The following is a 50,386-nucleotide window of genomic DNA, read 5'->3' as shown; positions in this document are numbered from 1 at the left end:
AAAAACCCCGGCCGATGGCCGGGGAATCTGTAACCCATGACGCGACTCATCTGTCACCTATGACTCGACTCATCACAAATGTGGAGCTAAGGGGATTCGAACCCCTGACCTACTCGATGCGAACGAGTCGCGCTACCAACTGCGCCATAGCCCCTGATCGCTAGCAGGCTACCAGCCGCGGGCCGAACCGCCGAACCGCACTACTCGCCGACGGCCCGCGGCAGATCCCGCGGCCAGCCGTAGTTGCGCATCGGCATCGCGTAGTCCAGGTGCTCGAAGATCGGGTCCTCGTCGTCGATCTCGAGAACAACGGCGCCGGGGCGCCGCAGCCGCGACGGCACCAGGTCGTAGCCGCGGTCGTAGGCGTTCTCCACGCCCATCCGGGCCCGCGCCATCCGCTGCATCCGGCGGCGACGGATCTTCTCCTCGATGCGGGTCTGCCTGCGCAGGTAAGCCAGGTAGACCAGCGTCACGGCGGTGGCGGTGCCACATACCCACCAGGCACTCGACGATATCTTGAACGCGGCCGTGGCCGAGCCCACCAGCACGACCGCCATCACCATCAGCACGCGCTTGCGGAACTTGTACTTGCGGGCGCTGACCGCGGCGGCGGTCTTCGCGTCGAATCGGCGGCGCCGCGAGGCGTTCCGCGGCACCGGCGCGGGCATCTCCTCCTCGTCGCCTTCGGCTTCGGCTTCCGGCTCCAGCCCGGAGGAGTCGTCGACGTATTCGTAGCCCTCGTCGTCTTCGCCGCCGGCGTGGGCGACCACGTCGGTGTCGGAGTCCTCGTCGTCCTCGTCGGCTTCGGGGTCGCCCTCGGCCGCGGCGGCGACGCCGGCGGGAAGCGCCTGCGAATCCTCGACGACATCGACGTCGAGGTAGTCGGGCTCGGTGCGCTCGGGCGTCGCGATCTTCATGACGACGGGGCGCGGGGCCCGCAGTTCCTCGGTGTCGCGGTCTTCTCCGTGTTCTTCTTCGTCATCGCCGGCGAGGTCGCGCTCGTCGTCCAGCTCGTTGTCGGCCGACTCCTCCGGCGGCTGCCAGTCCGGGTCGGAGCGGTGACCGGCCGCCGGGCCGCTCCGCTTGATCAGTCGGGAGTTCGCGCCACCGTTGAGGACGCGGGTCGCCAGCGCGACGTCGCTGGTGCGGCGCACGGCGTCGCGTTTGCTGACGAGCATCGGCACCAAGACGAACAGCCAGAGCACTACGAGCGAGATCCACAACAGTGACTGCGGAATGCTTGGCATGACGACCTGCTCTCTTCGGTTCCGATCCCCGCGAAGCCCACCGGTGGCCAGCGCGGCCGGGTCTTAGTGACCAGGACAATTACACACCTGTAATTTGGCTCTCACAAGCACCACAAGTCACTCGTGTCGCGGTAGCCACACAGCGGGCGAGGTGCTAGGCCGGTCAGGCCCAGCTGGCGTGCCCGGCGCGGACCAGGGCCGATGCCACCGATCCGGACACCTCTTCGACCGTCATGGCCATCAGCAGGTGGTCCCGCCACGCCTTGTCCACCTCGAGGTAGCGCTGCAACAGCCCTTCCTGGCGGAAGCCGACCTTCCCGAGGACGGCCCGGCTGGCGGCGTTCTCGGGCCGCACGGTGGCTTCCACGCGATGCAGCATCACCGGGCCGAAGCAGTGGTCCAAACCAAGCGCCAACGCCGCCGTGGCCACCCCGCCGCCGGTCGCCGACCGCGGCACCCAGTAGCCGATCCACGCCGATCGCAACGCCCCATGGGTGACGTTGCCGATGGTCAGCTGGCCGCAGAACTGCCCGTCGAGCTCGATGACATACGGCAGCATGCGGCCGGCGCGGGCTTCCGCGCGCAGGCCGGAACACAGCGGCGGCCACGCCGCGACCGCGTGCCGGCTCGTCCAGTCGCCGTCCGCGCTGGGCTCCCACGGCTCGAGGTGCGCCCGGTCGGCCAACCGGATGCGGCTCCACTGGGTGCCGTCGCGCATCCGCACCGCCCGCAACCGCACCACCCCCGCGGGGACCCGTAACGGACCGACGTCCAGCGGCCAGCCCGGATGGCGGGCGTTGGTACGCAACCGGTTCACGAGCGTGCGGAACGGTTCCACTTAACCGCGCTGAGCCAAGAAGGCGACGTCGACGATCTCGCCGGTGCGGATTTGTTCGGCGCCGCTGGGCACCACCACGAGGCAGTTCGCCTCGGCGAGGGTGGCCAATAGGTGCGAGGACACCCCGGGAGCGCCGCCGAGCGCCTGTACCAGATACTCCCCCGTCTCTTGATCGCGCATCAGCTGGCCGCGCAGGTAGCCCTTGCGACCGGCGACCGAAGCGATCGGCGACAGCGTGCGGGCCTGCACGATGCGGCGCATCGGCTGGCGCTTGCCCAGCGAGAGGCGGAGCAACGGCCGCACCATCACCTCGAAGACCACCAGCGCGCTCACCGGGTTCGCGGGCAGCAGGAACGTCGGGACGCCCTCGCGGCCCAGCTGACCGAACCCCTGGACGGACCCGGGATGCATCGCGACGCGGACAACTTCCATCTCCCCCAGCTCGGACAGCACCGAGCGCACCGCCTCGGCCGCGGCGCCGCCGACACCGCCGGCGATCACCACCACCTCGGAACGATTGATCTGGCCCTCGACGACCTCGCGGAATTCGGCGGGGTCGTTGCTGACGATGCCGATGCGGTTGACCTCCGCGCCCGCATCGCGGGCCGCCGCCGCCAATGCATAGGAGTTGACGTCGTACACCTGGCCGTTGCCGGGAGTGCGCGAGATGTCGACCAGCTCGCCGCCGACGGCCATCACCGTCACCCGGGGCCGCGGATGCACCAGCACCCGCTCGCGGCCGACCGCCGCCAGCAGGCCGACCTGGGCGGGGCCGATCACCGTGCCGGCGCGCACCGCGACGTCGCCGGGCTGCACGTCGTCCCCGGTGCGGCGCACGTACGCACCCGACGGCGCCCCGCGCAGGATCCGCACCCGCTTACTTCCGCCGTCGGTCCAGCGCAACGGGATGACGGCGTCGGCCAGCGTGGGCAGCGGGGCTCCCGTGTGCACCCTGGCGGCCTGACGGGGTTGCAGGCGGCTGGGCGTGCGCGCCCCGGCCTCGACGGTCCCCATCACGGGCAGAACCAGGCCCTCGCGGCGGTCCTCGTCCAGCTCCGCGTCGCCGGGCGGCTCACCCAGAGCGTCGACGCCCACTTCGCCGATGCCCAGTACGTCGACGCTGCGCACCGCGTAGCCGTCGATCGCGGCCTGGTCGAAACCGGGCATCGGGCGCTCGGTGACCACTTCCTCGGCGCACATCAATCCCTGCGCCTCGGCGATGGCCACCCGGATGGGCCGCGGAGCCACCGCGGCGGCCGTTATCCGGGCCTGCTGCTCCTCCACAGAACGCACAGCGCGCCTCTCTGCCCTTACCCCGACGGGCTTGGCCGTCTCGGCCCGGGCGTAGCAGGCCGGCTACTTCTCGGCCAGGCCTAACCGCGCCACCAACCATCGCCGCAAATCGGGGCCGTAGTCGTCACGATCCAATGCAAAGTCAACCGCAGCCTTGAGGTAGCCGCCCGGATTTCCCAAGTCGTGTCGAGATCCGTGATGCACGACGACATGCACGGGGTGGCCCTCGGAAATGAGCAGCGCGATCGCGTCGGTGAGCTGGACTTCGCCGCCCACGCCGCGGTCGACGCGACGCAACGCGTCGAAGATGGCGCGGTCGAGCACGTAACGGCCCGCCGCCGCCAACATCGACGGCGCGTCTTCGCGCTTGGGCTTTTCGACCATGCCCTTGACCCTCAGCACGTCCGGGTTATCGCCACCGGGCACCGGCTCGACGTCGAAAACGCCGTAGGCGCTGATCTCCTCGGGCGACACCTCGATCGCGCACAACACCGTGCCGCCGTATTCCGCGCGCACCTTCGCCATCGTTTCCAGCACGCCGGTGGGCAGCACCAGGTCGTCGGGCAGCAGCACCATCACGGCGTCCTCGTCGGGCGCCAGCGTGGGCTCCACGCAGCCGATCGCGTGTCCCAGTCCGAGCGGCTCGGCCTGCACCACGGACTCGACCTTGATCAGCTGGGGGGCGCGGCGCACCTTGTCGAGCATCGCCTTCTTGCCGCGGGCCTCCAGCGTGCCCTCCAGGACCAGGTCCTCCACGAAATGCGCGACGACGCCGTCCTTGCCCTCCGAGGTGATGATCACCAGGCGGTCGGCGCCCGCCTCGGCCGCCTCGGCGGCGACCAGCTCGATGCCGGGGGTGTCGACGACGGGCAGCAACTCCTTGGGCACCGTCTTCGTCGCGGGCAGGAAGCGGGTACCAAGACCGGCGGCCGGCACGATCGCCGTGTGTGGGACCACCACTTTTCGGCTTGACATTGTTCACACAATAACCCGAACGGGCCACGCCGAGGCGATGTGGCGCGGGCGAAGACGCGGCTGCCATGGTTGACACATGGCGACCACCAGTAAAGCCGCGTTGCGCGCCCAACTGCAGGCGGCCCGGCGCCGCGTTGCCGACGACGTGCGGGCCCGCGACGCGAGCATGCTGTGCGAGCACCTGCAGTCCGCGGAAATACCGCTCCGCAGCGGCGGCACGGTGTGTGCCTACGTGCCGGTGGGTGCCGAGCCCGGGTCGATCGAGATGCTGGATGTGTTGCTGCGGCGGTCCGGGCGGGTGCTGCTGCCGATCGCGCGCACCACCGACGACGACGCGCCGCTGCCGCTGAGCTGGGGCGAATACCGCCGCGGCACACTGGCCTCCGCGCGGTGGGGGCTGCTGGAGCCGCCCGAGCCGTGGCTTGCGGCATCGGCGATCGCGGAGGCGGAGCTGATCCTGGTGCCGTCGCTGGCCGTCGACCGCTCCGGGGTGCGGTTGGGCCGGGGCCGCGGCTTCTACGATCGCTCGCTGGGCTACCGCGACCCGCACGCGCGGCTGATCGCGGTCGTGCGCGACGCGGAATTGGTGGACGAGCTACCCGCCGAGCGGCACGACATACCGATGACCCATGCGCTCACGCCGCGGGCCGGGTTGACCGCCCTCAATCGGCGGTGACATCTCGGGAATGAGTGACGTCACGTGGCGGTTCTAGCACTTGAGACGCTAGAGTGCTAACAGGCTTTGCAACCATCCGGAGGTTTTTGTGCCGACTTACAGCTATCAGTGCACCGAGTGTGACGATCGCTTCGACATCGTGCAGGCCTTCTCCGACGATGCGCTGACCACGTGTGAGCGCTGCTCCGGGCGGCTGCGCAAACTCTTCAACTCGGTGGGCGTGGTGTTCAAGGGCAGCGGCTTCTACCGCACCGACAGCCGCGAGTCCGGCAAGAAGTCCACGAGCTCGGGCAACGGGTCCTCGTCGACCGACTCGGGATCGAGCTCGGGTTCGAGCGAGAAGTCCGCATCCGGCGAGAAGTCCAGCAGCACGTCCACGGCGCCAGCCGCCGCGGCCTCGAGCTGACGGGTTATCCACAACCGCCTGGGCCGCCGGCATTCGCCGCTGACCCCGCCGTGCTTACCGTTGCGGCGTGGGTGAATCGTCGCTGAATCCTGGCCTGTTGAGCCGCCTTTCGGGGTGGCTGCGCCCCGATTGGACCCGGACGGTGCTGGCGCGCCGAGTCACCGCGGGCGGGCTTGTCGTGTTGGCCGGCATTACCGCGCTGAGCGCCGACCCCGCCGGTGACTACGCCGAGGTGGTGGTCGCCGATCACGACCTGCGGCCCGGCACCGCGTTGACCCCCACCGACGTTCGCCTCGAAAAGCGTTTGGCGACAACCGTTCCCGACGGGGCACGCACCGATGTGGGCGCCGTGGTCGGGTCCACGCTGGCCGGCCCCGCGAGGCGCGGCGAGGTCCTCACCGATGTGCGGCTACTGGGCAGCCGGCTGGCCGAGGCCGCGATCGCCTCGACGGCGGGACCAGGCGCCCGGATCGTCGCGCTGCGTCTGGCCGACAGCGCCCTGACCGACCTTGTTCGCGCCGGCGACGTCGTCGACGTGCTGGCCGCGCCGTCGACAGGGTCGCCGGAGCCGCCCCAGGCGGCCCCCAAGGTGGTGGCCACCGACGCCGTCGTCGTGCTCGTGTCGGCCAAGCCAAAAGCCCAGGCAGGCGACGGTGACCGCGTAGTCTTGGTGGCGCTGCCGGCTCGCGTGGCGAACACGGTGGCGGGCTCGGCGCTGGGTCAGGCGGTGACCCTCACCCTGCACTGAGCGGCTCGCCGCCGTCGGCCCCGCGACCGACAGCAAACTCTGTCCAATCCCAGGAAGGACATCTGAATGTTCAAAGGGTTCAAGGAGTTTCTCTCGCGCGGCAACATCGTCGACCTGGCCGTCGCGGTCGTCATCGGTACTGCCTTCACCGCGCTGGTCACCAAGTTCACCGACAGCATCATCTCGCCGCTGATCAACCGGATCGGCGTCAAGCAGCAGTCCAATGTCGGCATTCTGAAGATCGGCATCGGCGGCGGCCAGACCATCGACCTGAACATCCTGCTGTCGGCCGCCATCAACTTCGTGCTGATCGCCGCGGTCGTCTACTTCTTCGTCGTGCTGCCCTACAACACGCTGCGCAAGCGCGGCGAGGTCGAACAGGCCGACGACGCCCAGATCGTTCTGCTCACCGAGATCCGCGACCTACTCGCCCAGACCAACGGCGACTCGTCCGGCAGGCACGGCGGAACAATCACGACGCCCCCGCCGGAGCACGGGCCCCGCGCCGACGCCGAGGCCTAGATTTCCAGGCTGGACAGCTGCCCGATGATCTGCGCGGCCAGCGGGTTCAGCGTCGCCATCCCGTCGCGCACCGCGTAGCGGGAGCCGGCCAGGTTCACCACCAGCGTGCTTCCGGACACCCCGGCCAGGCCGCGTGACAATCCGGCGTCGATGATGCCCGCGGACAGCCCCGACGCCCGAATCGCCTCGGCGATGCCCAGGATTTCACGGTCCAGGATCTCCCGGGTGGCTTCCGGGGTGACGTCGCGCGGCGTGACGCCCGTGCCGCCGACGGAGACCACCAGGTCGACACCGCCGATCACCGCGGTGTTGAGCGCGTTGCGGATCTCCACCTCGTCCGCCGCGACCGCGACCACGCCGTCGACGACGAATCCAGCCTCGGTCAGCAGCTCGGTGACCAGCGGCCCGCTGTGGTCCTCGTCCCCGTGGGCGGTGCGATCGTCGACGACCACGACCAGCGCACGCCCGACCACCAGCTCCGCACCCGTCTCCATGGGTGCCACGGTATAACCGAGCTCCGACAATCCCGCCGCCGAGGGTTCTTCGACTCGCATTACTGATCCGCCTTCCCCAGAGTCACCGGCACGGTACGGCTGCCGCCACCAGCGGGATCCTGGAAGGTCAGCGTAATCTTGTCGCCGGGCGCCTTGGACCGCACGGCGGCCACCAGGGCGTCGGCGCTGTTGATCGGGCGGTCGTCCACCTTGGTGACGATCACGTTCTTGGGAACGCCGGCGCTCGCGGCCGCACCGTTGGGCACGACGTCGACGACCTTGGCGCCCGGGGAGCCCTTGTCGTTGGTCACCTGCACGCCCAGCGAGGCGTGGGACGCCTTGCCGGTGCTGATCAGCTCGTCGGCGATGCGCTTGGCCTGATCGACCGGGATCGCGAAGCCGAGCCCGATCGAACCGCTCTGCGCGTCGGGCGAGTCCGCACCCAGGGTGGCGATCGCGGAGTTCACGCCCACCAGTTGGCCGTTCATGTTGACCAGCGCGCCACCGGAGTTGCCCGGGTTGATGGCGGCGTCGGTCTGGATCGCGTCCAGAACGGTGTTCTGGTTGCCCGACTCACCGGTGGTGGACACCGGCCGGTTCAGCGCGCTGACGATCCCGGTGGTCACCGTGCCGGACAGGCCCAGCGGCGACCCGATGGCCACCACCGGTTGGCCGACCCGCAGATCCGACGAGGAACCCAACGAGATCGGGGTCAGCCCCGACACACCCTGCACGCGGATCACGGCGATGTCGCTCGTCGGATCGGCGCCCACGACCGTGAACGGCGCGGTGCGGCCGTCGGCGAACGTCACCGTCGTCTTGGGGGCCGGAGCACCCGGTCCGCCACTGGGGGGTGCGCCCGGACCGCCGGGGGGAGCGCCGGGACCCTTCGCCGGCCCCGCGGCCGCCGCGACCACGTGGTTGTTGGTCAGGATGAGCCCGTCGGCGGAAAGGATGATGCCGGAGCCCTCCTCGGACTGGCGGCCCAGATCGGTCTCCAGCATGACGACGCTGGGGACCACCTTGGAGGCAACCTGCTCGACGCTGCCGGGCGGCATGTTCGCCGCCGGGACGCTGGGGGCGCCCCCGCCGATGACGCTGTGCCCGCTGCCGTTGGTCGTGTGGGTGCCCAGCTCGACGGCCGTGGCGGCGACTCCACCGACACCGGCCGAGACCACCGCGATGGCCACCGCGCCGACGGCCAACAGCCCTGCGCGGGGCCGCTTTTGGGGAGCGGGCGGCATCGGCGGCAGCATGCCGGGGACCGGGCCCGTCCCGGCGGCCCCGGGCATGGGGCCTACGCCCGCTCCTCCCGGCATCCGGCCGGGACCGGTGCCGTTGAACGGTTCGTAGGGCTGGCGGAACTGGGTGGTCTGGGATTGCTGCCGCCAGTCGTATGGCTGGCTATACGGTGGCTGATGCCCCTGGCCGTAAGCAGAGGTCCCCGGATGGGTCGGGGCGGGCGCAGGCTGATTAGGCACGGGACGGTATCCCGGCTGCTGCTGCGGCGGTGGCGAATACCTCGGGTCATTCGTCATGTCGCTGGGTCGCTCTTCCTCTATCTCGGTATTCGGCTCGTCGGCTCGACGGGCTCCTCAACACTAGCTGCAGACCTACCTTGCCCGCGCGGACTGAGAGTCCACTGAGATAACGTTCGCCGGTTCCCGAGAGTTCGACTCGTCGGTGGCCACCGGGACGGTGGCGTCCGATTCCTCATCGGGGTTCGCGGCGGCGGGCGCCGGATACGCAGAGGGCGGCATCGGCCGGCCGGGCAGCAGGACGTAAAACGAGGTGCCCGGCGGCTGTCCGCCCGGCACGGTGTCCTCGACGCGAAGCAACCCACCGTGATTGAGCACGACCTTCTTGACGATCGCCAGACCAAGGCCGGAGCCCGGCATGGCGCGTGCGGTCGTCGAACGGTAGAACCGCTCGAACACCAGGCGGCGTTCGTGCGGCGGGATCCCGGGGCCCTGGTCGGACACCACCAGCTCCGCGTGCGACGGGTCGAGCTGGCGCATGGTGACACCGACGCGTCCGCCCGCGGGACTCCACTTGGCCGCGTTGTCCAGCAGGTTCAGCACCGCGCGCGACAGCCCGGCGGCGTCGCCGTAGACCTGCCAGGGGGTCACGTTCACATCGAAGTGAATGTCGTTGCGGCGCCGCCTGACTCGCTCCAGGCTGCGGTCGATCACCTCGGACATGTCGACCGGTTCGTGCACCACCTGCCCGGCGTCGTCACGGGTGAGGTCCACCAAATCGCCCACCAGCGTGGACAATTCCTCGATCTGCGCCAGCACGTCGGCGCGCAGCTCGACCATCTCCTGCTCGGGCAGCCGCGGCGCGCCCGGCTCCATCGACGCCATCAGCAGCTCGACGTTGGTGCGCAGCGACGTCAGCGGGGTCCGCAATTCGTGCCCGGCGTCGGTGACCAGCCGCGCCTGCCGCTCGCGGGACTCGGCCAGCGCCCGCAGCATCAAGTTGAACGCCTCGGTGAGCCTGGCCAATTCGTCGCTACCGAACACCGGGATGGGTCGCAGGTCGTCGGTGCGCGCCACCCGCTCGGCCGCCTCGGTCAGGCGAGCCACCGGACGCAGGCCCGCCCTGGTGACCATGCCGCCGGCCACCGCGGCGACCGCGACACCGATGCCGCCGACGATCAGCAGCACCAACCGCAGCTTGGTCATCACCGCCTCGGTGGGCTTGAGGCTCTTGGAGATCAGCAGCGAGCAGCCGTTGGGCAAGTGGATGGCCAGGACTCGCTGATCCAGCGCGGTGCGCCGGGACATGAACAGGTCACCGCGGATCACCGCCTTCTCCGGCGCGCCGACGGGCAGCGTCTGGCCCGGCTGCTGCGCGGTGTAGATCGAGTGGCCCGGGTTCACCAGCATCGCATTGACGTCGGAATAGGCGGTGCCTTCGATGGCCTTGCCCGGGTCGGCGGCCAGCGAACCGCTGGCGATCAGCAGCTGCGCGCGGCTCTGCAGCTGGTTGTCGATATCGCTGTACAGCGCCGCCGAGATGACCGCGTACACGGCGAACGCCATCAGCACGACGACCATCGCCACCATCGACATCGCCAGCAGCATGACGCGCCACCGCAGCGACAGCGAGCTGGTGGCGCGAAGCGGAACGCGTTGCGGCCGTTGGTACCGGATCATCGTCGAATGCGGGGCGTCACGGCGGCGTCTCGCGAAGGACGTAGCCCACGCCGCGGACCGTGTGGATCAGTCGCGGCTCACCGCCGGCTTCGGTCTTGCGGCGCAGGTAGCCGACGTAGACCTCCAGCGCGTTGCCGGAGGTCGGAAAGTCGAACCCCCACACCTCCTCCAGGATCCGGCTGCGGGTGAGCACCCGGCGCGGATTGGCGATCAACATTTCCAGCAGGGCGAATTCGGTGCGGGTCAGGCTGATCTGGCGTTGTCCGCGGGTCACTTCACGGGTCACCGGGTCCAGCGTCAGGTCGGAGAACGTCATGGCCACCGATTCGGCGTCCTCGTCATCGGGCTTGGTGCGGCGCAGCAGCGCCCGCATCCGGGCCAGCAGTTCCTCCAGCGCGAACGGCTTCGGCAGGTAGTCGTCGGCGCCGGCGTCCAGCCCGGCGACCCGCTCGGACACCGAATCGCGGGCGGTGAGCACCAGGATCGGCAGGTCGTCACCGGTGCTGCGGAGCTGGCGGCAGACCTCGAGGCCGTCCAGCCGCGGCATCATCACGTCGAGGACGAGCGCGTCGGGCCGGTCGCTGGCGATCATCTCCAGCGCCTCCACCCCGTCGTGGGCCAACTCCACCGAGTAGCCATTGAAGGAAAGCGACCGCCGCAGCGACTCACGCACTGCGCGATCGTCATCGACGACCAGTATCCGCACGCAGCTAGTGTCGTCCCGACGCCTGAGAGCGGGCTGAGAGGCGCGCCGGGTGTTTGCCGAGATTAACTAACGCCGGTCCAGGTCGATCAGGCCCAGGCGGGCGGCCTTGAGCAGGCGGCGGGGCACCTTGTGCTTCTGGCCGGCGACCGTCACACCGACGAGTTCGGTCTTGGTGGCCTTCCACTGCGCGCGACGGCTACGGGTGTTCGCGCGCGACATCCTGCGCTTGGGTACGGCCATGGTCGGGCCTAACTCCTCGTGTCGGGGGCATGTCGCGGGGCATGGCCGGTGGGGCCGAACGTGCGACGATTGCTACCAGGATAGTCGGTGGCCTGGCGCTCACCAAAACGACGGCCGCCGGCGCCCAGATTGCCGTGCCGGCTGCGATCCGACGCCGTCATACGACCGTGGTGGCGATCTCGGCGCCGGAGGCGATCGGACGTCCTTGACGTGGCACCGGCGCGACCCGCTAACCTACCGGTTGGTTGGTTGGTTTGCGCTCACCGGTGAATCGCAGATTGGAGGACTGCATGGCCTCTGCCCCTGCTCGCGACGCTGTCCGGATCGCGAACTGCTCCGGGTTCTACGGCGACCGGCTGTCGGCGATGCGGGAGATGCTCACCGGCGGGGACGTGGACTACCTCACCGGCGATTACCTGGCCGAACTGACCATGCTGATCCTGGGCCGCGACCGGATGAAACATCCCGAGCGCGGCTATGCCAAGACCTTCCTGACCCAGCTCGAGGACTGCCTGGGCGAGGCACGCGACCGGGGCGTCCGCATCGTCGCCAACGCCGGCGGCCTCAACCCGGCCGGACTGGCCGACGCGATCCGTGCCCTGGCCGAGCGGCTCGGCATCCCCGCCCGGGTCGCCCACGTCGAGGGCGACGACCTGCTGGCGCGCGCCGCCGACCTCGGCCTGGGCACGCCCCTGACCGCGAACGCCTACCTGGGCGCGTGGGGCATCGTCGACTGCCTGGGCGACGGCGCCGACGTGGTCGTCACCGGCCGGGTCACCGACGCCTCGGTGATCGTCGGGGCGGCGGCGGCGCACTTCGGCTGGGACCGCGCCGACTACGACCGGCTCGCGGGCGCCGTGGTCGCCGGCCACGTCATCGAATGCGGCGTGCAGGCCACCGGCGGCAACTACTCCTTCTTCACGGAGATTCCAGCGGAGCCCGGCCTTCTGCACGCCGGCTTCCCGCTGGCCGAGGTGCACGCCGACGGCTCGTCGGTGATCACCAAGCACCCCGGCACCGGTGGGCTGGTGAGCGTCGACACCGTCACCGCGCAGCTGCTCTACGAGATCACCGGCGCCCGCTACGCCAACCCCGACGTCACCGCCCGGATGGACACCGTCGCGTTGTCCGCCGACGGGCCGGACCGGGTGCGCATCAGCGGCGTGCGCGGCGAGCCGCCACCACCCACGTACAAGGTGTCGCTCAACAGCATCGGCGGATTCCGCAACGCGATGACCTTCGTGCTGACCGGGCTGGACATCGAGGCCAAGGCCGACTTGGTGCGCCGGCAGCTGGAGGCCGCGCTGACCGTCAAGCCCGCGGAGCTGCAGTGGTCGCTGGCGCGCACCGACCACACCGACGCCGACACCGAGGAGGCCGCCAGCGCGCTGCTGCACTGCGTGGTCCGCGACCCCGATCCCGCCAACGTCGGACGTCAATTCTCTTCGGCCGCTGTCGAATTGGCGCTCGCCAGTTATCCCGGCTTCCACGTGACCGCCCCGCCGGGCGACGGCCAGGTCTACGGCGTGTTCACCGCCGGCTACGTCGACGCCACCCAGGTGCCGCACGTCGCGGTGCACGCCGACGGCTCGCGCCGCGACATCCCTTGCGCCACCGAGACTCTGGAGTTGGCGCCCGCCGATCCCCCGGCCTTGCCGGAGCCGTTGCCGGAGGGTCCGACCCGCCGCGTTGCGCTGGGCCGCATCGCCGGGGCGCGCAGCGGCGACAAGGGCGGCTCGGCCAACGTCGGGGTCTGGGTCCGCACCGAGGACCAGTGGCGCTGGCTGGCCAACACGCTGACCGTCGAGCTGCTCGTGGAGCTGCTGCCCGAGGCCGCGCAGTTCGACGTGACCCGCCACGTGCTGCCGAACCTGCGCGCGGTCAACTTCGTCATCGACGGCATCCTGGGCCAGGGCGTCGCCTACCAGGCGAGGTTCGACCCCCAGGCCAAGGGGCTGGGCGAATGGCTGCGCGGCCGGCATGTCGACATCCCCGAAAGGTTGTTATGAATCTCTGGACAACACCCGAGCGCGAAGCGTTGCGAAAGACCGTGCGCGCCTTCACCGAACGCGAGATCCTGCCGCACGCCGACGAGTGGGAGCGCATCGGCGAGCTCCCGCGCGACCTGCACCGCCGGGCCGGGGCGGCCGGCCTGCTGGGCGCCGGCTTCCCCGAGGCGGTCGGCGGGGGCGGCGGCGACGGCGCGGACGCGGTGATCATCTGCGAAGAGGTGCATCAGGCCGGCGCGCCGGGCGGGGTCTTCGCGTCGTTGTTCACCTGCGGGATCGCGGTGCCGCACATGATCGCGTCTGGCGATCAGCGGCTGATCGAAGAGTTCGTCCGCCCGACGCTGGCCGGCGAGAAGATCGGCGCGCTGGCCATCACCGAACCCGGCGGCGGTTCGGACGTGGGGCACCTGCGGACCTCGGCTGAGCTAGTCCGCGGCGACGGCGACGCCTACTACGTGGTCAACGGCGCCAAGACCTACATCACCTCCGGGGTGCGCGCCGACTACGTCGTCACCGCGGTGCGCACCGGCGGTCCCGGCGCGGCGGGTGTTTCGTTGCTGGTGGTCGAGAAGGGCACGCCGGGTTTCGAGGTGAGCCGCAAGCTGGCCAAGATGGGGTGGCGGTCCTCGGACACCGCCGAGCTGTCCTTCGTCGACGCGCGGGTGCCGGCGGCCAACCTGGTCGGCGCCGAGAACAGCGGCTTCCTGCAGATCGCGGCGGCGTTCGTCTCCGAGCGCATCGGCCTTGCGGCGCAGGCGTATGCGAGCGCCCAGCGGTGCTTGGACCTGACGGTGCAGTGGTGCCGCGACCGCGAGACCTTCGGGCGGCCGCTGATCTCCCGGCAGTCGGTGCAGAACACCCTGGCCGAGATGGCCCGGCGCATCGACGTCGCCCGGGTCTACTCCCGTCATGTGGTCGAACGCCAGCTGGCCGGTGAGACCAACCTGATCGCCGAGGTGTGTTTCGCCAAGAACACCGCCGTGGAGGCCGGCGAATGGGTGGCCAACCAGGCCGTCCAGCTGTTCGGCGGCATGGGCTACATGGCCGAATCGGAAGTCGAACGCCAGTACCGGGACATGCGGATCCTGGGCATCGGCGGCGGGACCACCGAAATCCTGACCTCACTGGCCGCGAAAACGCTGGGATACCAATCATGACCGTCCTGCAGTCAACGCTGGACCCGTCGTCGGCCGCCTACAGCGACGCGGCATCGACCGCGACCACCCGGCTCGGGGAGATCGACGCCGAGCTCGCCAAGGCGCTTGCGGGCGGCGGCCCCAAATATGTGGAGCGCCACCACGGGCGGGGCAAGCTGACCGCGCGGGAACGCATCGAGCTGCTGGTCGACGCGGACTCCCCGTTCCTGGAGTTGTGCCCGCTGGCGGCGTACGGCAGCGCATTCCAGGTCGGCGCCAGCGTCGTCACCGGCATCGGTGTGGTGTCGGGCGTCGAGTGCATGATCGTCGCCAACGACCCGACCGTCAAAGGCGGCACCAGCAATCCGTGGACCCTGCGAAAGATCCTGCGGTGCAACCAGATCGCCTTCGAGAACCGGCTGCCCGTCATCTCGCTGGTGGAGTCCGGCGGTGCGGACCTGCCGACGCAGAAGGAGGTGTTCATCCCCGGCGGGCGGATGTTCCGTGACCTGACCCGCCTGTCGGCGGCCGGCATCCCCACCATCGCGCTGGTGTTCGGCAACTCGACCGCCGGCGGGGCCTACGTGCCGGGCATGTCCGACCACGTGGTGATGATCAAGGAACGCTCCAAGGTGTTTTTGGCCGGCCCCCCGCTGGTCAAGATGGCCACCGGCGAGGAATCCGACGACGAATCGCTCGGCGGTGCCGAAATGCACTCCCGCGTCTCGGGTTTGGGTGACTACTTCGCCGTCGACGAACTCGACGCGATCCGGATCGGGCGGCGCATCGTCGCCCGGCTGAACTGGCGCAAACAGGGACCCGCGCCCGGGCCGGCCCCCGATCCGTTGTTCGACGCCGAGGAGCTGATCGGCATCGTGCCCGCGGATCTGCGCATCCCGTTCGATCCGCGCGAGGTGATCGCCCGCATCGTCGACGGCTCCGAGTTCGACGAATTCAAGGCCATGTACGGCTCGTCGCTGGTGACCGGGTGGGCTCGGCTGCACGGCTACCCGGTGGGCATCCTGGCCAACGCCCGCGGGGTGCTGTTCAGCGAGGAATCCCAGAAGGCGACCCAGTTCATCCAGCTGGCCAACCGCTCCGACACCCCACTGTTGTTCCTGCACAACACCACCGGCTACATGGTGGGCAAGGATTACGAGGAGGGCGGGATGATCAAGCACGGCTCGATGATGATCAACGCGGTCTCCAACTCGACCGTCCCGCACATCTCGCTGTTGATCGGCGCGTCGTACGGGGCCGGCCATTACGGCATGTGCGGCCGCGCCTACGACCCCCGGTTCCTGTTCGCCTGGCCCAGCGCCAAGGCGGCGGTGATGGGCGGCGCCCAGCTGTCGGGGGTGCTGTCGATCGTGGCGCGGGCCGCCGCCGAGGCCCGCGGCCAGCAGGTGGACGAGGAGGCCGACGCCGCGATGCGGGCGGCCGTCGAGGGGCAGATCGAAGCCGAGTCGCTGCCGCTGGTCCTGTCCGGGATGCTTTACGACGACGGGGTGATCGACCCGCGCGACACCCGCACCGTGTTGGGAATGTGTCTGTCCGCCATCGCCACTGGCCCGATCAAGGGGACGTCGAACTTCGGCGTCTTCCGGATGTGAGCCCCATGGTCACTCGAGTGCTGGTCGCCAACCGGGGCGAGATCGCCCGACGGGTGTTCGCCACCTGCCGGCGGCTCGGCCTGGGCACCGTCGCCGTCTACACCGACCCGGACGCCGCCGCGCCGCACGTGGCCGAGGCCGACGCCCGGGTGCGGCTGCCGAAGACCAACGACTACCTGAACGCCGAGGCGATCATCGCGGCCGCCCACGCCGCCGGCGCCGACGCGGTGCACCCCGGCTACGGGTTCCTCTCGGAGAACGCGCAATTCGCGGCCGCCGTGCAGGCCGCGGGCCTGACGTGGATCGGCCCGCCGGTGGACGCGGTGCGGGCGATGGGCTCCAAGATCGAGTCCAAGAAGCTGATGGCCGCCGCCGGCGTCCCGGTGCTCGACGAACTGGACCCCGACTCCGTCACCGAGGCGCAGCTGCCCGTGCTGGTCAAGGCCTCCGCCGGCGGCGGCGGCCGCGGCATGCGGGTGGTGCGCGAATTGTCGGCCCTGGCCCGCGAAGTGGAGGCCGCCCGCCGCGAGGCACAGTCCGCATTCGGCGACCCGACGGTGTTCTGCGAGCGCTACCTGCCGACCGGACACCACATCGAGGTGCAGGTGATGGCCGACACCCACGGCACCGTCTGGGCCGTCGGGGAACGGGAATGCTCCATCCAACGCCGGCACCAGAAGATCATCGAGGAAGCCCCCTCCCCCCTGGTCGAGCGCACCCCGGGCATGCGGGCCAGGCTGTTCGACGCGGCCCGGCTGGCCGCCGGGGCGATCGGCTACACGGGCGCCGGGACCGTCGAGTTCCTCGCCGACGATGACGGCGAGTTCTATTTCCTGGAGATGAACACCCGGCTGCAGGTCGAGCACCCGGTCACCGAGGAGACCACCGGGCTGGACCTGGTCGAACTGCAGCTCGCCGTCGCCGACGGCGACCGGCTCGACGCCGAACCGCCCGTCGCGCAAGGGCATTCGATCGAAGCTCGGCTCTACGCGGAGGATCCCGCCCAGGGCTGGCAGCCGCAGGCCGGCCGCGTGCACGACTTCGAGGTGCCTGCGGTGCGATCACGATTCGCCACGCTGGGGCAGCGGACGGGCATCCGCCTCGACTCGGGCATCGCCGCCGGATCGACCGTGTCCATTCACTACGACCCGATGCTGGCCAAGGTCATCTCGTACGCGCCGATCCGCAGGCAGGCCGCACTGGTGCTGGCCGACGCGCTGGCCCGCACCCGGCTGCACGGCCTGCGCACCAACCGCGAGCTGCTGGTCAACGTGCTGCGCCACCCCGCGTTCCTCGACGGCGCCACCGACACCGCATTTTTCGACACGCACGACCTGACGAAACTGTCGGCCCCCCTGGCCGACGAAGCGACCGTCCGGCTGTCCACGATCGCCGCCGCGCTCGCCGACGCCGCGCACAACCGTGCGACCGCTCCGGTCCTGGGATCGCTGCCCAGCGGCTGGCGCAACCTGGCGTCGGGCTATCAGGTGAAGACCTACCGCGACGCCGACGGCGGCGAGCATCGGGTCGAATACCGCTTCACCAGAACGGGATTGCTCCTCGCCGACGACGAGCCGGTCCGGCTGGTCTCGGCCACGCCGGACGAGGTCGTGCTCGCCGACGGTTCCGGGGTGGCGTACGGCTTCGCCGTCGCGCGTTACGGCGAGAACGTCCACATCGACTCGGCGCGCGGGCCGGTCCACCTGGTGGCGCTGCCGCGGTTCCCCGAGCCGGGATCGGCCGTCGAGCAGGGGTCGCTGGTTGCGCCGATGCCCGGCAGCGTGATCCGGATCGGCGCGGCGGCCGGCGACACCGTCGACGCCGGCCAGGCGTTGATCTGGCTCGAGGCGATGAAGATGGAGCACACCATCACCGCGCCGACCGACGGCGTCCTCGTCGAACTCAACGTCAAGACCGGCCAGCAAGTCGAAGTGGGCGCCGTCCTAGGAGTGATCGCAAGCGCGGCGCAGCCGGGCGCAGTGGGTCACGACCATCCAAACCCGCGGGTCGAAGCGCCGCAAGCAGAAGGAGATTCGTAAATGACCGACACCAGCTTCATCGAGAGCGAGGAACGTCAGGCCCTGCGCAAGTCGGTGGCGGCGTGGGCCGCCAACTACGGCAGCGAGTATTACCTGCGGAAGGCCCGCGCGCACGAGCACACCGACGAATTGTGGTCGGAGGCGGGCAAGCTCGGCTTCCTCGGGGTGAACCTGCCCGAGGAGTACGGCGGCGGCGGCGCCGGCATGTACGAGCTTTCGCTGGTGATGGAGGAGATGGCCGCCGCGGGCAGTGCGCTGCTGCTGATGGTGGTGTCCCCGGCCATCAACGGCACCATCATCAGCAAGTTCGGCACCGAAGAACAGAAGAGGCGCTGGATTCCCGGCATCGCCGACGGCACCCTGACGATGGCCTTCGCCATCACCGAGCCCGACGCCGGCTCCAACTCCCACAAGATCACCACCACCGCCCGCCGCGACGGCAGCGACTGGATCCTCAAGGGCCAGAAGGTCTACATCTCCGGCATCGACCAGGCGCAGGCCGTGCTGGTGGTGGGTCGCACCGAAGAGGCCAAGACCGGCAAGCTGCGGCCGGCCCTGTTCGTGGTGCCCACCGACTCCCCTGGATTCACCTACACCCCAATCGAAATGGAGCTGATCAGTCCCGAACGCCAGTTCCAGGTCTTCCTCGACGACGTCCGGCTGCCGGCCGACGCGCTGGTCGGTTCCGAGGACGCCGCGATCGCGCAGCTCTTCGCCGGCCTGAATCCCGAGCGGATCATGGGCGCCGCCAGCTCGGTCGGGATGGGACGGTTCGCTCTCGAGAAGGCCGCCGACTACGTCAAGACCCGCCAGGTGTGGGGCACGCCGATCGGCGCGCACCAGGGACTGTCGCATCCGTTGGCCCAGTGCCACATCGAGGTGCAACTGGCCAAGCTGATGATGCAGAAGGCCGCCGCGCTCTACGACAGCGGCGACGACGCGGGCGCGGCCGAGGCCGCCAACATGGCCAAATACGCTGCGGCCGAGGCGGCTACCCGCTCGGTCGACCAGGCGGTGCAGTCGATGGGCGGCAATGGGCTGACCAAGGAGTACGGCGTCGCGGCCATGCTGGCCTCGGCCAGGCTCGGGCGAATCGCCCCCGTCAGCCGCGAGATGGTGCTCAACTTCGTGGCGCAAACATCGCTGGGCTTGCCCCGGTCGTACTGATGGAAACGCTGGTCGAATACGCCGGCCCCGCCGAGACCGGCGGGCCGTTCGCGCGGGTGACGCTGAACTCGCCCCACAACCGCAACGCGCTCTCCACCGCGCTCGTCGAGCAGTTGCATCAGGGGCTGCGCGACGCCGCGGCGGACCCGGGCGTGCGCGCGGTGGTGCTGGGCCACACCGGCGGCACATTCTGCGCCGGCGCGGACCTGAGCGAAGCCGGCGGCGGTGACCCATTCGACATGGCCGTCGCCCGGGCCCGCGAAATGACCGCGGTGATGCGGGACATCGTCTCGTCGCCGCTGCCGGTCATCGCCGCGATCGACGGGCATGTCCGCGCGGGCGGCTTCGGACTCGTCGGCGCCTGCGACATCGCCGTCGCCGGGCCGCGCAGCACCTTCGCCCTGACCGAGGCGCGCATCGGCGTCGCCCCGGCGATCATCTCGCTCACGCTGCTGCCGAAGCTGTCCCCGCGCGCCGCGGCGCGCTACTACCTGACGGGCGAGACATTCGACGCCGCCACGGCGGCGGACATCGGCCTGGTCACGATGGCGGCCGAGGACGTCGACGCGGCGGTGAGCGGACTGCTCGCCGACGTGGGCCGCGGTTCGCCCCAGGGGCTGGCGGCCTCCAAGGCGCTCACCACGGCGGCGGTGCTGGAAGGGTTCGACCGCGACGCCGAAGGGCTCGCCGAAGAGTCGGCCCGGCTCTTCGTATCCGAGGAGGCCCGGGAGGGCATGCTGGCGTTCCTGCAGAAGCGCACACCCGGCTGGGCGAGTTAGCCAGGTGTCAAACAAAGGCCCCGCACGCAAGCGGTCGGCGCGACGCGAGGTTGCAGTTTGACCAACTCCTCTTGCAGCAAAGGCTGGAGGTCGTAGGCTCGTGGGTGATGAGCAACTCTGCGCAACGCGATGCGAACGACACGCGCGACGAATCGTCGCGCGCGGCCGACACTGATCGCATCCAGCTCGCGCAGTTGCTGGCCTACGCGGCCGAGCAGGGCCGCCTACAGCTCAAAGACTACGAAGACCGTCTGACCAGGGCGTATGCGGCGACCACGTACGAGGAACTGGACCGGCTGCGGGCCGATCTGCCGGGTGCGCCCATCAGCCCGCGCCGCGGCGGCAAGCCCAACCCCGCGCCGTCCACGCTGCTGCTGGCCCTGTTGAGCGGCTTCGAGCGGCGCGGCCGCTGGAACGTGCCCAAGAAGCTGACCACCTTCGCCTTGTGGGGCAACGGGGTGGTGGATCTGCGCTACGCCGACTTCACCTCGACCGAGGTCGACATCCACGCGATGTCGATCATGGGCGCCACAACAATTTTGCTGCCGCCCGAGGTGAACGTCGAGATTCACGGCCGCGGCGTGATGGGCAACTTCGACCGCAGCGTCCTCGGCCAGGGCACCCCCGGCGCCCCGACGGTGAAGATCCGCGGCTTTTCGCTGTGGGGCGGCGTCGGCATCGTTCGCAAGGCCCGCCGGCCCCGCGGCTAGCGTCAGCCGGGCACGTAGTCGAACTTGTCGGGGTTAGGCCCGTTCCTCCCCGATTCACCCTTGTCCAGCGCCGAGATCGCGTCCATGTCGGAGTGATCGAGTTCGAAATCGAAAAGCTGGAAATTCTCTTTGACCCGTTCCGGAGTCACCGACTTGGGGAACACGACGTCGCCGCGCTGAATGTGCCAGCGCAGCACCACCTGTGCCGCGGTCTTGCCGCGCGCAGCGGCGACACGGTTGATCACCGGATCGTCGAGCACCTTGCCCTGTGCGATGGGTGCCCACGCCTCGGTGACGATGCCGTGTTCGCGTCCGTACGCCCGGACCTCTGCGTTGCCGAAGTATGGGTGAACCTCGATCTGGTTGACCGACGGCACGGTCCCGGTTTCCGCGGCGAGCCGGTTCAGATGTGCCACTTGGAAATTCGAGACGCCGATGCTGTGGGCGCGCCCGTCGCGGGCGAACTCCTCGAACACCTTCCAGGTCGAGACGAAGTCACCGTCATAAAGCGTGGGCAGCGGCCAGTGGATGAGGAACAGGTCCACGTAGTCGGACCCCAGGGCTTTGAGCGTTCCGTCGAAGGCGCGGCGCGCGTCGTCGGGCTGGTGAAACCCGTTGTTGAGCTTGCTGGTGATGAACACGTCGGCGCGGTCGAGACCCGCGTCCCGAATGCCCTGTCCGACTTCCTTTTCGTTGCCGTACATCTCGGCGGTGTCGATGTGCCGGTAGCCGATCTCGAGCGCGGTCTTGACCGCCGCCGCGGTCTCGGCCGGCTTGATCTGGAACACGCCGAAGCCGAGCTGCGGAATGCCGACACCATCGTTGAGTTGGATCGTTGGAACCTTGCTCATGCATCTCCTCCTTCGTAAGGCCTATACCCGGTCGGCCGCGCTCTTATCGGAGGCAACGGCGATCCCGGTCCGAGAGCGCGCTCGATACCCCAGCCTGGCCGGGCCGGACGTGCGTGTCTTCGCCGCTGGCGTCCATCGACGCTGCGGGCCACCGCCAGTGCGCGCATGGCAGCCAGCCGCAACCCGGGCGGGCTAACGGCGACGCGACCGCAGGTAGTCGCCCACCACGGCCGCGCCCAGGCCGTCGACGTCGGGCACCACCACGCGCCCCTCGACGCGCCGGGCGACCTGGTCGATGAACCGGGCCAGGCCGGGGTCGCTGCCCAGCCGGAAGATGGTGATCTGCGCGCCCAGGCGGGCCATGTCGTCGAACCCCCGCACGGTGTGCGCGATGGTCCGCGGATGCGGCGGGTAATCGAAGAACACGGTGGTGCCGTCGCCGTCGAAGTCCTCCAGGTGCGCGGTGGGCTCACCATCGGTCACCACCAGCACAACGGGCTGCGCGTTGGGGTGCCGCCGCAGGTGCCGGCCGGCCAACGCCAGCGCGTGGTGCAGGTTGGTGCCCTGCTCGTAGACACCCTCCAAACCGGTGAGCTCGGCGGCGGTCACCGTCCGGGCGTAGCGGCCGAACGCGATGATCTGCAAGGCGTCGGAACGAAATCGCGTGCACACCAGGTGATTGAGGGCCAGCGCCGTCTGCTTCATCGGCAGCCAGCGATTCTCCATCACCATCGAGAACGACGTGTCGACCAGCAGGGCGACCGCGGCCTGGGTGCGCGTCTCGGTCTCGGAGACCTCGACGTCGTCCACGGTGATCTTCAGCGCTGGGGCACCGCCGTCCAGGGTGGCGGTTCCCGCCTGCCGCAACACCGCGTTGGTCAGCGTGCGGGAGATGTGCCACGGCTCGGTGTCACCGAACTGCCACGGCCGGGTCGCCCCGGTGAGTTCGCCGGCCGCGCCCGCGCGCCGATGGTCCCGCTCGCCGCGCCGGCCGGAAAGCTGTTGCGCCACATCGCGTAGCGCCGTCTCGCCCAACCTGCGCATGGCCTTCGGGGAGAGCCGCCACTGGCCGTCGGAACCCCGGTCCAGGAAGCCCTGATTGACCAGCGCCCGCTCCAGCTCGGCGAGCGTGCGGGCGTCGACGGCGGCCTGGTCGCCGAGTTGGCGGGCCAGCGCGTCGAGATCGACGTCGTCCATGGTGGCGCCCGGATAGCTTTGCGAGAGTTGTTCGGCCAGCTGCTCGAGCTCGGCGACGTCGGCCAGCGCTTGCGTGCCCTCACCCATGCCGAACGGGTTGTCGCCGGAGAACTGCTCGGACCCGGTCCAGTCCTCGCCCGGCCGGGCGGCCTGCAGATGCGCGTCGAGCCGGTTCAGCGCCTGCATCAGCGCGGGCGAGCCGAATGCCTGCTGCGCCAACGCATCCAGCTCGGCGCGCTGGTCGGGGCTCAGGCTGTTGCGGAACCGTTGCGCGGCCGCGGCGCGCTTGGCCAGCGAGTCCAGCAGCTCGTCGACGTTGCGCGGGTTCTCCGGGAAGAACTCGCCGTGCTTGTCCATGAAGTCTTGGAAATCTTGGGGCGAGTCCTGCCCATTCGCGTGCTTGTCCAGCAGCTCGTTGAGGTCGTTCAGCATGTCGTTGACGCGCTGGCGGTCCTCGTCGGTGGCGCCCTGCAGGGCTTCCTTCATGCCCGCGAAGCGCTGGTCGAGCATCTCGCGGCCGAGGAGATCCTTGATCTGGTCGTACTTCTCGCGGGCCTCGGTGCTGCGCCAGTTGTAGTCCGAGAGCTCCTGGACGGCCTTGGCCGGCGAGGCGGGCAGGGCGTCGAGTTGCAGTTCGCCGAAGCGGGCGTCGTCGTCGAGCGCGCGGGCCAGTTCCTTGCGTTCGGCCAGCACGGCCTCGTCGAGCAGCTTCTTGATCTCCTGCAGGGTGCCGTCCAAGTTGTTGCGCCGCAACAATTCCCGGCGGCGCTTGTTGGCCTCGGCCGCCAGCCGGTCGGCGCCGCGCATGTTCTTGGTGCCGCGGCGCAGCAGCTCCGAGAGCGCACGGCGCGGCGAGGTGCCGGCCATGACGTCCTGCCCGATCTGCTCGAGGGCCTCGCGCAGATCCACCGGCGGGGCCAGCGGGTCCGGCCCGCCGGTGTACGCCGAGTACCGCGACGAATGCCCTTTAGCCATAGACGGTTTGGCCCTCCTCGGACACCTTGTCGATCCGCTTGGCCAGATACAGGGCCTCCAGCGCCAGTTCCAGCGCGGCGGCGCGCTCGCCCTCGGACTGGGCGTTGACCTTGGCCGCGATCTTGTCCACCACGGGCAGGGCCGGAACCGCGGCCAGCACGTCCTTGGCCGACACCCGCTCGCCGGTCGTGACCGCCGAACCGCCCTCGACCGCGGACACCAGCGACCCGACGTCGATGCCGCCGAGGACCCGCGACGCGGTGTCGGCGGTGGCCCGGCGCAACAGGTGCTCCAGCACGGCCTGCTCGCGGCCCTCCTCACCCGACTCGAATTCCAGCTTGCCGCGCAGGACGTCGATCACCGTGCCGAGGTCGACCACTCGGGCCACCGGATCGGTCTCCCCCAGCACCGCGCCGCGATGCCGCGCGGCGGCGGCGACGGTTTCGGCCGCCGCGATCGCGAACCGCGCCGACACCCCGGAGCGCTGGTCGACCGAACTGGACTCCCGCAGATACCGGGCGAACCGGGCGATCACCTGCATGAGGTAGTCGGGCACCTGCGCGGACAGGTGCGCCTCCTGCACGATCACGCCCACCTCCGCGTCGAGCTCCAGCGGGTAGTGGGTCCGGATCTCCGCTCCGAACCGGTCTTTGAGCGGGGTGATGATGCGGCCGCGGTTGGTGTAGTCCTCGGGGTTGGCGCTGGCGACCACCAAGACGTCCAGCGGCAGGCGCAGCGTGTAGCCGCGCACCTGGATGTCGCGCTCCTCCATCACGTTGAGCATCGACACCTGGATGCGCTCGGCGAGGTCGGGCAGCTCGTTGACCGCGACGATGCCGCGGTGTGCGCGCGGGATCAGGCCGTAGGCGATGGTTTCCGGGTCACCGAGGCTGCGGCCCTCGGCGACCTTGATGGGGTCGATGTCGCCGACCAGGTCCGCGACGCTGGTGTCGGGAGTGGCCAGCTTCTCGGTGTAGCGCTCGCTGCGGTGTCTCCATTCCACCGGCAGGTCGTCGCCCAGGGTCGCGGCCTTGCGGATGGACTCCGGAGTGATCGGCGAGTAGGGGTGCTCGCCCAATTCCGCCCCGGCGATCACCGGCGTCCATTCGTCGAGCAGCCCGACCAGAGCGCGCAGGAGCCGCGTCTTGCCCTGGCCCCGCTCGCCGAGCAGGACGAAGTCATGTCCGGCGATGAGCGCCCGCTCCAGCTGGGGCAGGACGGTGTCGTCGAAACCCAGGATTCCCGGCCAGACCTCGTCACCCTCAGCCAACGCGGTCAGCAGGTTTTCCCGGATTTCCTGTTTGACTCCCCGCTCACGGTGGCCGGCGGTACGCAGCTCGCCGACGGTACGGGGCAGATTGCTGGGTGATGGCACCACTCCACGCTACGCGTTGCCCATTCGGCCCACGCGCCGAACGTTCAGTGAGCGAAGTGACGGGCCCCGGTGAGATAGAGCGTGATCCCGGCGTTGGCCGCCGCCGCGGTCACCTCGTCGTCGCGCACCGACCCGCCGGGGTGCACGATCGCCTTCACCCCGGCGGCCGTCAATGTCTCGAGCCCGTCGGGGAACGGGAAGAACGCGTCGGATGCCGCGACCGCGCCGCGGACCCGGTCGCCTCCGCGTTCGACGGCCAGCCGCGCCGCGTCCACCCGGTTCACCTGCCCCATGCCGACGCCGATGGTGGCCCCGCCACCGGCGATCACGATGGCGTTCGACTTGACCGCGCGGCAGGCCCGCCACGCGAAGAGCAGGTCGGTCAGCGTCGCCGGATCGGCCGGGGAGCCCGTCGCCAGGGTCCAGTTCGCCGGGTTGTCGCCGTGCGCGTCGAGTTCGTCGCGCTGCTGCACCAGCAGCCCGCCGCTGATGGGCCGCAGTTCGGTGCCCCCGGTCAGCGGCTCGGAGGCCACCAGCACGCGGATGTTCTTCTTGCGGGTCAGGGCTTCCAAAGCCTCCGGCGCGTAGGCGGGCGCGATGATGACTTCGGTGAAGATGGTGCTCACGTATTCGGCCATCTCGAGGCTGACCTCGGTGTTGGCCGCGATGACGCCGCCGAAGGCGCTCAGCGGATCGCATTCGTGGGCCTTGCGGTGCGCGTCGGCCACCGATTCCGACGAGATGGCGATCCCGCAGGGGTTGGCGTGCTTGATGATCGCGACGCAGGTCTCTTCGTGGTCGAAGGCGGCCCGCCAGGCCGCGTCGGCGTCGGTGAAGTTGTTGTACGACATCTCTTTTCCGTGCAGCTGCTCGGCCTGCGCCAGGCCGGGCCAGGCGCCGGGGTCGCTGTAGAGCGCCGCCTGCTGGTGCGGGTTCTCGCCGTAGCGCAGCATCGCCGAACGTCGCCAGCTGCGCCCCAGCCATTTGGGGAACGCGGTCGGCGGGTGCTCGGGCGCCAGCGTCGACTCCATCCAGCCGGCGACGGCGATGTCGTATTCCGCGGTGTGCTGAAACGCCAGCGCCGCCAGCTTTTTGCGCTCGGCGAGGGTGAACCCGCCGTGCCGCACCGCGGCGAGCACGCCGTCGTAGCCGCGCGGGTCGGTGATCACCGCGACGCTGGGATGGTTCTTCGCGGCCGCGCGCACCATCGACGGCCCGCCGATGTCGATCTGCTCGACGCACTCGTCGATGCTGGCGCCCGAGTCGACGGTCTCGCTGAACGGATAGAGGTTGACGACGACGAGTTCGAAGGCGGGGATCCCGAGTTCCTCGAGCGCCGCGGCGTGCTCGGCTTTGCGAAGATCCGCGAGCAGGCCGGCGTGCACCCGGGGGTGCAGCGTCTTGACCCGGCCGTCGAGCACCTCGGGGAAGCCGGTCAGCTCCTCCACCCGGGTGACCGGAATCGCTTTGTCGGCAATGGTCTTCGCCGTCGATCCGGTCGAGACGATCTCGACGCCGGCGTCCGCCAGGCCCCGGGCGAGTTCGACGAGGCCGGTCTTGTCGTAGACGCTGATCAGCGCGCGGCGGATCGGCCTTTTCGCCGTCTCCGGCCAGTCGTCGGTGCTCATCGGTTGCTCGCCTTTCGTCCGATCGTCGCTGTTCTCCCGACCAGGGTCAGGCCGCCGGTCGCGATCTCGCCCACCACGTCCACCAGGAGCTTCCGTTCGCTGACCTTGATGCGTTCATGCAGGGTCTCGACGGTGTCGCCGTCGAGCACCGGCACGGCCTGCTGGGCCAGGATCGGCCCGGTGTCCGTCCCGGCGTCCACCAGGTGCACGGTACAACCTGTGACCTTGACGCCGTAGGCCAACGCGTCGGCGACTCCGTGCGCGCCCGGGAACGCCGGCAGCAGCGCCGGATGCGTATTGACGATCCGCCCATAAAACCGTGAAAGGCATTGCGACCCAAGTATTTTCATGAAGCCCGCCGACACCACCAGGTCGGGCGAGTTCGCGGCGATAGCCTCGGTGATGGCCGTGTCCCAGGCGGTTCGGTCGGGGTGGTCGCCGAGCCGTGCGGTGAAGGTCGGCAGCGCGGCCCGCGCGGCGATCTCGAGGGCCGTGCAGTCGCGATCGGCGCCGACCGCGACCACGCGGGCCGGGTAGTCACCGACGGCGGCGTCGAGCAGGGAGCTCAGCAGCGACCCGGTGCCCGACGCCAGCACCACCACCCGCGCGGGCGCACTCGGGGGCACATGGAGCGGTTCGGGCACAGGGAGAGAGCCTAGTGGGAGCTACTCGTCGGGCTCGCGGTCGGTCGCGGTCGGCTCCGCCTCACCGGGCGCCGGCGCGACCTCGTCGCCGGTGACCGCGTCGTCGTCGCCGCTGTCCAGCGCGCCGTCAGCGGCCACGTCGTCGGGGTCGGCGACATCGGCAACCGGCTCGTCGACCGGCTCGACGTCGGGCTCGTCGAAGACGCCCGCAAAGTCGGCGGGCGCGGCCGCGGCGGGCGCGGGCTTGGACCGACGGGGCCGTGCCCGGACGCCGCCGGCCATGAACACCGTGATCCCGCCCACGACCGAGAACCAGAAGAACACCCCGACCAGCAGGGCGCCCTGGTCGACGCCGACATCGCCGAAGTTTCCCAGCCGGCCGCTCCCGCCGTAGGCGAGCAAGGACATCGCCAGCGCCCCGGCGGCCGAGGCGACCAGCAGCTTGGCCATCGCCGGGAGCAGCGGCAGCGCGCGCCGAGCGCATTGCTGCCCGACCGCCACCCCGGACGACGCCCCGATGATGAGCAGCGCGACCCACGCCGGTCCGAGCGGCGGCCGCGGGGCGGCGGCCAGGATCGGCAGCGCCGGGATGTCGCCGCCGAACACGGTGAAGGAGCTGAACGTCGCGAAGCCGAGGTGGGCGCTGGACCCGACCGCCATCGCCGAGGTGCCGACGATGACGTTGGGCGCGTACAGCATCGACAGCACCGTGAGGCTGAACTGCCCGAAGATCGAATCGGTGATCCCGTAGAGGTCTTGCATGGTCGCCCAATGCACCACCAGCGAGGCCGCCGTGACCATGCCGGACAGCCCGAGCAACGCCAGCATGCCCGCGGACGCGGCACGCACGGCGTCGCCCAGCCACAGCGGCAGCGACGAGGCCACCAGTGCCCGTCGTCCCACCCGGGACGAGACGCCGACCGCGGCGCCCACGGCATGGACGACGAGCACGCTGGCGAACGCGCGCAGGGCGTTGGGCGTCTGCAGCTCGGTGATCACCGACGACGCGTCCTGGATGACGGCCAGGGCGATCGCGGCGATCAGCAGGGGGCCGCCCAGCGCGGAGGCGACGACCCAGCGGACCACCAGCCACGAGGAATACGGGGCGATGGCCCGCGCCGTGGTGCGCGCCGTCGCCCAGACCATCAGCAGCACCGGCAGCAGCGGCATGACGCCCAGCTCGCGGCCGCCGATGGAAATCGGCACCTGGTGCACGCCGAGCCACATGCTGGCGATGGCGCCCAGCGCCCCGGTCATGTCGCTGTTGGCGATCAACAACTGCAGCAACGTGACCGCGGCGATGATGACCAGGGCCACCACCGCCGGGCCGAACGCGACCCGGACTAGGTCACGCGCCTGGCGGGCGCCCGCCGGCCGGCTGTCCGCGCCTTCCGACACCCTGTTCACTCTCTGGCGCACGTCCCGACTAGGCGCGAAGGCGCACCGTTAGGACGGCGCGGGGCCAGACTGCGACGAAGGCGACTGCTGCTCCTGGCCGTAGGGCTGCTGGCCGCCGGCCTGGTTGGAGTAATTGGACGCCGAACCCTCGGAGCCGGCACCGGCCGCAGGCGGCGGGCTGAAGCTCGGGAAGCCGGTGGGCGGCGTGGACGGACCCTGCTGCGCGGCCTGTTGGGCCCCGGACTGCGGCGCGGGCTGGGCGCCGAAACCGCCGGTGGGAACCGCGGTTTGGGTCGGGCCCTGACCGGTCGCATATCCGTACTGCGATCCGTACCCGGGGTGCTGCGGCGATTGCTGCTGGCCCGGCTGGCCGTAGTAGGGCTGCTGGCCGTACTGCCCGTATTGGCCGTACTGCCCGTACTGGGCGTACGGGTCGTATTTCGGCCGCGGCGTGGGCGCCGTGATGACACCCGCGTCCAAGAGCACGACGACGACGGCGGCGATCGCCTGGAGCACGCTGCAGGCCACCAGGGGCCACATCGCCCAGCCGATCGAGACGCCGGCGGGCAGGTTGATGGTCTCGGTGACGGCGAGCAACCCACCCAGGACCGCGATGACCGCGACCATTCCGGCGTAGCTCTTGGCCTTGGGCACCAGGCTGAGCCCCGCGAGCAGCGCAGCCAGCACCGCGACGATGACGGCCGTGCCCGCGTCACCGGCGCGGCCGCCGACGCCCGGGCCGAGGTCGGCGCCGATGGTGAAGGTGGGCCCGAAGTTCAGCAGGTACACCGCGAGGCCGAACGCGATCACCGCGATGTTCAGGTAGAGCGGGAGCTTGGTGGCGCCGTCGTCGTCCTTGGTGAACGACGGTGTGGAGCCTGCGTAGGAGCCGCCGGGCGGCGCGGTCGGGTATCCGGGGCTGCCGGGCGAGTAGGTCATGGCTCCTCCTGTTGCTTCCAGTGCCTTGAAGTGCCTTTGCGGGCGCCGCAGTTGCGTCGCGACGCTGTGCTTGCGGGCGCGCCGTTTCTTAACCGCCGTGCCCGGCGCTTGCGTTGCGACGCGATCGATCAACCACGCTAGCGCACTTCGGGACGCCGGTGCCGTGGCGACCGGCTTGGACACCAGACCGCCGCCGATCCGTGCCGCCGCGCCGGCCGCTTGCCCAGCAGAGGTAGAACACGTTCTAATTCTCCCCATGGATTACGGGCTTGTGCTTTTTACCAGCGACCGTGGCATCTCTCCGGCGTCGGCCGCGAAGCTTGCCGACGAACACGGCTTCACGACCTTTTACGTGCCGGAACACACCCACATCCCGATCAAGCGCGAGGCGGCACACCCGACGACGGGCGACGCGTCGCTGCCCGACGACCGCTACATGCGGACGCTAGACCCATGGGTGAGCCTGGGTGCGGCCTGCGCCGTCACGTCGCGGGTCCGGCTGTCCACCGCGGTGGCGCTGCCCGTCGAACACGACCCGATCACGCTGGCGAAAAGCATCGCGACCCTCGACCATCTGTCCGGCGGGCGCGTGAGCCTCGGCGTCGGATTCGGCTGGAACACCGACGAGCTCGCCGACCACGGGGTGCCGCCCGCCCGGCGCCGCACCATGCTGCGGGAATACATCGAAGCCATGCGTGAGCTGTGGACCAAGGAGGAAGCCGCCTACGACGGCGAGTTCGTCAAGTTCGGGCCCAGCTGGGCGTGGCCCAAGCCCGTGCAGCCACACATTCCGGTGCTGGTGGGCGCGGCCGGGACCGAGAAGAACTTCAAGTGGATCGCCCGCAGCGCCGACGGCTGGATCACCACCCCGCGCGACTTCGACATCGACGAGCCGGTGAAGTTGCTGCAGGACACCTGGGCGGCCGCCGGCCGCGACGGTGCTCCGCAGATCGTCGCGCTCGACTTCAAACCGATCCCCGAGAAGCTCGCCAAATGGGCCGAGCTCGGGGTGACCGAGGTGCTGTTCGGCCTGCCGGACAAGCCCGACGACGAGGTCGCGGCCTACGTCGAGCGGCTGGCCGGCAAGCTGGCCGCCCTCGTCTAAGGCGTGAGCAGACGCGAAATCGCATCCGACGCCGGGAACCAGTGCGAGTTTGCGTCTGCTCGCCACTGAGGCGTCAGGCCAGGGCGGCCCGGTTGTCCTTCTCGGTCGGCCGGACCACGATCGAAGCCCCGAGCGGCTCGCCGTCGCTGAGTAGCCCGACCAGATCGGGGTCCTCGCTCAGGGCCAGGAAGCGGCTGCCGTCGCCGTCGAGACGGCCGACGATGAGGCCGGTGTGCACCGGCCAGTCGTAGCGCACGGTGTAGGTCTCGATGGTCGCCGGACCGTCGGCCTTGACGGTCACCGGCATCTTGGGACGGGCGGCGACCTCGGCACGCAGCGCGGCGCTGTTGTCGGGCTTCCAGTTCACCGGGGTGGTCGAGTACACCCCGACGGAGTACTTGCTCATGATCCCGCCGTTGGCGGCGACCAGGCCGAATTGCCCTGGCAGGTCGCGCATTTCGCTGACGGTCTCGGCGATGCCGTGCAGTGAGTAGTTGTTGCCCGGCCCGCCGAAGTACGGCAGGCCGCCGGTGAGCGTCAGCCCGCGCGGGTCGTCGGTGGCCAGGCCCGTCCCGTCGCAGAAGTTGAACACCGGCACCGGGAAGCAGCTGTAGAGGTCGAAGGTCGAGACGTCGTCGATGCCGATGCCAGCGCCGCCGAGTGCTTCCCGGACCGCCAGCACCGAAGCCGAGTTGTGCGTCAGGTCGAGGCGGTCGAGCAGCGGTTGGTCCACCATGTCGGCGTGGCCGTGCAAGAACACCCAGCGCTCCGCGGGCACGCCGAGCCTGCGGGCCGCGGACACCGACATCAGCAGCGCGGCCGCACCCTGATTGACCTGGTCACGGGCCACCAGCAGCCTCGGGTACGGATCACAGATCATCCGGTTGGACGCGGTGACGGTGATGAGTTCGTCGACGCTGCGCTCTACCGGGGAAGACGCGAACGGGTTCTTCGCCGCCACCTTGGTGAACGGTGCGAATAGCTCGCCCATCTCCCGCCGGTAGTCGGAGACGCTCAAGCCCAGGCGGGCACGGCGCGCGTTCTCCAGCAGCCCGTACTGGGCGGGCGCACCGACCAAGCCATGCGCGACGGTGTAGTCGTCGAACAGGCCGTCGTAGCCGAAGCCCCGGTCCTCGAGGGAGCCCTCGACCGTGTCGGAGTGGTCCGGCTTCTCCCGGTCGGCGAAATACCGGATGCTGGAAGTGTTCTCGGAGCCGAAGATCATCACGACCTCGGCCGCACCCGAGGCGATGACGCCGGCGAACTCGGTGACCAGATGCTGCGGGCCCTGGCCGCCGATGGGTTCGAGAACCGCGCGGGCCGGTGTGGCACCGATGCGCTGGGCCACCGAACGCGGGTAGTTGTTGGACTTGCCCATCGGCGCGGGTGTGCGCCCGGAGAGCTCGAACTGCCGGATCGCGGCGACGGTGTCGATGGACGCGGCGACGGTGGCGGCGTCGGCCCCACAGTCATGCAGCGCGGCCCGCGCCGCCGCGGTGGCCAGTTCCACCGAGGACATCCCACGGTAGCCGGAGTCCTCGATGCGCTCGGTGAACTGCCCCACACCGACGATGACCGGCGTGTTCGGGTCGAGATTCATAGACCCACTATCTACCTAGGGCCGGGCCCCGGCCAAATCCGGGGCCCTCGCAGCGGTCCCATAGTGGCGACCCGCCTCGCCCGGTCCCCCGCAAACGGGAGGTGCCCCCAACGCCGCGCTCCCGATCGCCACGGGCCCTACAGGCTCTGCAGGATCTCCCGCGCCAGGGCGGCGGTCTCCGACGGGGTCTTGCCGACCTTGACGCCGGCCGCCTCGAGGGCCTCCTTCTTGGCGGCCGCGGTGCCCGACGAACCGGACACGATGGCGCCCGCGTGGCCCATCGTCTTGCCTTCCGGCGCAGTGAATCCCGCGACATAGCCGACGACCGGCTTGCTCACGTTGGCCTTGATGTAGTCGGCCGCACGCTCCTCGGCGTCGCCGCCGATCTCACCGATCATCACGATGACCTTGGTGTCGGGGTCCTTCTCGAAGGCCTCGATGGCGTCGATGTGGGTGGTGCCGATCACCGGGTCGCCACCGATGCCGATCGACGTGGAGAACCCGAAGTCGCGCAGCTCGTACATCATCTGGTAGGTCAGCGTGCCCGACTTGGACACCAGGCCGACGGGGCCGGGGCCGCTGATGTTGGCGGGCGTGATGCCGGCCAGCGCCTCGCCCGGCGTGATGATGCCGGGGCAGTTGGGCCCGATGATCCGCGTCTTGTGGCCCTTGTCGAGGTTGTAGGCCCACGCATATGCAGTGTCCTGCACCGGGACTCCCTCGGTGATGACCACCAGCAGCGGGATCTCGGCGTCGATGGCCTCGATCATGGCGTCCTTGGCGAACTTCGGCGGCACGAAGCCGACCGACACGTTGGCGCCGGTCTCCTTCATCGCCTCCGCGACGCTGCCGAACACCGGCAGCTCGACGTCCTTGCCGACCGGGTCGACGTGCGAGACGGTGGTGCCCGCCTTGCGGGCGTTCACGCCGCCCACCACCTGCGTGCCGGCCTTCAGCATCAGCGCGGTGTGCTTGGTGCCCTCGCCGCCGGTGATGCCCTGGACGATGACCTTGGAATCTTTATTCAGGAAGATCGACATCTGTTGGGTCCCTTACTTGTTCGCCAGCTCGGCGGCTTTGTCGGCACCGGCGTCCATGGTCTCGGCCTGGATCACCAGCGGGTGGTTGGCTTGGGCCAGGATGCGGCGCCCTTCGTCGACGTTGTTGCCGTCGAGCCGCACCACGAGCGGCTTGTTGGCCTCGTCACCGAGCATGTTCAGGGCGGTCACGATTCCGTTCGCGACGGCGTCGCACGAGGTGATACCCCCGAACACGTTCACGAACACGCTCTTGACCTGCTTGTCGTTCAGGATGACGTCCAGCCCCGCGGCCATGACTTCGGCCGACGCGCCGCCGCCGATGTCGAGGAAGTTGGCCGGCTTGACGCCGCCGTGCTTCTCCCCGGCGTATGCGACGACGTCGAGGGTGGACATCACCAGGCCCGCACCGTTACCGATGATGCCGACGGCGCCGTCCAGCTTGACGTAGTTGAGGTCGTGCTCCTTGGCCTTGAGTTCCAGCGGGTCGGTGGACGCGCGGTCCTCGAACTCGGCGTGGTCGGGGTGCCGGAAGTCGGCGTTGGCGTCGAGCGTGATCTTGCCGTCCAGCGCCAGGATCTGATCCTTCGGATCGCGCACCAACGGGTTGACCTCGACCAGGGTGGCGTCCTCGGCGACGAAGACCTCCCACAGCTTGTTGATGGTCACCGCGGCCGCGTCGAGCACCTCGGGGGGCAGGTGACCCTGCTCGGCGATGGACCGCGCGGTCGCCAGGTCGACACCGGTGACGGCGTTCACCGGAACCTTGGCCAGCCGCTCGGGCTTGGTGGCGGCCACCTCTTCGATTTCCATTCCGCCCTCGACCGAGCACATGGCCAGGTAGGTGCGGTTGGCCCGGTCGAGCAGGAAGGAGATGTAGTACTCCTCGGAGATGTCGCTGGCCTCGGCGACCAGCAGCTTCTTGACGATGTGGCCCTTGATGTCGAGGCCGAGGATGTTCTTGGCGTGTTCGTAGGCGTCTTCGGGTGTCGCCGCGTACTTGACGCCACCCGCCTTGCCGCGTCCGCCGACCTTCACCTGCGCCTTGACCATCACCGGTCGACCGATTTCGGCGGCGATTTCGCGTGCGCCTTCGGCGGTGTCGGTCACCCGCCCGGGCGTAGTCGGTACGTTGTGCTTGGCGAACAATTCTTTTGCTTGATACTCGAAAAGGTCCATGGACTCTCTGTCTTCGCTCGACTCAACTGCTAGGCCTCTTGATGGGCGGTGCCGCGTTCGGCAACTCGCACGGACGAACTGTATCCACTGGCCAACCGGCCCTTACCGCCGCGTCCGGCGATGTGGCACAGCTCACGGCGCCCCCGCCGTCCCCGTCCGTGACCCAAATCACAATTTCGGCGGGATTGTGCGACGAGGTTGCCAGGCCCGCGGGTCAGCGGATACCTTCCTAGGGTCCAGATAACGTTATGGTCACGATACGAGGACATTTCAGCTTGTCCCAGCACCGTTTAGCTCCTTCAGCTGCCGAAACGGCAGGCGTAGTGAGGGTTGGCCGCGCGGCGGGCGGCCGGGCGGAGCCCCATCGCAACGAAGTCACCGAAATCCTCCCGCTCGACGGCTTCGACTTCGACGACCTGGATTGGCGTGACGACGCCCGCGATCTCGGCGACCTCGACTACAGCAACGACACCGCGTTCGACAACGAAGCGCAGGTGCTGCTGGCTCCAGAACTCGACGACCTGAACGAGGCCGACGATCCGGCCACGCTGTGGCTGGCCGCGCCGGTCACCGAGGTGCTCCCGCGCGTGGTCGTGGGGCCCGAGCGGCGTCCGGGTCGCGGCCATGCCACCGATGTCGTGGGGGCGGCACGGCGCGGCGGCCAGCATCGCAAGCAACCGACCAGCGCGGCCAGGGGCCGCCTGATGATCTCGGCGATGGCCGCCGGCGCTGCGGCCGCGGCGGCCCACACCGCCACCAGCCACGCCGACACCCCCAGGACCGAGGCCGTGCTGACCGCGAACGCGTCGGCGCTCACCGGGGGGTCGGGCAACAACACGATCCGCGGGGCCCAGGTGGTCGCGCTCGAGCCGGCGGCGACCGCCGCCGTGCACAACCAGGAGCTCGCCAAGGGGGTCGCGTTCGCCAACGATCGCGCCCAGCGTGAGGCGCGGCTGCAGCAGCCGCTCTACGTGATGCCGACGAAGGGCATCTTCACCTCCAACTTCGGCTACCGCTGGGGCGTGCTGCACGCCGGCATCGACCTGGCCAACTCGATCGGAACGCCGATCTACGCGGTGTCCGACGGCGTCGTCATCGACGCGGGGCCGGCCGCCGGCTACGGGGCGCTGGTCAAGCTTCGCCACGCCGACGGCACCGTGACGCTCTACGGCCACGTCAACACCACGTTGGTCAGCGTCGGGCAGCGCGTGATGGCCGGTGACCAGATCGCCACCATGGGCAACCGGGGTAACTCCACCGGCCCGCACCTGCACTTCGAGGTGCTTCAGGGCGGCACCCAACGAATCGATCCTGTCCCGTGGCTGGCTAAGCGGGGTCTTATGGTCGGTAACTACGCTGGTTGAGGTGACCGCGCCGAATCAACCGCCTTCCGGTCCGCAACCGCCCGAATCCGTGTCGCCGTCGGACCCCAAGACGCGCATCATCCGCCGGGCACCCACCGGACCCGTCCCCGCAACACCGGAATCCCCGACGACCCACATTCCGCAGCAGCCACCCCTGTATCAGGCCTCTCTTCGCCCGGGAAGCCGAGTCGTCTACGGCGCGCCGGGCGATGAGCCCAGCGACCGGACGACCGTCGCCGCCTGCGCGGTCAGCATCGTCAGTGGGTGGGCGACGGCCGTGGTGGCCACCGACCTGATCGCCGGTTGGTGGCGCTCCGACCGCTTGTTCTGCATCGCCATCGCGTTCCTGGCCCTGGTCTTCGCGGTGGCCACCATTTCAGGCGTGATCATGCTCCTGCAGCACCGCCTGCTTGGGCGTTACCTCATCGCGGTTGGCGCCGTGGTCGCCGTGCTGACCTACTTGGGCGTGTTCATCGCCGGCGCCCGGGTCGCGTGGATCGTGCACCTGCTGCCGCTGCTGCCGCTCGCCAGCGTGGTGCTCGCGATGCACCCGCGAACCAAACGCTGGCTGGAGGCCTGACGCGGGCGCGGGTCCGGCCGGCCATCACGAAACTTTCGAATCCGATATCGCGGGCGATATCGGATTCCCGACTCGTCTCATGGTCCTGAGGCGCCGGCCCCCCTAGAGCTTGCTGATCGGTGCGTGGTTGTGCATCAGCTTGACCCGTCCCGCGCTGCCGAAGTCGATGAGTGACATGGCGGATTCGCCGACCCCGGAAACTTCCTCGACCCGCCCGAGCCCGTACTTGTCGTGGGTCACCCGGTCGCCCGGCTCGAGGACCAGCAGCGGGCGCTTGCCCGCACCCGAGCGGGTCGGGGCCGCGCGCGGCGCACCGAACCGGCCGGCGCCGCTCACCGGCGCGCTGAACGACGGGGCCGGCGCGGTGCGCCGCCACTCGATGAGTTCCTGCGGAATCTCCCGCAGGAAACGGGATTCCGGGTTCAGCATCGGCTGCCCCCAGGAGGACCGGACGATGGCCCTGCTCAGATACAGCCGCTGACGGGCGCGGGTGATGCCGACGTAGGCCAGTCGCCGCTCCTCGGACAGTTCGACCGGGTCGTCCAGCGCCCGCATGTGCGGAAACATCCCGTCCTCCCAGCCGGTGACGAACACCACCGGGAACTCCAGCCCCTTGGCGGTGTGCAGCGTCATCAGGGTGACCATGCCGGCGTCGTTCTCGGGGATTTCGTCGCTGTCGGACACCAGCGAGACCCGTTCCAGGAATTCGGCGAGCACACCGGTGTCCGGCACGTCTTCGTCCTCGGGGGTCTGCAGCGACTCGCCCAGCGCGGCGGCGTTGGCCCGGTCGGTGCTGAATTCGTGCGCCACACTGACGAGTTCGTTGAGGTTGTCCAGACGGGCCAGATCCTGTGGATCGGTGGAGGATTCCAGCTCACGCCGGTAGCCGGTCCGTTCGAGCACCGACTCGACCAGATCGCCGAGATCCTCGTCGAGGCGGCCCCTGAGCTCATCGAGCAATTCGACGAAACCGGTGATCGCCTTCTCCGCGCGCGAATTGAGCATCGGCACTTTGCCTTCGGCGGCGGCCGTCAGCGCGTCGGCGAAACTGGCTCCGGTGTTCTCGGCGTACACCGCGACGCAGGCCTCGGCACGATCCCCGATGCCCCGACGCGGGGTGTTGAGGATGCGCCGCATGCTGACCGCATCGCCGGGGTTGTCCAGCACCCGCAGGTAGGCGACGATGTCGCGGATCTCCTTGCGCTCGTAGAAGCGCACTCCCCCAACGACTTTGTAGGGAATGCCGGCGCGGATGAACACCTCCTCGAACGACCTCGACGAGTTGTTGGTGCGGTAGAACACGGCCACGTCGTTGTAGGTGATCTCGCCCCGATCGGCGAGCGCATCGATCTCCTCGGCCACGAACCTGGCCTCGTCGTGCTCGTTGTCCGCGACGTAGCCGACGATCAACTCGCCGGCGCCCGCGTCGGTCCACAGCCGTTTGTCCCGGCGCCCGGCGTTGCGGGCGATCACCGAGTTGGCCGCCGAGAGGATGTTTTGCGTCGAGCGGTAATTCTGTTCCAGCAGAATGGTTGTCGCGTCCGGGTAGTCGCGCTCGAAGTCCTCGATGTTGCGGATGGTGGCACCGCGGAACGCATAGATCGACTGGTCGGCGTCGCCGACCACGCACAATTCCGCCGGCGGCACGTCGTCCGGGGATTCGGTGACGTCGTGACCGACCAGCTCCCGCACCAGCACGTACTGCGCATGGTTGGTGTCCTGGTACTCGTCGACCAGGACGTGCCGGAACCGCCGCCGGTAGTGCTGGGCGATCTGGGGGAAGGCCCGCAGCACCGCGACGGTCTCGCCGATCAGGTCGTCGAAGTCCATCGCGTTCGCCGCGCGCAGCCGCCGCTGGTACTCGCCGTAGACGGAGGCCACGGTGCGGACCAGGTCGTCAGAATCATCGGTCAGTCGCGCCACCGCCTCGGCGGGGTCGATCAGCTCGTTCTTCAGGTTGGAGATGGCGTTGGCCAGCAGTCGGGGCGAGTAGCGCTTGATGTCGAGCCCCATGTCGCGCCCGATCATCTGCAGCAGCCGACGGGAATCGTCGGCGTCGTAGATCGAGAAGTTGGAGTTGAGGCCTTCGATCAACGAGGCCTGGTTGCGCAGGATGCGCACGCACGTCGAGTGGAAGGTGGACACCCACATGGCGCGGGCACGGTTGCCCACCAGCCGCACCACGCGTTCACGCATCTCGGCCGCGGCCTTGTTGGTGAAGGTGATGGCCAGGATCTGGCCCACCCCCACGCCCCGCGCGGCGATCAGATAGGCGATGCGGCGCGTCAGCACCGCGGTCTTGCCCGATCCCGCCCCCGCGACGATCAACAGCGGCGAGCCCTCGTGCACCACCGCCAGGCGCTGTTGCGGATTGAGGCCGTCAAGCAGCTGATCTGCTTCGGAGCTCAGATTGGCATCGGTCACGTACACACTCATGTTGGTCCAAACTTACCGCCGGCCACCGACACAACGTGCCAAGACGCCGGACCAGGTTGGCGCCCCGGCCCCGGGTTCGCCTGCCGAGTCCCCGCCCACAAAAAGGGTATTCGCAATCCGATAGGCGGTCCGTTGCAAATACCGCCAATTACACCTGCGTCTAAAAAGACCACGACAATTTCGCCCGAGTTTGCGTTTCCGTCAAATCTCGAGCGATCCGCGATAACACTCAATTTCGCCCCGTGTTAAGGAAATCCACACCGGCAATCAACCGCGGCATGGGCGTCGGCGCGACCGGACTCCGGGCGGCTCCCCGCCCGCCGCGACGGCCTGTTGGCCAGCTCGCGAACGCGTTTTTGCGCCGGGCCTGTTTTTAATGGCACACTCGTTTTGTGCTCGACGCGCAGTCCCATCGGCAGCTCTCCCTCCCGAACTGCCGCCGATTTTTCTACGGGTACCGGTTAGCGGTCCCCGTGGTCTAGCTGTTTTCGTCAGAGCCCCGTGGTCCGCTTCCGGAGATCGGGGCTCGTCTCTTTGTGAGGCCCGAAACCGGACGAGACCACAACCCCCACATCCCGAGAATGCGGAGTTAGCAGAGATGAAGGTTGAGACGGTGGAAACCCCAGAGACCGCCGACGCCGACGAGTTGAGCATTGACGAGTTGCGCCACGAGATCGACCGCTTGGACGCCGAGATCCTCGCCGCGGTGAAGCGGCGCACGGAGGTGTCCCAGGCGATCGGCAAGGCGCGGATGGCGTCCGGAGGCACGCGGCTCGTCCACAGCCGCGAGATGAAGGTGATCGAACGCTACAGCGAGCTCGGTCCCGACGGTAAGGACCTGGCGATCCTGCTGCTGCGGTTGGGCAGGGGCCGGCTCGGTCACTGACCCGCTGCGCCCGGCTTCACCGCGCGCGCGACCGTCACTAGGGTCGAACTATGACCTCCGTGCAACGCCTCCCCGACATCACCGCCACCCCAGCGTGGGATGCCCTGCGCAGGCACCACGAAGAGATCGGCGCGACCCAGCTACGCCAGTTCTTCGACGAGGATCCCGACCGCGGCCGCGACCTCACCGTCTCGGTCGGCGACCTCTACATCGACTACAGCAAACACCGCATCACCCGAGAAACGCTGCGGCTGCTGATCGATCTGGCGCGCACAGCTAACCTCGAAGAGCGCCGCGACCAGATGTTCGCCGGGGCGCACATCAACGTGTCGGAGGACCGGGCCGTGTTGCACACCGCGCTGCGGCTGCCCCGCGACGCCGAATTGATCGTCGACGGCCGCAACGTCGTCGAGGACGTGCACGCCGTGCTGGACCGGATGGGCGACTTCACCGACCGGTTACGCAGCGGTGAATGGACCGGGGCCACCGGGAAAAGAATCAGCACCGTGGTCAACATCGGCATCGGCGGGTCGGATCTGGGTCCGGTGATGGTCTACCAGGCGCTGCGCCACTACGCCGACGCCGGCATCTCGGCCCGCTTCGTCTCCAACGTCGACCCGGCCGACCTCATCGCCACCCTCGCCGACTTGGACCCCGCCACAACGCTTTTCATCGTCGCGTCCAAGACCTTCTCCACGCTGGAGACCCTGACCAACGCGACCGCGGCGCGCCGCTGGCTGACCGACGCGCTCGGCGACGCCGCGGTGGCCCAGCACTTCGTGGCCGTCTCCACCAACAAGCGGCTGGTCGACGACTTCGGCATCAACACCGACAACATGTTCGGCTTCTGGGACTGGGTCGGCGGCCGGTACTCGGTCGACTCGGCGATCGGCCTGTCGGTGATGGCGGCCATCGGCAAGGCGGCCTTCGCCGATTTCCTGTCCGGGTTCCACATCGTGGACCGGCATTTCAGGACGGCGCCGCTGGAGTCCAACGCGCCCGCGCTGCTCGGGCTGATCGGGTTGTGGTACTCCAACTTCATGGGCGCCCAGTCGCGGGCGGTGCTGCCGTACTCCAACGACCTGTCACGGTTCGCGGCCTATCTGCAACAGCTGACCATGGAATCCAACGGCAAGTCGACGCGCGCCGACGGCACCCCCGTCACCACCGACACCGGCGAGATCTTCTGGGGCGAACCGGGAACCAACGGCCAGCACGCCTTCTACCAATTGCTGCATCAGGGCACCCGGCTGGTGCCGGCCGACTTCATCGGCTTCAGCCAGCCCCTCGACGACCTGCCCACCGTCGAGGGCACCGGCAGCATGCACGACCTGCTGATGAGCAACTTCTTCGCCCAGACCCAGGTGCTGGCGTTCGGCAAGACCGCCGAGGAAATCGCCGCCGAAGACACGCCGGCCGACATCGTGCCGCACAAGGTGATGCCGGGCAACCGGCCGTCGACCTCGATCCTGGCCGACCGGCTCACCCCGTCGGTGCTCGGCCAGCTGATCGCGCTCTACGAGCATCAGGTCTTCACCGAGGGCGTCGTGTGGGGCATCGACTCGTTCGACCAATGGGGCGTGGAGCTGGGCAAGACCCAGGCCAAGGCGCTGCTCCCGGTGATCACGTCCGACGCCTCGCCGCCGCCGCAATCCGACAGCTCCACCGACGCGCTGGTCCGCCGCTACCGGGCCGAACGCGGGCGCACCAGCTAGCAGCCCTCACCTCGCGTGGCTCATCACGTCGGAGCCCAACCGCCGCACGAAGGTGCGCAACCGTTCCACCGTCGCGGTCTGCGGCTCACTGAGGTGCAGTTGCAACAGTTCGCGTCCGGCAGCGTGCAGGATCCGCGCGGTGTATTCGGGGTCATGCACTCCGGGATTGATGCGCAGCAATTCCGTGACGAAGAACTCCAGCACGACGGCCTGCGATTGAGCCAGCCGCGCATACAACTCCGGCGGCGCGCCCTGCGGCGGAAACAGGAACAGTCGCCACGTGGCCGGGTGGGCGTCGACCGCGGCCAGCACGCCGTCGAACGCGACGACGAGCGACTGGTCCTCGCCGACGGCATCCAACCCCGAGACCGCCTCCGCGAACTGGGCGCCGGCCCGGGCGGCCTCACGGTCGATCAGTGCGACGAAGAGTCCCGCCCGGTCACCGAACAGCTGATAGATCAACGACCGGTTGATGCCGGCCGCCTCGGCGATGCGGTTCGGCGTGGCCGCGTGGAACCCCTCGGCGTCGACGATTGCATGCGTGACATCGAGGATCTGCTCGCGCCGGCCTTCGGCGGTCATGCGCCGCTTCGGGTTGCCCGCACTCATGCTTGACAGCATAACTAACACCTTGTGAGTATTACTCACGAAGTGTTAGTTAATGGGAGGCAGCGATGGTGACGTATTACCCCGAACTCGCCGAGCGAGTCCGCAGCCAGCGCGAATTGCAGCCCGACCTGTATGGAGACTTCGACTTCGACCGGCAGCCGGATCGTCTGGCCACGGAGCCAGACGTCGACTCGGCCCTGCCCGCCTGGATCGCCGAGCGCGCACCGATCCTGGAAGACGACCGCGTGGTCGAGCTGATGAGCACGGCCACCCTGCTCGGTGACGTCGTCGCCGATCCCTATGCGGCGCTGATGGCTTCGCACAGCGTCGCCCACCTGATCGACATGCTCAAGACGGCCTGCCGGGCAGGAATCGAGGCGGTGCCGGACGCACCCCCCGAACTGGTTTCGTTCATCGCCGCCATGGAGGCCACCCCGGAGTGGATCGACTTCGACCTGGTCCGTGAGGGCGCCCGCCAAGAGCGAATCCCCGCAGCGCTGTTGGCCCCCTTCATCACGCGGGGGGCCTTCATCGCGACCTTCACCAACACCTACGCCGCGCTGCCGATGGCGCTGACCGGCGCACTCTCGGGCAAGCGGGCCGCCCGCCGGGTGAACGAAACCGCCAGTTTCTTCGCCGTCACCACCCTGCCCGGTGCGCTGGACCGTTTCGGCCCGGGTTTCGAGGCGGCCGCCATGGTCCGGCTGATGCACTCGATGGTCCGCTACAACGCCCTGAAGAAATCCGACAAGTGGGACGCCGCCGTGTACGGCATGCCCGTCCCACAGGTCGACCAGATGCCGGCCGGCATGATCGGCCAGTACCTGCTGGCCCGCAAGGCGCGCCAACAGGGCCGAACCGAGTTCACCGCCGAGGAGCGCGCCGTGGTCGAATTCGCCAGGTATCGCTGCTTTTTGCTCGGCCTACCGGAAGAACTGTTGCCCGCGGAACCGGCCGACATCATTCACGTCATGCACGCGCGCTCGGCACTGCTGCGCGACGGATTCGACAGCATCTGCCAGGAACTGGTCCGCGGAACGATGGCGGCCTACCTGCGTCCCGACACCACGCTGTTCGACCGTTGCGCCGAAGCGGTCGAAAAGAGTTTCAGCAAGCTCACTTTCGTTCGCACCTTCTGCAATGGAAACCGTGAGATCGCCGAAGCCATGGGCGTCTCGATGGGCCCGACGGACCTCATCCGCGTGGCCCTCACCGCACCGTTCATCATCGGGCGTTTCACCGCCGTGAGCCACGCGAGCCGCATCCCCGTGCTTGCCGACATCACCGACGCGTACGTCATCGGGCTCCTCAAGCTGCGACTGGCGACCTACGGAAAACCCGAGTTCACCAGCGACGCAGAGCATTACACGCCGGTGCCGCACTAATTCAGGCGAACCACTTGGTGAGCGGGGGCGGCAGCACCCGCATCACCTGCACCAGCGGCGCCCACGGCCACCACGGCACCGCGGCGCGGCCGGGCTCGCGTTCCATGGCGGCGACGAGCGCGTTGACGCCAGTCTCGTTGTCCACCATCAACATCGTGCTGTTCGACTTGGCCGTCATCTCCGACTCGATGTAACCGGGCTCGATGACCGAAACCTTGATCGGGCCCTTGGCGTACTCGGCGCGCAGGGATTCGCCCAGCGAGCTCAGCCCGGCCTTGCTGGCGGCGTAGGCGGCCTTGACGCCCGGTACCCCCTTGTTGCCGAGCACCGACGAGATCAACACCAGGTGGCCCGATCCGCTCTTTCCGAACATCTCCAGCGCGGTCTCGATCTGCACCAGCGCGGCCACCAGGTTGGTCTCGATGGTCGCCTTGTTCGCCCACAGCTTTCCCGAGCCCAGCTTCGCACCCTTGCCGATGCCGGCGTTGACGATGATCCGATCGATGCCGCCGAGCTCGTCGCTGAGCTCGGCGAAGACCTTCGGCACCTGCGCGTGGTCGTTGACGTCCAGTGCCGCGACGGCGATCTTGATACCCGGATACTTCTGCGACAGTTCGGCTTTCAGCTCGTCGAGGCGGTCGGTGCGCCGGGCGCACAGCGCCAGGTCGCGACCCTTGGCGGCGAAGGCGCGGGCCATGCCGGCGCCCAGACCGGAGCTGGCGCCCGTGATGAGGATCTTCTGACGAGTCACCCGGGCAGCATATCGACAGGTGTCGAGTCTCGGGCGGCCGCCTACTTGAGCAGCCGCGACAGCCGCCGGTCGGCCAGCACCTTACCGCCGGTCTGGCACGTCGGACAGTACTGAAAAGACTTGTCCGCGAAGGCGACTTCCCGCACGGTGTCCCCGCACACCGGGCAGGGCAGCCCGGTGCGCGCATGCACCCGCAGCCCGGAACGCTTCTCCCCCTTCAGGGTGGCCGCCCCCTGCCCCACGGATCGGCTCACCGCGTCGCGCAGCACGGACACCATCGCGTCATGCAGGGTGGTGAGCTGGTCGTCGGTCAGCTTGCCCGCGGTGGCGAACGGGGAGATCTTGGCGACGTGCAGGATCTCGTCGCTGTAGGCGTTGCCGATCCCGGCGATCACCTTCTGATCGGTGATGACCGTCTTGATCCGCCCGGTGTTGCCGGCCAGCACGCCGGCGAGATCGTCGACGCTCAGGTCCAGCGCGTCCGGGCCCAGGGCGGCGATCCCGGGCACCGACTGCGGATCGCCGACCAGCCACACGGCCAGCCGCTTCTGGGTGCCGGCCTCGGTGAGGTCGAAGCCGGGCGCCTCGCCGGGCGTGCCCAGGTGCACCCGCAGCGCGATCGGCCCCTTGCCGGGGCGCAGCGGCGCCGCGGCCAGCTTCTCGGACCAGCGCAACCAGCCCGCCCGCGACAGGTGGGCGATCAGGAACAGCTCCCCGGCCTGCAGCCCGAGGTACTTGCCCCAGCGGTGGGCCCCGGACACGGGCTGGCCGTGCAGCGCGCTGGGTGGCGGGTCGAAGGTCTTGAGCACGGACAGCGCGGCGACGTCGACGCGGCCGATCGTCAAGCCGACGGCATGGCGGCGCAGGTGGTCGGCCAGCGCTTCGACCTCGGGCAGTTCGGGCACGCCCTTCAGTCTGCCGGTCTGAGTAAATAGGTGTCCATGATCCAGCCGTGCCGCGTCCGCGCCTGGGCCCGCAGCTCCGCGATGCGGGTGCCGACTTCGCCGACCGTGCCCGCCACCAGCAACTCGTCGGCGGTGCCCAGGTAGGCGCCCCACCAGATTTCGGTGTCGGGCGGGCACGCCTGAAACGAGCACTCGGCGTCGAGCATCACGACGGCCGCTCCGGACAGCCCCTGCTCACGCAGCTTCCTGCCGGTGGTGATGAGGACGGGTTCGCCGACCTCGTTGAGCGGGATGCGGTGCCGCGCCGTCAGCGCCTGCACCGCGGTGATGCCCGGGATGACGTCGAAGGTGAACTCGAGCTCGGCCGCGACCGCGTCCAGGATGCGCAGCGTGCTGTCGTACAGCGAGGGGTCACCCCAGGCCAGGAAGGCGCCGACGCCGTCGGGGCCCAGCTCTTCGGCGATGGCCGCCGCCCAGAGCCGCGCCCGCGCCGCGTGCCAGTCCGAGACGGCCTCGCGGTAGCCGGCCCCACAGTCGGGGGATGCCGACCGTTTGGGGTCGGGCAGCTCGACGAAGCGGTAGCCGGGCTCGCGGATGAACCGGGCGCAGATCAGCTTTCGCAGCTCCACCAGGTCGCTCTTCGCCTCGCCCTTGTCCATCGCGAAGAAGACCTGGGTGTCGTTGAGCGCGTCGATCGCCTGGACGGTCAGGTAGTTCGGATCGCCGGCGCCGATGCCGATGACGTGGATGTGCCGGCCCAAGAACCCTCCTCGTGACGCGAATCAGCTTGCCGAATTGCAACCTAGAGGGCCTAGTCGGGGCCGAAAGTACCCAGTACCATGGGTACCGTCTGCAGGACCCAATGAAGGGACGCCAGCGATGACCACCACTGCGGTCAAATCGAGCGGGCCAAGTCGTGAGGAGTTTTCCGACCGCCTGCTCAAGGGCTCGGTGAAAAAGTCCTACGAACCCGTCGTCGACATCGACTGGGATGCGCCGCTGGACCCGGACAAGTTCTATCTGCCGCCACGGCTGGTGTCGCTGTACGGAACGCCGATGTGGGACGAGATGACCCGCGAACAACAGATCGAGCTCTCCCGCCAGGAGCTGGTCAACACGCTCTCGGCCGGCATCTGGTTCGAGAACATGCTCAACCAGTCGCTGTTGCGCACGATCCTGCACGAGGACCCGACCAGCTCCTCCACCCACTACAAGCTGACCGAGCTGGGTGACGAGACCCGCCACATGGTCATGTTCGGCAAGGCCATCGAGCGCATCGGCGCAAAGCCGGTGCGGCCGCGGCTGTTCCACCGGATGATCATCAACACGCTTCCGCTGGCGTTCCAGCGGGGCTCGATGCTGTGGGTGGCCGCGTTGATCGGGGAGGAGATCTTCGACTCGCTGCAACGGCAGATGATGGACGACCCGGAGTTGCAGCCGATCATCCAGCGGCTCATGCGGATTCACGTCACCGAGGAGGCGCGCCACATCCAGTTCGCCCGCGACGGCGCCCGCAAGCGCGTCGCCGAGATGCCCCGGTTCAACCGCTGGTTCATGGCCAACATCAACGGGCTGGGCGGCTACTTCTTCAATTACCTGTTCAGCAACCCGATCCCGTATGCGCGTACCGGCCTGGACCCGAAGCGGGCGCGGCGGATCGCGCGGACCAGCCCGCATCGCCGCGACATGCAGGTCTCCGGTTTCGCGCCGTTGGCGGCGTTCCTGACCGAGGTGGGCCTGCTGGGGCCCATCGCCCGCCGCGGCTGGAAGCGCAGCAGGTTTCTGTGACGCGGCCGCGCGACCCCGCCGTGCCCCGCCACCCCGTCGCCATCGTCGGCGCGCACCCCGGCGCTCGGTCGGCGTTGCTGGCCGCCGGGGTCACCGATTTCACGGTTCTCGACGGGCCGGCCGCGGACCTCCGGTCGAGGTTCGACGACAGCACCGACACCTGGCAGCTCACGACGGCCGGCGGCGAGGGCCTGCGCGCGCGGGCCGTCGTCGCCGCCGGCCGGCCGCCCTTCGTCCCCTGGCTGCCGGACATCGCGGGCCGCGACGACTTTCGCGGCGAATCGTTTCACGCGGCCGCGTGGCCCCTCGACTTCGATCCGACCGGCCAACGCGTCGCGGTCGTCGGCACCGACGCCAACGCCGGCCACCACCTGGGCCGGCTGATCGGGGCGGCGGCGTCGGTCACTGTCTTCGCCCACGCACCGCGCCGGGTGATCACGGAAATCCCGTTGTGGTCGACGCGGGCCAAGCGCTGGCTGCGCCGGCGCATCGCGCCGACCACCGAGCGCCCGTCGGCCACGGTGGCCGGGTCGTCGATCGAGGCGGTGACGGCGTCGGGCATCCGCACCCGCGACGGCGTCGACCACCACGTCGACGCCATCGTCTACGGCACCGGCTTCTCGGTCCCCGACGAGCCGGCGGATGGGACGCTCGTCGGCGCCGGCGGGGTGACCATCCGGCAGGCCTGGCAGGACGGTATGGAGCCGTTCTATGGGGTGGCGGTTCGCGGTTTTCCCAACTACTTCTTCCTCACCGGGCCGGACACGGAGGCTCAGGCGCGCTACATCGCCGAGTGCCTCCGGCTGATGGACCGCACGGCCAGCGGCCGCATCGAGGTGCGCGCCAGCAGCCTGCGGGTGTTCAACGAACGCGCCCGGCTCACAACCGACCAGGCCCCTCCGGTGGTGTCCGCCTTCGACCTGTCCTCGGCCGCACCCGAACGCGACGACACCTATGACGGCGCGGCGACGCTGGAGATCGCCGGCGGCACCCATCCGGTGCGAGTCCGGCTCACCGGCCACCTCGACCCCATCGACGGCCGCTACCACTGGCAGGGGACGCTGTTCGGTTCGCCGTCGCGGCCGTTGCCGGACGAGACGCTCAGGCAAACCCGGACCGCGACCTTGACGGTGGGCCGGCGCACCGCCACCGCGCGGATCGTCGAGCGGACGCCGTGGGGAACGCACTCGGTCGCCGGGGTGGGCGCCCCGCCGTACGCGCCCACCTGACCGGCCCCTTTGCGCTGCTCATCGAACCGCTTGCGGGCGTAATCAGGCGTTCGGACCACCGGAGGGTGGTAACTTCGGGACATGCGCGTGCTGCGCAGCAGATTCGAACGTCAGGTTCGGTGCGGTAGAGGCGGGGGCCTCGAACGGGTGGGGACGGGCACGCGCCTCACTCCTACCGCGCCGCATGCCGCGCGCGTCCGGGACATGTCCCTGGTGGGCTGCGCATTCGGGCGGCTTGCAGGCCGCTCGACCCGCATTCGACTTTTGTCGCTGAGGGCGGATACTCAAGCAGTTGGCCCGCCAGGGATTCGAGGAGCAGCGATGGAACCGGACAGGACCCCGCTGGGAAGCCGGATTGTGATGCCTCCCCGATCGCGGATCCGGCCGGCGATCCGAGCGCCTCGACGCTTTAGGCCCCCGACGGGGACGGGGTCACGCTGGTGAGCTCGGTGGCTGAATCCCCCAGCTCACTGGCCGTCGCGACGCGGACGGACCAATCGGTCGCCATCCTGACCGTCGACGGCGTCCTCGACACCGGTAACTCCGCGTCGCTGCGTGACCACATCCTGCAGGCCACCCTGGACGAGCCCGCCGCCGTCATCGTCAACATCTCCGGCCTCAAGGTGCTCGACGACTCGGCGTCGTCGACGTTCATCGGTGCGTATTGGCAGATCCGCGCCAATCCCCATGTTCCGGTTGTCCTGGTGTGCGCGCACCGCGGGACACGCGAGGCGATCACCCGCAACGGCGCCGCCTACTTCATGCCGGTGTACGCGACCGAGAAGGCGGCGACGAAGGCGCTCAGCCAGCAGAGCCGGCGTGCCGTGCGCCGCGCCGACGCGCAGCTGCCCGCCGACCTGACCAGCCTGCGCGAGTCACGCCGCCTGGTCCGCGAGTGGCTCACCGCCTGGTCGCAATCCACGCTCATCCCGGTCGCGTTGGTGGTGGTCAACGTGTTCGTCGAGAACGTGCTGGAACACACCGCGAGCGTCCCCGTGGTGCGGATCGAGAGCCATGGCACGACGGCGACCATCGCCGTGTCCGACAGCAGCCACGCCCCGGCCCTGCGGCTACCGCCCCCCGCGAACGGCATCGACGTGTCGGGCCTGGCGATCGTCGACGCGCTCTCACGCGCGTGGGGCAACACCCCCACCGCGGCCGGCAAGACGGTGTGGGCGGTGATCGGCCCCGAAAACCAGCTCTGACGCCTTATTGTGCTGGGAACCCGGGCACGGGTAGAACTAGAACACGTTCTAATCTCGTGTCACGACCCGTTTCCAGGAAGGCAGATGACGTGCGGTTCACCTACGCGGAGGCGATGACCGATCACCGGTACTACATCCCGCTGGCCCAGGCGGCCGAGGCGGCCGGGTACCACGCGATGACGATCGCCGACAGCATCGCCTACCCCTTCGAGTCGGACTCGAAGTACCCCTACACGCCCGACGGGGACCGCGAGTTCCTGGACGGCAAGGAGTTCATCGAAACCTTCGTGCTGACGGCGGCCTTGGGCGCGGTGACGACCAAGCTGCACTTCAACTTCTTCGTACTCAAGCTGCCCATCCGGCCGCCGGCTCTGGTGGCCAAGCAGATCGGTTCGCTGGCGGCACTGACCAACAACCGGGTGGGCTTCGGCGTCGGCACCAGCCCCTGGCCGGAGGACTACGAACTGCTGGGCGTGCCCTTCGCGAGGCGCGGCAAGCGCATGGACGAATGCATCGAAATCATCCAGGGCCTCACGAGCGGCGACTACTTCGAATTCCACGGCGAGTTCTACGACATCCCCAAGACCAAGATGACGCCGGCTCCCACACAGCCGATCCCGATCTTGATCGGCGGGCATGCCGACGCGGCGCTGCGCCGCGCGGCCCGGCTGGACGGCTGGATGCACGGCGGCGGCGACCCGGAGGAACTCGACGCGCTCATCGCCAAGCTCATGCGGTATCGCGAGGAGGCCGGCAAGACCGGGCCCTTCCAGATTCACGTCATCTCGGCCGACGCCTACACCGTGGACGGCATCAAACGCCTGGAAGACAAGGGCGTCACCGATGCGA

At 69.3% G+C, this 50,386-nt stretch carries 44 protein-coding genes, 1 tRNA gene and 2 pseudogenes (1 of these 47 only partly in view); 21 read left to right on the top strand and 26 right to left on the bottom strand.

The window, feature by feature from the left end; genetic code table 11:
* Window positions 1-81: 81 nt before the first annotated feature.
* From AWC03_RS24840 to AWC03_RS24820, 5 genes are all read right to left on the bottom strand, one after another.
* Window positions 82-154 (bottom strand) — tRNA-Ala (locus AWC03_RS24840).
* 46 nt (window positions 155-200) lie between these two features.
* Window positions 201-1,247: a divisome protein SepX/GlpR gene (gene sepX, locus AWC03_RS24835; protein WP_085243343.1), complete on the bottom strand. Its 1,047-nt coding sequence runs from the start codon at window positions 1,245-1,247 to the stop codon at window positions 201-203.
* Window positions 1,248-1,410: 163 nt separating this feature from the next.
* Window positions 1,411-2,064 carry a GNAT family N-acetyltransferase gene (locus AWC03_RS24830; protein ID WP_208859365.1) on the bottom strand — a complete coding sequence of 218 codons (654 nt, stop codon included), beginning with the start codon at window positions 2,062-2,064 and terminating at the stop codon, window positions 1,411-1,413.
* Window positions 2,065-2,085: 21 nt separating this feature from the next.
* A complete protein-coding gene (glp, locus tag AWC03_RS24825; protein ID WP_085243342.1) occupies window positions 2,086-3,378 on the bottom strand; it encodes a molybdotransferase-like divisome protein Glp in 1,293 nt (430 codons plus the stop codon).
* A 63-nt stretch (window positions 3,379-3,441) separates the two neighbouring features.
* Window positions 3,442-4,353 (bottom strand): UTP--glucose-1-phosphate uridylyltransferase, encoded by a 912-nt coding sequence (locus AWC03_RS24820; protein WP_085243341.1) that lies wholly within the window; start codon window positions 4,351-4,353, stop codon window positions 3,442-3,444.
* Window positions 4,354-4,429: 76 nt separating this feature from the next.
* On the opposite strand from AWC03_RS24820, the gene AWC03_RS24815 reads away from it, so the two are divergent.
* From AWC03_RS24815 to mscL, 4 genes are all read left to right on the top strand, one after another.
* Complete coding sequence (locus AWC03_RS24815) at window positions 4,430-5,029, top strand: 5-formyltetrahydrofolate cyclo-ligase (protein ID WP_085243340.1); 600 nt, start codon at window positions 4,430-4,432, stop codon at window positions 5,027-5,029.
* 88 nt (window positions 5,030-5,117) lie between these two features.
* Complete coding sequence (locus AWC03_RS24810; protein WP_085243339.1) at window positions 5,118-5,435, top strand: FmdB family zinc ribbon protein; 318 nt, start codon at window positions 5,118-5,120, stop codon at window positions 5,433-5,435.
* Between the two features lie 67 nt (window positions 5,436-5,502).
* Window positions 5,503-6,183, top strand: a complete 681-nt coding sequence (locus tag AWC03_RS24805) for an SAF domain-containing protein (protein ID WP_085243338.1) — start codon at window positions 5,503-5,505, stop codon at window positions 6,181-6,183.
* Window positions 6,184-6,249: 66 nt separating this feature from the next.
* Window positions 6,250-6,705 (top strand): large-conductance mechanosensitive channel protein MscL, encoded by a 456-nt coding sequence (gene mscL, locus AWC03_RS24800; protein WP_085243337.1) that lies wholly within the window; start codon window positions 6,250-6,252, stop codon window positions 6,703-6,705.
* Here mscL and AWC03_RS24795 read toward each other — a convergent pair.
* The 5 genes from AWC03_RS24795 to rpmF form a co-directional block, all read right to left on the bottom strand.
* The gene (locus tag AWC03_RS24795; protein ID WP_067921405.1) at window positions 6,702-7,259 is read right to left on the bottom strand and encodes a MogA/MoaB family molybdenum cofactor biosynthesis protein; all 558 of its coding nucleotides are present in this window, start codon (window positions 7,257-7,259) and stop codon (window positions 6,702-6,704) included. The genes mscL and AWC03_RS24795 overlap by 4 nt on opposite strands.
* A complete protein-coding gene (locus AWC03_RS24790; RefSeq protein ID WP_085243336.1) occupies window positions 7,259-8,737 on the bottom strand; it encodes a S1C family serine protease in 1,479 nt (492 codons plus the stop codon). Before AWC03_RS24790 ends, AWC03_RS24795 begins: the two co-directional genes overlap by 1 nt.
* Before the next feature lie 75 nt (window positions 8,738-8,812).
* Entirely contained in the window at window positions 8,813-10,357 is a 1,545-nt protein-coding gene (locus AWC03_RS24780) for a HAMP domain-containing sensor histidine kinase (RefSeq protein WP_085243335.1), read from the bottom strand.
* Window positions 10,358-10,373: 16 nt separating this feature from the next.
* Window positions 10,374-11,063, bottom strand: coding sequence for a two-component system response regulator MprA (gene mprA / locus AWC03_RS24775; RefSeq protein ID WP_085243334.1), 690 nt, complete (start codon window positions 11,061-11,063; stop codon window positions 10,374-10,376).
* A gap of 66 nt (window positions 11,064-11,129) precedes the next feature.
* Window positions 11,130-11,303 carry a 50S ribosomal protein L32 gene (gene rpmF / locus AWC03_RS24770; RefSeq protein ID WP_007168835.1) on the bottom strand — a complete coding sequence of 58 codons (174 nt, stop codon included), beginning with the start codon at window positions 11,301-11,303 and terminating at the stop codon, window positions 11,130-11,132.
* Between the two features lie 290 nt (window positions 11,304-11,593).
* On the opposite strand from rpmF, the gene AWC03_RS24765 reads away from it, so the two are divergent.
* The 7 genes from AWC03_RS24765 (at window position 11,594) to AWC03_RS24735 (ending at window position 20,756) form a co-directional block, all read left to right on the top strand.
* Window positions 11,594-13,312, top strand: coding sequence for an acyclic terpene utilization AtuA family protein (locus tag AWC03_RS24765; RefSeq protein ID WP_085243333.1), 1,719 nt, complete (start codon window positions 11,594-11,596; stop codon window positions 13,310-13,312).
* Window positions 13,309-14,469: an acyl-CoA dehydrogenase family protein gene (locus tag AWC03_RS24760; protein ID WP_085243332.1), complete on the top strand. Its 1,161-nt coding sequence runs from the start codon at window positions 13,309-13,311 to the stop codon at window positions 14,467-14,469. The genes AWC03_RS24765 and AWC03_RS24760 overlap by 4 nt, the downstream gene beginning before the upstream one ends.
* Window positions 14,466-16,061, top strand: coding sequence for an acyl-CoA carboxylase subunit beta (locus AWC03_RS24755; RefSeq protein WP_085243331.1), 1,596 nt, complete (start codon window positions 14,466-14,468; stop codon window positions 16,059-16,061). Before AWC03_RS24760 ends, AWC03_RS24755 begins: the two co-directional genes overlap by 4 nt.
* 5 nt (window positions 16,062-16,066) lie before the next feature.
* Entirely contained in the window at window positions 16,067-18,100 is a 2,034-nt protein-coding gene (locus AWC03_RS24750; protein ID WP_085243330.1) for an acetyl/propionyl/methylcrotonyl-CoA carboxylase subunit alpha, read from the top strand.
* Window positions 18,101-19,267, top strand: coding sequence for an acyl-CoA dehydrogenase family protein (locus tag AWC03_RS24745; protein WP_085243329.1), 1,167 nt, complete (start codon window positions 18,101-18,103; stop codon window positions 19,265-19,267).
* A complete protein-coding gene (locus tag AWC03_RS24740; RefSeq protein ID WP_085243328.1) occupies window positions 19,267-20,046 on the top strand; it encodes an enoyl-CoA hydratase family protein in 780 nt (259 codons plus the stop codon). The genes AWC03_RS24745 and AWC03_RS24740 overlap by 1 nt, the downstream gene beginning before the upstream one ends.
* 107 nt (window positions 20,047-20,153) lie before the next feature.
* Window positions 20,154-20,756 (top strand): DUF1707 SHOCT-like domain-containing protein, encoded by a 603-nt coding sequence (locus tag AWC03_RS24735; protein ID WP_085243327.1) that lies wholly within the window; start codon window positions 20,154-20,156, stop codon window positions 20,754-20,756.
* 2 nt (window positions 20,757-20,758) lie between these two features.
* Here the strand turns inward: AWC03_RS24735 and AWC03_RS24730 are convergent, their stop codons facing one another.
* From AWC03_RS24730 to AWC03_RS24700, 7 genes are all read right to left on the bottom strand, one after another.
* On the bottom strand, window positions 20,759-21,607 hold the full coding sequence (locus AWC03_RS24730) for an aldo/keto reductase (protein WP_085243326.1): 849 nt from the start codon (window positions 21,605-21,607) through the stop codon (window positions 20,759-20,761).
* Between the two features lie 192 nt (window positions 21,608-21,799).
* Entirely contained in the window at window positions 21,800-23,779 is a 1,980-nt protein-coding gene (locus tag AWC03_RS24725) for a vWA domain-containing protein (protein ID WP_085243325.1), read from the bottom strand.
* Window positions 23,772-25,157, bottom strand: coding sequence for a sigma 54-interacting transcriptional regulator (locus tag AWC03_RS24720; protein WP_085243324.1), 1,386 nt, complete (start codon window positions 25,155-25,157; stop codon window positions 23,772-23,774). The genes AWC03_RS24725 and AWC03_RS24720 overlap by 8 nt, the downstream gene beginning before the upstream one ends.
* Window positions 25,158-25,198: 41 nt before the next feature.
* The gene (gene purH / locus AWC03_RS24715; protein ID WP_085243323.1) at window positions 25,199-26,782 is read right to left on the bottom strand and encodes a bifunctional phosphoribosylaminoimidazolecarboxamide formyltransferase/IMP cyclohydrolase; all 1,584 of its coding nucleotides are present in this window, start codon (window positions 26,780-26,782) and stop codon (window positions 25,199-25,201) included.
* A complete protein-coding gene (purN, locus tag AWC03_RS24710) occupies window positions 26,779-27,426 on the bottom strand; it encodes a phosphoribosylglycinamide formyltransferase (RefSeq protein WP_085243322.1) in 648 nt (215 codons plus the stop codon). The genes purH and purN overlap by 4 nt, the downstream gene beginning before the upstream one ends.
* Window positions 27,427-27,447: 21 nt before the next feature.
* Window positions 27,448-28,833 (bottom strand): cell division protein PerM, encoded by a 1,386-nt coding sequence (locus AWC03_RS24705; protein WP_169716551.1) that lies wholly within the window; start codon window positions 28,831-28,833, stop codon window positions 27,448-27,450.
* 39 nt (window positions 28,834-28,872) lie between these two features.
* Complete coding sequence (locus AWC03_RS24700) at window positions 28,873-29,763, bottom strand: DUF5336 domain-containing protein (protein ID WP_085243320.1); 891 nt, start codon at window positions 29,761-29,763, stop codon at window positions 28,873-28,875.
* Between the two features lie 256 nt (window positions 29,764-30,019).
* Between AWC03_RS24700 and AWC03_RS24695 the strand changes: the two genes are divergently transcribed.
* The gene (locus tag AWC03_RS24695) at window positions 30,020-30,868 is read left to right on the top strand and encodes an LLM class F420-dependent oxidoreductase (protein ID WP_085243319.1); all 849 of its coding nucleotides are present in this window, start codon (window positions 30,020-30,022) and stop codon (window positions 30,866-30,868) included.
* Between the two features lie 73 nt (window positions 30,869-30,941).
* Here AWC03_RS24695 and AWC03_RS24690 read toward each other — a convergent pair whose 3' ends face one another.
* The 3 genes from AWC03_RS24690 to sucC all read right to left on the bottom strand — a co-directional run bounded on the left by AWC03_RS24690 (window position 30,942) and on the right by sucC (window position 34,684).
* Complete coding sequence (locus AWC03_RS24690) at window positions 30,942-32,468, bottom strand: acetyl-CoA acetyltransferase (RefSeq protein WP_085243318.1); 1,527 nt, start codon at window positions 32,466-32,468, stop codon at window positions 30,942-30,944.
* A 137-nt stretch (window positions 32,469-32,605) separates the two neighbouring features.
* On the bottom strand, window positions 32,606-33,508 hold the full coding sequence (sucD, locus tag AWC03_RS24685; protein ID WP_067921437.1) for a succinate--CoA ligase subunit alpha: 903 nt from the start codon (window positions 33,506-33,508) through the stop codon (window positions 32,606-32,608).
* A 12-nt stretch (window positions 33,509-33,520) separates the two neighbouring features.
* Window positions 33,521-34,684 carry an ADP-forming succinate--CoA ligase subunit beta gene (gene sucC, locus AWC03_RS24680; protein WP_085243317.1) on the bottom strand — a complete coding sequence of 388 codons (1,164 nt, stop codon included), beginning with the start codon at window positions 34,682-34,684 and terminating at the stop codon, window positions 33,521-33,523.
* 323 nt (window positions 34,685-35,007) lie between these two features.
* Here sucC and AWC03_RS24675 point away from each other — a divergent pair, with 323 nt between their 5' ends.
* Entirely contained in the window at window positions 35,008-36,048 is a 1,041-nt protein-coding gene (locus AWC03_RS24675; RefSeq protein ID WP_142278514.1) for a M23 family metallopeptidase, read from the top strand.
* Between the two features lies 1 nt (window position 36,049).
* Window positions 36,050-36,628 (top strand): hypothetical protein, encoded by a 579-nt coding sequence (locus tag AWC03_RS24670; protein WP_090417924.1) that lies wholly within the window; start codon window positions 36,050-36,052, stop codon window positions 36,626-36,628.
* A 102-nt stretch (window positions 36,629-36,730) separates the two neighbouring features.
* Here AWC03_RS24670 and pcrA read toward each other — a convergent pair whose 3' ends face one another.
* Entirely contained in the window at window positions 36,731-39,064 is a 2,334-nt protein-coding gene (gene pcrA / locus AWC03_RS24665; protein WP_085243316.1) for a DNA helicase PcrA, read from the bottom strand.
* 556 nt (window positions 39,065-39,620) lie between these two features.
* Here pcrA and AWC03_RS24660 point away from each other — a divergent pair.
* Window positions 39,621-39,950 (top strand): annotated as a pseudogene (locus AWC03_RS24660) (chorismate mutase); the annotation flags it as partial.
* A gap of 50 nt (window positions 39,951-40,000) precedes the next feature.
* Complete coding sequence (gene pgi, locus AWC03_RS24655) at window positions 40,001-41,665, top strand: glucose-6-phosphate isomerase (RefSeq protein ID WP_085243314.1); 1,665 nt, start codon at window positions 40,001-40,003, stop codon at window positions 41,663-41,665.
* 6 nt (window positions 41,666-41,671) lie between these two features.
* Here pgi and AWC03_RS24650 read toward each other — a convergent pair whose 3' ends face one another.
* Window positions 41,672-42,247: a TetR/AcrR family transcriptional regulator gene (locus AWC03_RS24650; RefSeq protein WP_167542679.1), complete on the bottom strand. Its 576-nt coding sequence runs from the start codon at window positions 42,245-42,247 to the stop codon at window positions 41,672-41,674.
* 92 nt (window positions 42,248-42,339) lie between these two features.
* Between AWC03_RS24650 and AWC03_RS24645 the strand changes: the two genes are divergently transcribed.
* The gene (locus AWC03_RS24645; RefSeq protein WP_085243312.1) at window positions 42,340-43,659 is read left to right on the top strand and encodes an oxygenase MpaB family protein; all 1,320 of its coding nucleotides are present in this window, start codon (window positions 42,340-42,342) and stop codon (window positions 43,657-43,659) included.
* Window position 43,660: 1 nt separating this feature from the next.
* Here the strand turns inward: AWC03_RS24645 and AWC03_RS24640 are convergent, their stop codons facing one another.
* From AWC03_RS24640 to cobF, 4 genes and pseudogenes are all read right to left on the bottom strand, one after another.
* Complete coding sequence (locus tag AWC03_RS24640) at window positions 43,661-44,410, bottom strand: SDR family oxidoreductase (RefSeq protein ID WP_085243311.1); 750 nt, start codon at window positions 44,408-44,410, stop codon at window positions 43,661-43,663.
* A gap of 41 nt (window positions 44,411-44,451) precedes the next feature.
* Entirely contained in the window at window positions 44,452-44,919 is a 468-nt protein-coding gene (locus AWC03_RS28035) for a zinc finger domain-containing protein (protein WP_244275225.1), read from the bottom strand.
* 153 nt (window positions 44,920-45,072) lie between these two features.
* Window positions 45,073-45,315 (bottom strand): annotated as a pseudogene (locus tag AWC03_RS28030) (DNA-formamidopyrimidine glycosylase family protein); the annotation flags it as partial.
* Between the two features lie 5 nt (window positions 45,316-45,320).
* Window positions 45,321-46,076, bottom strand: coding sequence for a precorrin-6A synthase (deacetylating) (cobF, locus tag AWC03_RS24630; protein WP_085243309.1), 756 nt, complete (start codon window positions 46,074-46,076; stop codon window positions 45,321-45,323).
* Window positions 46,077-46,194: 118 nt separating this feature from the next.
* Between cobF and AWC03_RS24625 the strand changes: the two genes are divergently transcribed.
* The 4 genes from AWC03_RS24625 to AWC03_RS24610 all read left to right on the top strand — a co-directional run.
* Window positions 46,195-47,103, top strand: a complete 909-nt coding sequence (locus tag AWC03_RS24625; RefSeq protein ID WP_085243308.1) for an AurF N-oxygenase family protein — start codon at window positions 46,195-46,197, stop codon at window positions 47,101-47,103.
* Window positions 47,104-47,345: 242 nt separating this feature from the next.
* Window positions 47,346-48,332: a DUF4873 domain-containing protein gene (locus AWC03_RS24620; RefSeq protein WP_244275226.1), complete on the top strand. Its 987-nt coding sequence runs from the start codon at window positions 47,346-47,348 to the stop codon at window positions 48,330-48,332.
* 440 nt (window positions 48,333-48,772) lie between these two features.
* Window positions 48,773-49,537 (top strand): STAS domain-containing protein, encoded by a 765-nt coding sequence (locus tag AWC03_RS24615; RefSeq protein WP_085243306.1) that lies wholly within the window; start codon window positions 48,773-48,775, stop codon window positions 49,535-49,537.
* A gap of 89 nt (window positions 49,538-49,626) precedes the next feature.
* On the top strand, window positions 49,627-50,386 hold the 5' portion of the coding sequence (locus AWC03_RS24610; protein ID WP_085243305.1) for an LLM class flavin-dependent oxidoreductase. Its footprint extends 107 nt past the window's final position; the window shows 760 of its 867 coding nt (coding positions 1-760); the start codon lies at window positions 49,627-49,629; its stop codon lies off the right edge, out of view.

Source organism: Mycobacterium europaeum (assembly GCF_002102155.1).
Classification (GTDB): Bacteria; Actinomycetota; Actinomycetes; order Mycobacteriales; family Mycobacteriaceae; genus Mycobacterium; species Mycobacterium europaeum.
This window is presented reverse-complemented; position numbering and strand designations above follow the sequence as displayed.

Excerpts from the sequence above, each read along its gene's own strand:
- sepX (WP_085243343.1), bottom strand. The coding sequence starts at position 1,247 with ATGCCAAGCATTCCGCAGTCACTGTTGTGGATCTCGCTCGTAGTGCTC.
- AWC03_RS24820 (WP_085243341.1), bottom strand. The coding sequence starts at position 4,353 with ATGTCAAGCCGAAAAGTGGTGGTCCCACACACGGCGATCGTGCCGGCC.
- AWC03_RS24815 (WP_085243340.1), top strand. The coding sequence starts at position 4,430 with ATGGCGACCACCAGTAAAGCCGCGTTGCGCGCCCAACTGCAGGCGGCC.
- mscL (WP_085243337.1), top strand. The coding sequence starts at position 6,250 with ATGTTCAAAGGGTTCAAGGAGTTTCTCTCGCGCGGCAACATCGTCGAC.
- AWC03_RS24795 (WP_067921405.1), bottom strand. The coding sequence starts at position 7,259 with ATGCGAGTCGAAGAACCCTCGGCGGCGGGATTGTCGGAGCTCGGTTAT.
- AWC03_RS24790 (WP_085243336.1), bottom strand. The coding sequence starts at position 8,737 with ATGACGAATGACCCGAGGTATTCGCCACCGCCGCAGCAGCAGCCGGGA.
- AWC03_RS24780 (WP_085243335.1), bottom strand. The coding sequence starts at position 10,357 with ATGATCCGGTACCAACGGCCGCAACGCGTTCCGCTTCGCGCCACCAGC.
- rpmF (WP_007168835.1), bottom strand. The coding sequence starts at position 11,303 with ATGGCCGTACCCAAGCGCAGGATGTCGCGCGCGAACACCCGTAGCCGT.
- AWC03_RS24765 (WP_085243333.1), top strand. The coding sequence starts at position 11,594 with ATGGCCTCTGCCCCTGCTCGCGACGCTGTCCGGATCGCGAACTGCTCC.
- AWC03_RS24760 (WP_085243332.1), top strand. The coding sequence starts at position 13,309 with ATGAATCTCTGGACAACACCCGAGCGCGAAGCGTTGCGAAAGACCGTG.
- AWC03_RS24755 (WP_085243331.1), top strand. The coding sequence starts at position 14,466 with ATGACCGTCCTGCAGTCAACGCTGGACCCGTCGTCGGCCGCCTACAGC.
- AWC03_RS24750 (WP_085243330.1), top strand. The coding sequence starts at position 16,067 with ATGGTCACTCGAGTGCTGGTCGCCAACCGGGGCGAGATCGCCCGACGG.
- AWC03_RS24745 (WP_085243329.1), top strand. The coding sequence starts at position 18,101 with ATGACCGACACCAGCTTCATCGAGAGCGAGGAACGTCAGGCCCTGCGC.
- AWC03_RS24740 (WP_085243328.1), top strand. The coding sequence starts at position 19,267 with ATGGAAACGCTGGTCGAATACGCCGGCCCCGCCGAGACCGGCGGGCCG.
- AWC03_RS24735 (WP_085243327.1), top strand. The coding sequence starts at position 20,154 with ATGAGCAACTCTGCGCAACGCGATGCGAACGACACGCGCGACGAATCG.
- AWC03_RS24730 (WP_085243326.1), bottom strand. The coding sequence starts at position 21,607 with ATGAGCAAGGTTCCAACGATCCAACTCAACGATGGTGTCGGCATTCCG.
- AWC03_RS24725 (WP_085243325.1), bottom strand. The coding sequence starts at position 23,779 with ATGGCTAAAGGGCATTCGTCGCGGTACTCGGCGTACACCGGCGGGCCG.
- purH (WP_085243323.1), bottom strand. The coding sequence starts at position 26,782 with ATGAGCACCGACGACTGGCCGGAGACGGCGAAAAGGCCGATCCGCCGC.
- AWC03_RS24700 (WP_085243320.1), bottom strand. The coding sequence starts at position 29,763 with ATGACCTACTCGCCCGGCAGCCCCGGATACCCGACCGCGCCGCCCGGC.
- AWC03_RS24695 (WP_085243319.1), top strand. The coding sequence starts at position 30,020 with ATGGATTACGGGCTTGTGCTTTTTACCAGCGACCGTGGCATCTCTCCG.
- AWC03_RS24690 (WP_085243318.1), bottom strand. The coding sequence starts at position 32,468 with ATGAATCTCGACCCGAACACGCCGGTCATCGTCGGTGTGGGGCAGTTC.
- sucD (WP_067921437.1), bottom strand. The coding sequence starts at position 33,508 with ATGTCGATCTTCCTGAATAAAGATTCCAAGGTCATCGTCCAGGGCATC.
- sucC (WP_085243317.1), bottom strand. The coding sequence starts at position 34,684 with ATGGACCTTTTCGAGTATCAAGCAAAAGAATTGTTCGCCAAGCACAAC.
- pcrA (WP_085243316.1), bottom strand. The coding sequence starts at position 39,064 with ATGAGTGTGTACGTGACCGATGCCAATCTGAGCTCCGAAGCAGATCAG.
- pgi (WP_085243314.1), top strand. The coding sequence starts at position 40,001 with ATGACCTCCGTGCAACGCCTCCCCGACATCACCGCCACCCCAGCGTGG.
- AWC03_RS24650 (WP_167542679.1), bottom strand. The coding sequence starts at position 42,247 with ATGACCGCCGAAGGCCGGCGCGAGCAGATCCTCGATGTCACGCATGCA.
- AWC03_RS24645 (WP_085243312.1), top strand. The coding sequence starts at position 42,340 with ATGGTGACGTATTACCCCGAACTCGCCGAGCGAGTCCGCAGCCAGCGC.
- AWC03_RS24625 (WP_085243308.1), top strand. The coding sequence starts at position 46,195 with ATGACCACCACTGCGGTCAAATCGAGCGGGCCAAGTCGTGAGGAGTTT.